Annotated in this window: 46 protein-coding genes, 2 rRNA genes and 3 pseudogenes (2 of these 51 cut by a window edge); 30 read left to right on the forward strand and 21 right to left on the reverse strand. The window is 73.1% G+C overall.

Features of this window, described 5'->3' with window-relative positions; translation table 11 throughout:
- Window positions 1–1,187, reverse strand: the 5' portion of a protein-coding gene (locus LUW75_RS15465) for a UDP-glucose dehydrogenase family protein (RefSeq protein ID WP_250336132.1). 157 nt of this gene lie to the left of the window's left edge; the window shows 1,187 of its 1,344 coding nt (coding positions 1–1,187); the start codon lies at window positions 1,185–1,187; its stop codon lies beyond the left edge, outside the window.
- 196 nt (window positions 1,188–1,383) lie between these two features.
- Between LUW75_RS15465 and LUW75_RS15470 the strand changes: the two genes are divergently transcribed.
- Window positions 1,384–2,541, forward strand: coding sequence for an acyl-CoA dehydrogenase family protein (locus tag LUW75_RS15470; protein ID WP_250336133.1), 1,158 nt, complete (start codon window positions 1,384–1,386; stop codon window positions 2,539–2,541).
- A gap of 231 nt (window positions 2,542–2,772) precedes the next feature.
- On the opposite strand, the pseudogene LUW75_RS15475 reads toward LUW75_RS15470, so the two are convergent.
- Window positions 2,773–3,030, reverse strand: a pseudogene (locus LUW75_RS15475) (transposase); the annotation flags it as partial.
- 406 nt (window positions 3,031–3,436) lie between these two features.
- Between LUW75_RS15475 and LUW75_RS15480 the strand changes: the two are divergent.
- Together LUW75_RS15480 and LUW75_RS15485 are read left to right on the forward strand one after the other, a co-directional pair.
- Entirely contained in the window at window positions 3,437–3,862 is a 426-nt protein-coding gene (locus tag LUW75_RS15480) for an SdpI family protein (protein ID WP_250336134.1), read from the forward strand.
- A 113-nt stretch (window positions 3,863–3,975) separates the two neighbouring features.
- Entirely contained in the window at window positions 3,976–4,278 is a 303-nt protein-coding gene (locus LUW75_RS15485; protein ID WP_250336135.1) for a hypothetical protein, read from the forward strand.
- A 1,086-nt stretch (window positions 4,279–5,364) separates the two neighbouring features.
- Here the strand turns inward: LUW75_RS15485 and LUW75_RS24345 are convergent.
- From LUW75_RS24345 to LUW75_RS15500, 4 genes are all read right to left on the reverse strand, one after another.
- Window positions 5,365–5,490, reverse strand: a complete 126-nt coding sequence (locus tag LUW75_RS24345) for a hypothetical protein (RefSeq protein ID WP_284453837.1) — start codon at window positions 5,488–5,490, stop codon at window positions 5,365–5,367.
- Between the two features lie 206 nt (window positions 5,491–5,696).
- Window positions 5,697–6,287: an MPN domain-containing protein gene (locus tag LUW75_RS15490; protein ID WP_250336136.1), complete on the reverse strand. Its 591-nt coding sequence runs from the start codon at window positions 6,285–6,287 to the stop codon at window positions 5,697–5,699.
- Window positions 6,284–7,309, reverse strand: coding sequence for an aldo/keto reductase (locus tag LUW75_RS15495; protein ID WP_250336137.1), 1,026 nt, complete (start codon window positions 7,307–7,309; stop codon window positions 6,284–6,286). Before LUW75_RS15495 ends, LUW75_RS15490 begins: the two co-directional genes overlap by 4 nt.
- 544 nt (window positions 7,310–7,853) lie before the next feature.
- Window positions 7,854–8,003, reverse strand: a complete 150-nt coding sequence (locus LUW75_RS15500) for a hypothetical protein (RefSeq protein WP_250336138.1) — start codon at window positions 8,001–8,003, stop codon at window positions 7,854–7,856.
- Window positions 8,004–8,174: 171 nt separating this feature from the next.
- Between LUW75_RS15500 and LUW75_RS15505 the strand changes: the two genes are divergently transcribed.
- Entirely contained in the window at window positions 8,175–9,257 is a 1,083-nt protein-coding gene (locus tag LUW75_RS15505) for a hypothetical protein (RefSeq protein ID WP_250336139.1), read from the forward strand.
- A gap of 225 nt (window positions 9,258–9,482) precedes the next feature.
- Window positions 9,483–9,980 (forward strand): hypothetical protein, encoded by a 498-nt coding sequence (locus LUW75_RS15510; protein ID WP_250336140.1) that lies wholly within the window; start codon window positions 9,483–9,485, stop codon window positions 9,978–9,980.
- Between the two features lie 526 nt (window positions 9,981–10,506).
- Here LUW75_RS15510 and LUW75_RS15515 read toward each other — a convergent pair.
- Entirely contained in the window at window positions 10,507–10,779 is a 273-nt protein-coding gene (locus tag LUW75_RS15515) for a hypothetical protein (protein ID WP_250336141.1), read from the reverse strand.
- 44 nt (window positions 10,780–10,823) lie between these two features.
- Window positions 10,824–11,162, reverse strand: a complete 339-nt coding sequence (locus LUW75_RS15520) for a hypothetical protein (RefSeq protein ID WP_250336142.1) — start codon at window positions 11,160–11,162, stop codon at window positions 10,824–10,826.
- A gap of 164 nt (window positions 11,163–11,326) precedes the next feature.
- Between LUW75_RS15520 and LUW75_RS15525 the strand changes: the two genes are divergently transcribed.
- From LUW75_RS15525 to LUW75_RS15545, 5 genes and pseudogenes are all read left to right on the forward strand, one after another.
- Window positions 11,327–11,578 carry a GntR family transcriptional regulator gene (locus LUW75_RS15525; RefSeq protein ID WP_250337691.1) on the forward strand — a complete coding sequence of 84 codons (252 nt, stop codon included), beginning with the start codon at window positions 11,327–11,329 and terminating at the stop codon, window positions 11,576–11,578.
- A gap of 1 nt (window position 11,579) precedes the next feature.
- A complete protein-coding gene (locus LUW75_RS15530) occupies window positions 11,580–11,753 on the forward strand; it encodes a hypothetical protein (protein ID WP_250336143.1) in 174 nt (57 codons plus the stop codon).
- Window positions 11,754–12,126: 373 nt separating this feature from the next.
- A pseudogene (locus LUW75_RS15535) lies at window positions 12,127–12,225 on the forward strand (IS5/IS1182 family transposase); the annotation flags it as partial.
- A gap of 352 nt (window positions 12,226–12,577) precedes the next feature.
- Window positions 12,578–13,963, forward strand: a complete 1,386-nt coding sequence (locus LUW75_RS15540; RefSeq protein WP_250336144.1) for a family 2B encapsulin nanocompartment shell protein — start codon at window positions 12,578–12,580, stop codon at window positions 13,961–13,963.
- 421 nt (window positions 13,964–14,384) lie between these two features.
- Window positions 14,385–15,587 carry a cysteine desulfurase gene (locus LUW75_RS15545; protein ID WP_250336145.1) on the forward strand — a complete coding sequence of 401 codons (1,203 nt, stop codon included), beginning with the start codon at window positions 14,385–14,387 and terminating at the stop codon, window positions 15,585–15,587.
- Window positions 15,588–16,417: 830 nt separating this feature from the next.
- Here the strand turns inward: LUW75_RS15545 and LUW75_RS15550 are convergent.
- Together LUW75_RS15550 and LUW75_RS24985 are read right to left on the reverse strand one after the other, a co-directional pair.
- Window positions 16,418–16,879, reverse strand: a complete 462-nt coding sequence (locus LUW75_RS15550) for an acyl-CoA dehydrogenase (RefSeq protein ID WP_250336146.1) — start codon at window positions 16,877–16,879, stop codon at window positions 16,418–16,420.
- Window positions 16,801–17,022 (reverse strand): hypothetical protein, encoded by a 222-nt coding sequence (locus tag LUW75_RS24985; protein ID WP_462933798.1) that lies wholly within the window; start codon window positions 17,020–17,022, stop codon window positions 16,801–16,803. The genes LUW75_RS15550 and LUW75_RS24985 overlap by 79 nt, the downstream gene beginning before the upstream one ends.
- A gap of 83 nt (window positions 17,023–17,105) precedes the next feature.
- Here LUW75_RS24985 and LUW75_RS15555 point away from each other — a divergent pair, with 83 nt between their 5' ends.
- The gene (locus LUW75_RS15555) at window positions 17,106–17,468 is read left to right on the forward strand and encodes a type II toxin-antitoxin system RelE family toxin (protein WP_250336147.1); all 363 of its coding nucleotides are present in this window, start codon (window positions 17,106–17,108) and stop codon (window positions 17,466–17,468) included.
- Window positions 17,469–17,650: 182 nt separating this feature from the next.
- On the opposite strand, the gene LUW75_RS15560 is transcribed toward LUW75_RS15555, so the two are convergent.
- Window positions 17,651–18,661: a glycosyltransferase family 2 protein gene (locus LUW75_RS15560; RefSeq protein ID WP_250336148.1), complete on the reverse strand. Its 1,011-nt coding sequence runs from the start codon at window positions 18,659–18,661 to the stop codon at window positions 17,651–17,653.
- Between the two features lie 205 nt (window positions 18,662–18,866).
- Here LUW75_RS15560 and LUW75_RS15565 point away from each other — a divergent pair, with 205 nt between their 5' ends.
- Window positions 18,867–20,363: an LCP family protein gene (locus LUW75_RS15565; protein WP_250336149.1), complete on the forward strand. Its 1,497-nt coding sequence runs from the start codon at window positions 18,867–18,869 to the stop codon at window positions 20,361–20,363.
- A 17-nt stretch (window positions 20,364–20,380) separates the two neighbouring features.
- Here the strand turns inward: LUW75_RS15565 and LUW75_RS15570 are convergent, their stop codons facing one another.
- Window positions 20,381–20,914, reverse strand: a complete 534-nt coding sequence (locus LUW75_RS15570; protein WP_250336150.1) for an acyl-CoA thioesterase — start codon at window positions 20,912–20,914, stop codon at window positions 20,381–20,383.
- A 118-nt stretch (window positions 20,915–21,032) separates the two neighbouring features.
- On the opposite strand from LUW75_RS15570, the gene LUW75_RS15575 reads away from it, so the two are divergent.
- On the forward strand, window positions 21,033–22,307 hold the full coding sequence (locus LUW75_RS15575; RefSeq protein WP_250336151.1) for an LCP family protein: 1,275 nt from the start codon (window positions 21,033–21,035) through the stop codon (window positions 22,305–22,307).
- Between the two features lie 66 nt (window positions 22,308–22,373).
- Here the strand turns inward: LUW75_RS15575 and LUW75_RS15580 are convergent, their stop codons facing one another.
- From LUW75_RS15580 to LUW75_RS15595, 4 genes are all read right to left on the reverse strand, one after another.
- Entirely contained in the window at window positions 22,374–23,867 is a 1,494-nt protein-coding gene (locus LUW75_RS15580) for an LCP family protein (RefSeq protein WP_250336152.1), read from the reverse strand.
- A 362-nt stretch (window positions 23,868–24,229) separates the two neighbouring features.
- The gene (locus LUW75_RS15585) at window positions 24,230–26,038 is read right to left on the reverse strand and encodes an LCP family protein (protein WP_250336153.1); all 1,809 of its coding nucleotides are present in this window, start codon (window positions 26,036–26,038) and stop codon (window positions 24,230–24,232) included.
- Window positions 26,039–26,289: 251 nt separating this feature from the next.
- Complete coding sequence (locus LUW75_RS15590) at window positions 26,290–27,321, reverse strand: LCP family protein (protein ID WP_462933742.1); 1,032 nt, start codon at window positions 27,319–27,321, stop codon at window positions 26,290–26,292.
- Between the two features lie 362 nt (window positions 27,322–27,683).
- Window positions 27,684–28,457 (reverse strand): TIGR03089 family protein, encoded by a 774-nt coding sequence (locus tag LUW75_RS15595; RefSeq protein WP_250336154.1) that lies wholly within the window; start codon window positions 28,455–28,457, stop codon window positions 27,684–27,686.
- A 127-nt stretch (window positions 28,458–28,584) separates the two neighbouring features.
- Here LUW75_RS15595 and LUW75_RS15600 point away from each other — a divergent pair, with 127 nt between their 5' ends.
- From LUW75_RS15600 to LUW75_RS15610, 3 genes are all read left to right on the forward strand, one after another.
- Window positions 28,585–30,159 (forward strand): peptidoglycan recognition protein family protein, encoded by a 1,575-nt coding sequence (locus tag LUW75_RS15600; RefSeq protein WP_250336155.1) that lies wholly within the window; start codon window positions 28,585–28,587, stop codon window positions 30,157–30,159.
- Between the two features lie 153 nt (window positions 30,160–30,312).
- Window positions 30,313–31,395: a mannose-1-phosphate guanylyltransferase gene (gene manB / locus LUW75_RS15605; RefSeq protein WP_284453838.1), complete on the forward strand. Its 1,083-nt coding sequence runs from the start codon at window positions 30,313–30,315 to the stop codon at window positions 31,393–31,395.
- A gap of 64 nt (window positions 31,396–31,459) precedes the next feature.
- Window positions 31,460–32,446: a DNA-3-methyladenine glycosylase family protein gene (locus tag LUW75_RS15610; RefSeq protein WP_250336156.1), complete on the forward strand. Its 987-nt coding sequence runs from the start codon at window positions 31,460–31,462 to the stop codon at window positions 32,444–32,446.
- A 190-nt stretch (window positions 32,447–32,636) separates the two neighbouring features.
- Here the strand turns inward: LUW75_RS15610 and LUW75_RS15615 are convergent, their stop codons facing one another.
- Genes LUW75_RS15615 through LUW75_RS15625 form a run of 3 tightly spaced genes read right to left on the reverse strand, consistent with a single transcriptional unit; the run spans window position 32,637 to window position 35,434 of the window.
- Window positions 32,637–33,941, reverse strand: coding sequence for a coenzyme F420-0:L-glutamate ligase (locus tag LUW75_RS15615; protein WP_250336157.1), 1,305 nt, complete (start codon window positions 33,939–33,941; stop codon window positions 32,637–32,639).
- Window positions 33,938–34,894 carry a 2-phospho-L-lactate transferase gene (gene cofD / locus LUW75_RS15620; protein WP_250336158.1) on the reverse strand — a complete coding sequence of 319 codons (957 nt, stop codon included), beginning with the start codon at window positions 34,892–34,894 and terminating at the stop codon, window positions 33,938–33,940. Before cofD ends, LUW75_RS15615 begins: the two co-directional genes overlap by 4 nt.
- 12 nt (window positions 34,895–34,906) lie before the next feature.
- Window positions 34,907–35,434 carry a cysteine dioxygenase gene (locus LUW75_RS15625; protein WP_250336159.1) on the reverse strand — a complete coding sequence of 176 codons (528 nt, stop codon included), beginning with the start codon at window positions 35,432–35,434 and terminating at the stop codon, window positions 34,907–34,909.
- Window positions 35,435–36,121: 687 nt separating this feature from the next.
- Here LUW75_RS15625 and LUW75_RS15630 point away from each other — a divergent pair.
- The 3 genes from LUW75_RS15630 to LUW75_RS15640 all read left to right on the forward strand — a co-directional run bounded on the left by LUW75_RS15630 (window position 36,122) and on the right by LUW75_RS15640 (window position 42,098).
- Window positions 36,122–36,385: a WhiB family transcriptional regulator gene (locus LUW75_RS15630; protein ID WP_250336160.1), complete on the forward strand. Its 264-nt coding sequence runs from the start codon at window positions 36,122–36,124 to the stop codon at window positions 36,383–36,385.
- A gap of 215 nt (window positions 36,386–36,600) precedes the next feature.
- On the forward strand, window positions 36,601–40,497 hold the full coding sequence (locus LUW75_RS15635) for a glycosyltransferase (RefSeq protein WP_250336161.1): 3,897 nt from the start codon (window positions 36,601–36,603) through the stop codon (window positions 40,495–40,497).
- The gene (locus LUW75_RS15640; RefSeq protein WP_250336162.1) at window positions 40,494–42,098 is read left to right on the forward strand and encodes a DUF5719 family protein; all 1,605 of its coding nucleotides are present in this window, start codon (window positions 40,494–40,496) and stop codon (window positions 42,096–42,098) included. Before LUW75_RS15635 ends, LUW75_RS15640 begins: the two co-directional genes overlap by 4 nt.
- Before the next feature lie 83 nt (window positions 42,099–42,181).
- Here LUW75_RS15640 and LUW75_RS15645 read toward each other — a convergent pair whose 3' ends face one another.
- Window positions 42,182–42,610, reverse strand: a complete 429-nt coding sequence (locus tag LUW75_RS15645) for a metallopeptidase family protein (RefSeq protein ID WP_250336163.1) — start codon at window positions 42,608–42,610, stop codon at window positions 42,182–42,184.
- Between the two features lie 283 nt (window positions 42,611–42,893).
- Between LUW75_RS15645 and LUW75_RS15650 the strand changes: the two genes are divergently transcribed.
- From LUW75_RS15650 to LUW75_RS15685, 8 genes are all read left to right on the forward strand, one after another.
- A complete protein-coding gene (locus LUW75_RS15650) occupies window positions 42,894–43,322 on the forward strand; it encodes a DUF3499 domain-containing protein (RefSeq protein ID WP_250336164.1) in 429 nt (142 codons plus the stop codon).
- 156 nt (window positions 43,323–43,478) lie between these two features.
- Window positions 43,479–44,840, forward strand: a complete 1,362-nt coding sequence (locus tag LUW75_RS15655; protein WP_250336165.1) for a phosphomannomutase/phosphoglucomutase — start codon at window positions 43,479–43,481, stop codon at window positions 44,838–44,840.
- A 211-nt stretch (window positions 44,841–45,051) separates the two neighbouring features.
- Window positions 45,052–45,234: a Trm112 family protein gene (locus tag LUW75_RS15660; RefSeq protein WP_250336166.1), complete on the forward strand. Its 183-nt coding sequence runs from the start codon at window positions 45,052–45,054 to the stop codon at window positions 45,232–45,234.
- Window positions 45,235–45,290: 56 nt separating this feature from the next.
- Complete coding sequence (locus LUW75_RS15665) at window positions 45,291–46,430, forward strand: SIS domain-containing protein (protein WP_250336167.1); 1,140 nt, start codon at window positions 45,291–45,293, stop codon at window positions 46,428–46,430.
- 144 nt (window positions 46,431–46,574) lie between these two features.
- Complete coding sequence (manA, locus tag LUW75_RS15670) at window positions 46,575–47,750, forward strand: mannose-6-phosphate isomerase, class I (RefSeq protein WP_250336168.1); 1,176 nt, start codon at window positions 46,575–46,577, stop codon at window positions 47,748–47,750.
- Between the two features lie 97 nt (window positions 47,751–47,847).
- Window positions 47,848–48,765 carry a cation diffusion facilitator family transporter gene (locus tag LUW75_RS15675; protein WP_250336169.1) on the forward strand — a complete coding sequence of 306 codons (918 nt, stop codon included), beginning with the start codon at window positions 47,848–47,850 and terminating at the stop codon, window positions 48,763–48,765.
- 305 nt (window positions 48,766–49,070) lie between these two features.
- Window positions 49,071–50,528 carry an adenosylhomocysteinase gene (gene ahcY, locus LUW75_RS15680; RefSeq protein ID WP_250336170.1) on the forward strand — a complete coding sequence of 486 codons (1,458 nt, stop codon included), beginning with the start codon at window positions 49,071–49,073 and terminating at the stop codon, window positions 50,526–50,528.
- Between the two features lie 148 nt (window positions 50,529–50,676).
- Window positions 50,677–51,312, forward strand: a complete 636-nt coding sequence (locus LUW75_RS15685; RefSeq protein WP_250336171.1) for a hypothetical protein — start codon at window positions 50,677–50,679, stop codon at window positions 51,310–51,312.
- Here LUW75_RS15685 and LUW75_RS15690 read toward each other — a convergent pair.
- A pseudogene (locus LUW75_RS15690) lies at window positions 51,309–52,248 on the reverse strand (RDD family protein). The gene LUW75_RS15685 and the pseudogene LUW75_RS15690 sit on opposite strands and share 4 nt — an antisense overlap.
- 120 nt (window positions 52,249–52,368) lie before the next feature.
- Here LUW75_RS15690 and LUW75_RS15695 point away from each other — a divergent pair.
- The 3 genes from LUW75_RS15695 to LUW75_RS15705 all read left to right on the forward strand — a co-directional run.
- Window positions 52,369–53,376, forward strand: coding sequence for a stage II sporulation protein M (locus LUW75_RS15695; protein ID WP_250336172.1), 1,008 nt, complete (start codon window positions 52,369–52,371; stop codon window positions 53,374–53,376).
- A 557-nt stretch (window positions 53,377–53,933) separates the two neighbouring features.
- Window positions 53,934–55,461 (forward strand): 16S ribosomal RNA (locus tag LUW75_RS15700).
- A gap of 318 nt (window positions 55,462–55,779) precedes the next feature.
- Window positions 55,780–57,523, forward strand: a 23S ribosomal RNA gene (locus LUW75_RS15705); it runs 1,372 nt beyond the window's last position.
- Together the 16S and 23S rRNA genes form the textbook arrangement of a ribosomal RNA operon.

A 57,523-nucleotide genomic window follows, 5' to 3' on the forward strand; every position in this document is an offset into this window, starting at 1 on the left:
TGCAGCACCACGTCCGCGCCGCGCGCGGCCTCCAGGACGCTGTCCGCGTAGCCGAGCGTCGGGAAGACGCGGCGGGCGTTGTCCATGCCCTTCGGGTCGTACACGGTGACCTGGCCGCCCTGCAGGTGGATCTGGCCGGCCACGTTCAGCGCGGGGGAGTCCCGCACGTCGTCGGAGTCGGGCTTGAACGTGGCGCCGAGCACGGCGACCCGCTTGCCGAGGAAGGTGCCGTCGCCCAGCGCCTCGCGGGCCATGCCGACCATCTGGCCGCGGCGCCGCATGTTGATGGAGTCGATCTCGCGCAGGAACGTCAGCGCCTGGTCGGCGCCGAGCTCGCCCGCGCGGGCCATGAAGGCCCGGATGTCCTTGGGCAGGCAGCCGCCGCCGAAGCCGATGCCGGCGCGCAGGAACCTGGCGCCGATCCGCTCGTCGTGGCCGATGGCCTCCGCCAGCTTGACGACGTCGCCGCCCGCCGCCTCGCAGACCTCGGCCATCGCGTTGATGAAGGAGATCTTGGTGGCGAGGAAGGAGTTCGCGGCGGTCTTCACCAGTTCGGCGGTCGGGAAGTCCGTCACGACGAACGGCGACCCCTCGCCGACCGGCACCTCGTACACCTCGCGCAGGGCCTTCTCCGCGCGCTCGCTCTCCACGCCGACGACGATCCGGTCCGGATGCAGGGTGTCCTGCACGGCGAAGCCCTCGCGCAGGAACTCCGGGTTCCACGCCAGCTCCACGTCCGCGCCCGCCGGGGCCCGCTCCGCGAGGAACCGCGACAGCCGCTCCGCGCTGCCGACCGGCACGGTCGACTTGCCCACCACCAGCGACGGCTTCCTCAGGTGCGGGGCGAGCGAGCCGAACGCGGCGTCGACGTAGGTCATGTCGCAGGCGTAGTCGCCGTGCTTCTGCGGCGTGTTCACGCAGACGAAGTGCACGTCGCCGAAGTCGCCGACCTCCTCCCAGGAGGTGGTGAAGCGCAGCCGCCCCGTGGACCCCTCGATCCCGGCGACGTGCCGGTGCAGCAGCTCCTCCAGTCCCGGCTCGTACATGGGGATGCGGCCCCGCGACAGCATCTCGACCTTCTCGGGGACGATGTCGAGCCCGAGCACCTCGAAGCCGAGCTCCGCCATGGCCGCTGCGTGGGTGGCGCCGAGGTAACCGGTGCCGATCACGGTGATCTTCAGGGCCATGTGTGCCGCTCCAGTGCTGTACGTGCCGGGAATGCGAGCCCGAGCATAGTCGGGGGGCGCGCGGGGCATGGATCCGGCGGCGCGCCGACTGTCGGCAAGCTCACGGGGTCCCCGAATGGGCCGCACGGGCGGGCGCCCACTAAAATTGGGTTACTTAACGGTAGTTAGCATCGCAGTCCTGGGGAGTGAGACAGACATGGCGGGAACGCCTGACTTCGACCTGTACCGCCCGTCCGAGGAGCACGACATGCTCCGGGACACCGTCCGCTCGCTCGCCGAGGCCAAGATCGCGCCGTACGCCGCCGCCGTGGACGAGGAGGCCCGCTTCCCGCAGGAGGCGCTCGACGCCCTCGTCTCCTCCGACCTGCACGCGGTGCACGTGCCCGAGGTCTACGGCGGCGCGGGCGCCGACGCCCTCGCGACCGTCATCGTCATCGAGGAGGTGGCCCGCGTCTGCGCCTCGTCCTCCCTGATCCCGGCCGTGAACAAGCTGGGTTCGCTGCCGGTGATCCTGTCCGGCTCCGAGGAGCTGAAGAGGAAGTACCTGGGCCCGCTCGCCAAGGGCGACGCGATGTTCTCGTACTGCCTGTCCGAGCCGGACGCCGGCTCCGACGCGGCCGGCATGAAGACCAAGGCGGTCCGCGACGGCGACACCTACGTCCTCAACGGCGTGAAGCGCTGGATCACCAACGCGGGCGTCTCCGAGTACTACACGGTGATGGCGGTCACCGACCCCGAGAAGCGCTCCAAGGGCATCTCCGCCTTCGTCGTGGAGAAGTCCGACGAGGGCGTCTCCTTCGGCGCCCCGGAGAAGAAGCTCGGCATCAAGGGCTCCCCGACCCGCGAGGTCTACCTCGACAACGTCCGCATCCCCGCCGACCGCATGATCGGCGCGGAGGGCACCGGCTTCGCCACGGCGATGAAGACCCTGGACCACACCCGCATCACCATCGCGGCCCAGGCCCTCGGCATCGCCCAGGGCGCCCTCGACTACGCCAAGGGCTACGTCAAGGAGCGCAAGCAGTTCGGCAAGGCCATCGCCGACTTCCAGGGCGTGCAGTTCATGCTCGCCGACATGGCGATGAAGCTGGAGGCGGCCCGCCAGCTCACCTACGCGGCGGCGGCCAAGTCCGAGCGCGTCGACGGCGACCTGACCTTCTTCGGCGCGGCCGCCAAGTGCTTCGCCTCCGACGTCGCCATGGAGATCACTACGGACGCCGTCCAGCTCCTCGGCGGCTACGGCTACACCCGCGACTACCCGGTCGAGCGCATGATGCGCGACGCCAAGATCACCCAGATCTACGAAGGCACGAACCAGGTCCAGCGGATCGTGATGGCGAGGAACCTGCCGTAGCGGGGTTTTCGCAGGTCACTGGCCCTTTGGAGGAGTCCGGGAGCGAGGGTCGGCTTCCAGTCCGTTCGGGCCCGTTCCGGACCTCTCCCGGGCGTCATGCGGGGGAGTCCTGGGCGGGCACCGGGCGCGGAACAGGTGCCGACCCGCACACCCGCACACACGAGGAGGCCCCCGCCGAAGGGCGAATTCGAGGGGTCGTTGCGGCACCGCTGGTCGGCTGGCTGGGTCCGGCAGCTCAGCGAGGCGCTCGGCTGGGGTTTCCCGGCCGAGCGTTTTGCGTGGGCGGCTGTCGCGTTCGGCTGCCACGGCTTCCAGGCGCTCGGGTGTGTGGGTGCTCGGGTCGGCGCCCTTGGGGAAGTGCGGCCGCAGCAGACCGTCCGTGTTCTCGTTCGAGCCGCGCCGTCGGGGACCGGCCGGGTTGCAGAAGCGGACCGGGATGTCCGCGGCGGGGGTGAACACGCGGTGGGCGGCCATCCCCGAGCCCCGGTCCCGCCGGCCGGGGCCGGACCGACAACCCGCCCCCGGAACTCGATCAAGCCCTGCCCCGGACCCGGACGGCCACCGGGTCGGAAGGACACTCGATCCACCCCGCACCACGACGTCCACGCACCCCCGCAAGGCAGGCGGCGCCACTTCCCGGAACAAGAGGTCGGCCGACCTGCGAGCCCGCCGCACAGGTTGAAGGTCGAGCTGGTGGAAGGCGCTCACCACGTGAGACGCGCCATGCATGCACTGAAGGTGTCTTGGAACGATCTCTAAGCACTCGAGGGGATCGCGTTACCCTCGTGGAGTTGCAGCACCTTGCCCGAGGTCCGGGCGCGTGCAAAGGGGCCGGGGGATCGTCTAGGGCCTTGACAGGTGAATCGATCCCTGTCAGCGGGTGAGGTGCCTTCGAATGGAAAATGCTGATGTCCACGTTGTTGGAGGGCAGGTAGCGGATCCGGTGGCGGGATTTATTTTCGGCCTGGGGTTGATGGCGCTGGGTGTGGTGATTCATTACGTGAAGAGCAAAGTCGCGAGTGGCGGCATCCAACGTAACTCTGTGATTGGAATCCGGACCAAGGCGACGATGTCTTCCGACAGTGCATGGCAGGCAGGGCACGCCGCAGCGGCTCCGATGTTGACGGCGACTTTCCTGACGGCCTACGCCATGGGAGTCATTTCGTCGGCACTCGGCTTGACGTCCACACTAGGCGATGCCGAAAATCCGCCCGTCATGGTCATTGCACCGGGTGGGCTCGTAGTGGTTCTCGCACTTCTCGTCATTGCGGCGATCAAGGCGAATTCGGCTGCACGTGCAGTCGGTCGTTCATGCATGTAGTTCAGGTGGCGCTGAACAGTCACCCGATCGCTCAGCTCGCACCCGCCGCTCCCCGTAACGGGACAAACGTCCACGGTCGTTGCCGCGACACAACCGAAGAACAGGAATCAGACGTGAACCGATCGATCAAGCTTGCCGTCCACGGTACGGTCCTCGCCGCCACGCTGGTCCTGGGCGCCCCGCAAGCCTTGGCCGTATCAGTCCCGGAAGGCGCCCGCACCGCACAGGGGTCCGTGGACTCCTCGGCCGCGGCCTGGACGCCTCCCGAGGGCTACACCCGCGTGGACACTTTCTACGGGGGCGCGGAGTGCCATGCGGCGGGCAGGAGCGGTGTGGCGGAGGGCAGGTGGAGCGCCTACCTCTGTGTCCAGGAGTTCCCCTACACTCCCTTCCAGAGCCTCTACGTCAAGAAGTAACGACCCCTCGCCCATGCGCTTCCCCGCCCCCTCTCCTCGTCCACGCGCTCCACGGCTGGCGGCGAGGGGATCGCCCGTGGAGTCGTACGGGTCGGCCGGGCTCGGTGACCCTCGCCGTGCGCCGATTCGATCGGCGAACGGCCGAGCGGCAGCCGAGTCCTCCTCGCCGAAGCCGGCCGAGGCGCATCCGGAATCCGCACTCGCCGTGAATTGAGAGCTGTTCCTGAAGGCCTTGTTGATCCGAATTGACCCGAATTGATCCGAAGCGCTCTGGGGTCGGGCTCGTTGGCCGTGTGTCAGCCCTTTCCCACCCGGCCTGTGGGCTCGCAGGTGGGGCTGGTGGACAGGCGGAGCCCCGGTGGACGCAGGGCCCGATCGATTTCCGGGGGCGGGGTCGCCGGTCTGGTCCTGACCGGTCGGGCGCATAGCGGAGCGGGCACGGGCTTGGTGATCATCGGGACGTCGAAGCCCGACGACCACGAGGTGACCCGTGCCTGCCGCTGCGTCCTCTCCCATCCCCGCCGTGCTGGTGAGGCCGGGTCCCCCGGTCACCTGACGAGTCGCTGACCCGCGGCCGTTCCTGGACCCGGTGCCTGACCCGCGTGATCGACGCTCGCCCGCGGGCGAAGACGAAGGGCCGGTACGAGGCTTGCGCCGTGGCGATCGACAACGGCTTTGCGCCGCGGGACGAAGTCCGCGCTCTGAAGGATCTTCCGTCGCTGCCGGCCGACCGGGGGCGGTATTCGTGAATCCGTCGAGTGCGGCGCAGATCGGGTGCGCATCTCGCCTGAGACGACCGGGGCCCGTTCATGCGCCGGGGGAGCGTAAGACCCGAAGCCCCCGGCGCTCTGTGGGCTCGCTTCGAAAAGGTGGGCCTGATCTCCCCGCACGGCGCGGACCGGAGTGGACGAACCCGCCGCCGAGCGCGTCGCAGAAGTCGGCGTACGGCTTGGCGTGCCACGAACGCGTGCAGGACAGGTCCACGCGGAGACCGGGGGTCACCTTCTCCGCGGTGGTCGCGGCCACGGCGAGGAACGCGGCAAGCCGTTCCACGCCCCGGTCGCCCTGGTCGTCGGTGATCCCCGGTCAGTAGTCCTCGCGGACCATGGCGATGAGGTCGGCCCGCAGGCGGGGGCTGATCGGGTCCGGACCGCTGACGTTGTCGTGCGGGGCGATCGTCACCGCGGCGCCTTCCTCGTCGTCGTGGAACATCGGGGGCACTCGCAGGGGGGCATATGGCGGACGCCATGGCGGTGAGAGGCTTCCCGGCACTGTCGCTCGGGTGGGTCACCGGGCCTCTCCACGTCCGCCCGGAGCCGCGGGGGACCCGAACCGTGGGGGTCACCGGACGGCCCGGCACCGCACCGCTCCCGGAGCGGGTCCTCCTCGGAGCGGGCGGGCCGTCGGGCGGGCGCCCCTCAGAGGAGGCGGAACCTCAGGGCCAGGCGGGGGCACGGGGCGCCGGGCTCGCCCTCCGGCGGCGGACCCCACGCCGCGAGCGCGGCCGACACCGTCCGCGCGCCCGACTCCAGGTAGCAGATCATGTTGACCGGGTAGCGGGTGTTGTCGAACACGTACCGGTCCATGGGCGTCGGCTCCTCGCTGATGCGGAGACCGCGTTCCCCGGGCGGGCCGATGCGGTGCCAGTCGGGGTGCAGGTGCAGGGACCCGAGCACCTCCGTCCCCTCGCGCTCCGCCTGCCGGTGGAGGCGCAGCAGGCCACCGGGGGAGCACCAGAAACCGCGTCGCGAGTTTCCGTAGGCGCTTCCGAAGCACGGCGTCACCGAGCGCGCGAACTCCTCCAGGGCCACCGGGTCGGTGGCGCGGACGTTGGTCGCGAACTCGATCGAGGTGATGTCCGCCGTGCCGTCGTCCACGGTTCCGAGGAGAACGGCGAAGCAGGACGGCGGTTCGTGCGGTGAGCACGCCGCGTACTCCTCGTGGGCCGCCGTGGTGAAGGACTTGAGGGAGTCGAAGCCGACCAGGACGGTGTGGGGGTTCGTGGTCACGGGTTCCGCCCGGCGGCAGCGGAAGCGGCATCGGCGCCGGTGTCGGCACCGGCGTCGGAGACGTGTGCTTCCCGGTCCGCGGGGACGCGGGAGGCGGCGTCCAGGCGTCGGACGTCGGCCTCGGTGAGTTCGAGGGTCGCGCCCGGTATGAGCTCGGCCAGCTGCCCGGGTGTCCTGCCGCTGGCCACAGGGGCGATCACGTGGGGTTGTGCGCGGAGCCACGCGAGGGCGACCGCGGCGACGGTGGTGCCGTACCCGGCGGCGACCTCGTCCAGGGCGCGGAGCACGGCCCGGCCGCGGGCGGTCGAGCCGTACGCGCGCGCGGCGGCGCTCCGGACGCTCTCCGGCACGGGCGCGCCCTGGCGGTACTTGCCCGTCAGGAAGCCCTGCGCCAGGGCGGAGTACGGGACGCAGGAGACGCCCTCGCGCTCGCAGACCGGGGCGAGACCGTCCTCGAACGCCTCGCGCTCCATCAGGTTGTAGGGCGGCTGCACGGCGACGTACGCCGCGAGACCCGACCGCTTCGAGACCGCCAGCGACTCGGCCAGCCGGGGGCCGCTGATGTTCGAGGCGCCGATGCGGAGCACCTTCCCCTCCGCCACCAGGGCGTCGAGTGCCCCGAGGGTCTCCTCCAGGGGCGTGTGGGGGTCGTCGGCGTGCGTGTAGTACAGGTCGATGCGATCCGTGCGGAGGCGGCGGAGGGACGCTTCGACGGCCTGCCGGACGACTTTCGGGGAGAGCCCCGTCAGGCCGTTCCTGCGGCCCACCTTGGTGGCGATCACCAGGCGGTCCCGAACGCCCCGTAAGGCCATCCAGTCGCCCAGGATGGACTCGGACTCCCCGCCGCTGTTCGAGGGGGCCCACTGGGAGTAGGAGTCGGCCGTGTCGATGAAGTTCCCGCCCGCGTCGACGTAGGCGTCGAGGACGCGGAAGGAGGTCTGCTCGTCGGCGGTCCAGCCGAACACGCTGCCTCCGAGGCAGAACGGGAAGACGTCCGGGGATGAGTGCGTGATGGCGGTCAAGGGCACCTTCTGGGTTCTTCCGGCGCGGCGGTGCGGGCGAGGCCCTGCCGTCGCGCCGGAGCTGGATGGGGGATCTCCCCGCGGCGCCCTCACACCGTGCCGTCGTACCCCTCCGTAACCCCGGGCCGTCGGCGTCCGCGACCGTGGCCCGGCGGCGCCGGGGCAGTCCGCGCGCGGCGGGAGGCGACGGGTTCCGTCGGGCCGGGTGCGCACCGGACCGGCCCGCCGTGACGCGCGGGGCGGCCGGCGGGCGCCGCGGTCCGGCGGCGACGGCGGCGGAGGGGTGCGGCGGACACGGCCGGAGGCGCGTTCGCGGGGGTGTCCGGCAAGTCGGCGCCGGAGCGCCGACGGTGTACTCGTACGGGGTGGACGACTCCCTGACCGCCCCTGCCCCGGACCGGGGTGCGAGTGTGCCGCGCGGCCGGTCCGCGGGCGGTTGGACGGCGGAGGAAACCACGTCCCTCTTCCCTGATCGGGTGTGCAGCGGAGGCGGTCGAGTCGTCAGCCGGGACGATCGGGACAGTATCCGCCCGTCTCACCCGTCTCAATGTGAGGTGTCCCACAGGTGGTGGGCGGCCGTCCGGCTCGGCACGGCCGCCGCCTCCGCCGGGGGCGCCGTGGAGCGGACGGGCACGACCGGGCGGAGCGGGCCGTCGTCGACCGGACGGCCCGGTACGAGGAGGTGGTGCCGCACCCCGTCGAGCCGGTACGCGAGGGCGCCGGCCTCCTCCCCGCCCGGCCGGGGTCCCCGGCGTCCGGTGACGGGGTCCCGTCCCTACCCACGGCCCCGAGGCCCCCGCCGGCCGCCTCCGACCGGCATACTCGCCCCGCGGCAGCGAAGCCGCACGGCCCCGGAGGATCCCGCATGACCCGCACCACCCCCGCACGCCCCGTCGACGTCGAGGCCCTCTTCCCCGCGCTCGCCGCGCACCGGCGCACGGCGACGAGGCTGCACCCGCGCCGCGGCGAGCCGGACGTGGCGGGGAGCTCGGTGGGCGGCCCCCTGCTGTGGCCGGCCGACGAGCCGTGGCCCACCTGCACCCGGGTCCACCCCAGGGGCACCGGCCACCTCCTGTCCGACGTCCGCCTCCGGCGGCGCGTCGAGGACGGGGCGCGGGGCAGGGACCACACCGAGGAGGAGCGGAGGCTCCTGGACGCGATGGCCTCCGGCGTCCACCTCCCCGGCCTGCCGGACGACGAGCCGCTGCCGCTGCTGGCGGTGGCCCAGCTCCACACCCGGGACGTGCCGGACCTCGTCGGTCCGGACGGCGCGGACCTGCTCCAGGTGCTGTGGTGCCCGTTCGAGGCCCACGGCCCGGACGGCACGGTCGACGTGGTCCTCAGGTGGCGCCGGGCAGCCGACGTCGGGCCCGTACCGGCGCCGCAACCCGAGCCGCCCGTCGTGGGCCGCCCGGAGTGCGTCCCCGCCCCCTGCGTCGTCCACCCGGAGCGGGTCGTGGAGTACGAGTACCACGGGCTGCTGAGCGAGGCGCTGCAGGAGGAGATCACCGAGTGGGAGGAGGCCCTCCTCGACGAACGGGGCGGCGACGACGCCCGCGAGCCCTCCGCGGCGGCGGGCTACGCCACGTACGAGGAGTACGAGGCGGCCACGGTCGCCGCCCGCGCCGGGGAACCGGAGGGGATCGACTACCGGAGCGACCTGTCCGTCGCTCCCGGCTGGAAGGTCGGAGGCTTCGCCTCCTGGCACCTCACCGACCCCGCGCCCGTCGACTGCTCCGCGTGCGGGGCGCCGATGCCGCCCCTCCTCACCGTCGCCATGTGGGAGTGCGACGGCGCCCCGCGCAGCTGGCTCCCCCTCGAAGACCGTGCCGCGGGCGACGACCCCCGCGTGATCGACCCCGTCGGCGTGTACCCCGGCCGCGGCCTGATGCGCGTCCACACCTGTCCGGCCGACCCCGCCCACCCGCACCGCCTCAGCTTCCAGTAGGGGCGGCACGGCGGGCCGGACCGCCGCGCCGCGCCCGGCGGACCGGGACGCGGCGGACGCTCCCCGGCGGCGGCGCCCGCCGCGGCCGACGGGGGCCGGCGCCGGCCTGCCCCCACCGCGCCCCGGTGATCGGCGGGCGGTGGCACCGTGCATCATGGGGAGGACTTCGGCTGGGGACCGTCCGCACGGTGGGCGGACCCCGTACACGGAAAGGCGCAGTGCCCCTTGGACCTGATCCTGGATCCGCCGCACGGCGTCGGGCCCGTACGCCTGGGGATGACCCCCGACGAAGCCCTCGCCGCCGTCGCTCCCTGGGGGGCCTCCCGCGTCGTGCCCGCCGACGGGCACCCGCCGAAGGCGATGTACACGGCGTGCCGGGAGATCATGGTCAGCGTCTTCCTGGAGGGCTCCGGCGAGGCCGTCACCGCGGTCGAGCTGTGGTGGCCCGGCGAGGGCCGCCGGACCGACGTACGCGTCCTCCTCGACGGCGACGACGTCTTCACCACGCCGGCCGAGGAGCTCTTCCGCAAGGCGGAGGGGCGCGGCTGGACCGTCGACAGGAGAGAGCCGGAGTACCCCTTCGTCCCCGGGGTCTCCCTGGGCTTCACCCGCCAGACCTCCCAGAAGGTGCCCCGCGTGCGCGGCGGCCTGCCCGTCCACGTCACCTCCGTCCTCGTCGGCGGGGAGCACTACTACGACTTCCGGGTCGGCGAAGCGGTCTGAACCGGCTCGTCCACCGCCGCGAAAGCACCGGCGGCCGTCCGCGCCCGGACCCCCGCGGCACGGCGCGGTGCCGATCACCGCGATCGGAGCCCTGACGAACGGACGGTTCTTCGCCGCGGGGCTCCTCGCGGCGGCCACCACGGTCGTGCACGTCGTCGCGGGCGGGCGGTCCGTGGTCCGCCCGCCGCTGGGCGGATCGCTGCCCGACGAGCCCCGGCGCACCCTCCACGCCGTCCGGCACCCGGTCGCCGCCGACCTGCTGCTCAGCTCCGTCGTGCTGCTGGCCCTCGCCCTGACGGACGACCCCGCCAGGGCACTGGTGCTGTTCGTCGCCGCCCGGTACACGGCCGTACGCGGTGGTGTTCCTCGTCGTCGCGCTGACCGCCGGGGGGGCCGAGGCCGCTGCTCCGGCTGCCGCAGTGGACGCTGCTGCTCCCGGTCGGCGTCCTGGCGTTCCTCGGCGCCGTCTGACGCCCGCACGGACGGCCCCCGGCGCCGCGGAACGGACGCCGGGGGCCACCGGCCCTCATCCCGCCGGGTGGCAGACGCAGGCGCACCCGGCGGGGCGGGCGGGCTCCCCGCCCGAGCCGGTCACGGTGCCCCCGGCCCCCACCGGGTCGCACCGCGAGTGCGCGCCCTCCTCGCACTCCCGCGTGCGCTCGGCCCGGCCGCCGCCCAGCAGGTCGAGCACGTCGGGTACCGGCGGGAAGTGCGGGGCGCACGCGGGGCAGGCGTAGACGTTCCACCCGGGCCCCGAACCCTGGTGCACCTCCGACACGACGACGGGGGAGTCCGTCATCCGGTCGCAGCGCACGCACATGCGGACCGGCCGCCGCGTCCCCCTCACCGGGCCGCTCCCGCCGCGTGGAGGTTGCGCACGTCGAGGTCGACGCCGAAGTCGGCGGCGAGCACGAGGGCGGCGCGCCGCCACGCCTGCCGCTGCCGCCCCTCGTACGCGACCAGGTACGGGCGTACCAGTGCGGTCGCCTCGCCGTCGATGGGCCCGGCCGACCGGTACGGCGACCGGGGCGCGGGCAGCGGGGACGCACCCGGCGCGCGTCGGGCCCGGCGCGGCGCGGGCGGGGGTGCGGGCGCGACGGGCGGCGCCCCGGCCCGCCGCCTGCCGGTGCCGGGCGCGAACACGCCCAGGACCAGGCGTACGAACGCGTGGATAATGCTCATGTCGTCAGCTCCTGTGAGGCTGGTGGCCACGCCCCCGGACGGCTCCATCCGTCGCGGGGGTCTTCACGTGCGGCGAGAATAGCGAATCTGTAGATACCTGTCTATGGCTAGCTATTGGTATGAGCTTCTATGTTCGAGTGTCCACTGGTGCATACAGTCCGCTCGTGATGGAGTTCGATCCGACCCAGCCCAAGTGGGTGCAGATCGCCGACGAGATCCGGAAGCGGATCGAGACAGGCGACCTGCCGCCGCGCACCCTGATCTCCGAAGTGCGGCTGGAGGAGGAGTTCGGGGTCGCCAGGACGACGGTGCGGAAGGCGACCGCAGCGCTCCGCGAGGAGGGGCTGATCACTACGACGCCTGGCATGGGCTCGTTCGTGGCGTCCATTCCCGAAGACGGTAGGCGCACCGTCTGACGTGCTCCGGCGAGGTTCGGTCGCGCGCCGGGGCCCGCGCACAGATGCAGGAACTCGCCGCTCGCTGCAACTGCGGGCCCTGGCCGCCTACCGCGACCGCCAGGACTGCGGCGAAGACGTCGGCTTCCCGCACGACGAGGCGTACCGGCGCGTCTTCGGCGGGGGCGACGCGTGACGTCCGAGGTCGTCTGAGAGCCCGAAGCTTTCGCCCGGGCGGAACGGCTTGCCAAGGACGACCCCGCCGGGGTCCGTCAGGTGTGCACCGCCGTCGACCGCCTCGCCGACAACCCCCGGCCTGACGGCGCCCCCGCAGCCGGTGACGTGCTGCGCGCCCACGTTGGCCGGTGTTGGGTCATGGTCAGTGACCGGCACATCCGGGACAACGTCATCCACCTCGGCCGCGTGAAGACCCGGCGGCCCGGTGGGAAGCGGACGCCCCCGGCGCCCGCCCCGGCGCCGGGGGCCTTGCGGACCGCGGGGCGGCGGCTGGCGATGCCTTCCGTGCCAGGGAGTGCGGGCTGGTGAGGAAGCCGTACCCCACGACTGACAGCCCCTGCTGCGAACGCCACTCCCGCAGCTACCTGGCCGTTCTCGGCCTCGCCGCAGCCCTGTGCTGCTACAAGCGGCTCGTCCTCCTCACCCCATAGGACGCCGTCTCAGTCCCGTGTGCTGCTGCCTACGAGGCGGCCCGCATCACCGGTCTTGTCGTGTTCCTCGTATTGAATGTTTTTCATACTTATCAGGCCGATTGCTTCCGGCCGATTGTGCAGTCAAAAAATTGCTGTCTGAGGTGACGCTTTTCGTTTTTGAGCACTGCCATATCGGCAGGTCTTTGGGTACGGGTGAGCTTCAAGGACCGGTGGGCCGCGGGGAGGCATGGGCCGGTGCCCCGTTCGAAGAATTCAGGACTTTCGCTCACACGTTCCTGGTTGTGTGCGGGTGATCACACCGGTGATTGTGGCGGTGCACGGATCGCCACAGTCCGCCCGGGAGGTCACGATGAACGACTACCAGCAGAGCCTCAGCCCCGATGCCGCACGGCAGTTGGCCAATACCACCAAAACCCGGCCGCAGATGCGGGCGATCACCCCCCGTTATCTGCTGCGTGCGCTGCCGTGGGTGGACGTCGAGTCCGGTGTCTACCGTGTCAACCGCCGCCGTACCTTCCTCCTGGGTGACGACCGCATCAGCAGCTACAACGACAACGGCGCCCATCGCGTCATCGCCGAGGACCTGCGCGAGCTGCCCTACCTACGGGAAGCCGATTCGGCCCTGCTCACCGAACTGGCCGGTTCGTTCACCACCGTCACCTTCGAGGCGGGGCAGGTCCTGGCCACGGAGGACGAGCCCTGCGGGCAGCTGTGGGTGCTGGTGCACGGCAAGGCAGAGAAGCGGGTCACGGGCCGCTACGGCGACGAAGCCGTCCTTGAGGTCATCGGTGACGGCCAGTTCTTCGACCTCGCATCCTGGACCAGCGGCGCGCCCATGCCCCACTACGTCAAGGCGCTGACCCACGGTGTGGCACTGTGCCTGAACCGCGACGAGCTGACCCGACTGGCTGACGGCGACGAGCAGCTGCGAGTAGCGCTGGAGGCCTACACCGCGGACGGCGCACCCGAGCCCGGCTCCGAGGTGCCGGTGGAACTGGCCTCGGGCCACGTGGGTGAGCCCGACCTGCCGGGAACGTACGTCGAGTACGAGGACACTCCGCGCGAGTACCACATGAGCCTGGCCCAGACCGTGCTGCGCGTGCACAGCCGCGTCGCCGACCTCTACAACGAGCCCATGGACCAGACCCGGTCCCAAGCCGACCTGACCATCCAGGCCCTGCGCGAGCGCCAGGAAGCGATGATGCTCAACCACCCGGAGTACGGCTTGTTCCACAATGTCGCTCCCGGGCAGCGCGTGCAGACGCGTACCGGCGCACCCACCCCGGACGACTTGGACGAGCTGCTGACCAGGGTGTGGAAGCACCCGGCGTACTTCCTCGCCCACCCCCGGGCGATTGCCGCCTTCGCGCGGGAATGTACCCGCCGGGGAGTGCCCCCGCTGATGGACACCCGCTTCGGCAGCCCGTTGCTGACCTGGCGAGGTGTGCCGATGCTGCCCTCGGACAAGGTGCGTTTCTCGGGCCGGGCCGGCACAGGCACCACCGAAATCCTGCTGATGCGGGTGGGAGAGGCTGAGCAGGGCGTGGTGGGCCTGCGCCCGTCGAAGGTGACCGACGAGGTGGAACCGGGCCTGTCCATGCGGAACATGGGCATGGACCAGAAGGGCATCAGCTCGTACCTGATGACGGCCTACTTCAACGCCGCGGTCCTGGTGGAGGACGCCACCGCCGTACTGCAGAACGTTGAGGTGTCCAAGTACCATGACTACTCCTGAGTCCAGGGGCCGCAAAGCCCCCGGAACCCTCCGAGCGCCCACGGTTCCCGCGGCCTCGGCCAAGCATCCGGTTCGGCCCCGCCCCACGGAACAGGCCGCCACCCCCGGGCTAACGACAGTCGATCCCACGGCTGCGACAGCGCCCGCCGTACTTGCGCAGCAGGCAGTTTCAGCGGCCCCGGCCGCCCGGCCCGGCCCGGCCATGCCGGAAGACCACCGCCTGCCGACTGCTCCCGCACGGCAGATCACCGTGCCCGATCACACGGCACACACCGTCCAGGCTCCCCCCGTACAGACAGCTCCGCCCCCACCCGGCGCACATGCCGCCCCGGCCGCTACGGCAGTTCAGGCGCCTTCGTCCCACGCCTGGGCAGAACAAACGTACGCAGCCCCTAGCCAGCACGGCGTCTTCTCCCCGGACATGGCGCGCCGAGACATCCCCGTCCTGCAGCGTACGGTCAACGGCCGCCCCCTTGTCTGGCTGGACAACGGCGCCACCACACAAAAACCGCGCCAGGTCATCGAGGCTCTGAGCGCCTACTACGCCAGCGCCAACTCCAACATTCACCGCGGTGCGCACACCATGGCCCGGGAAGCCACCGACATCTACGAGGAGGGCCGCGCCGCGGTCGCCGGCCTGCTCGGCGCGCCTACACCGGACAGCGTCGTCTTCGTCCGCGGCACCACCGAAGCGATCAACCTCGTCGCACAGAGCTGGGGTCGCGACAACCTCGGCCCCGGCGATGAGATTCTCGTCTCGACGATGGAGCACCACTCCAACATCGTTCCCTGGCAGCACATCGCCAAGGAACGGCAAGCCCGGGTGGTGCCCATTCCGCTCCTGCCGGACGGGCAGATCGACCAGAACGCCTACGCCGACCTTCTCTCTTTCCGCACCCAGCTCGTCGCGCTGAGCCACGCCTCGAACGTCCTGGGCACCGTGCCCCCCGTTCGGGAGATGACGGCACTGGCCCACCGCTACGGGGCCAAAGTCCTGGTGGACGGTGCCCAGGCCATCGCCCACTTCCCGGTGGACGTCCAAGACCTCGACGCCGACTTCTACACCTTCTCCGGGCACAAGGTGTTCGCCCCCACCGGGATCGGGGCGCTGTACGCCAAGCCGGAAATCCTGCAGGGCATGCGACCATGGCAGGGCGGCGGCAACATGATCGAATCGGTGGACTTCGGGCGGACCACCTACGCGCCCGTCCCGCACCGTTTCGAAGCCGGCACCGGCCACATCGCCGGAGTCGTCGGACTGCTGGCAGCCCTGAACTGGCTGACCTCCTTCGACCGGGAAGCCGTGGCCACATACGAGGCAAATCTGATCACTTACGCACAGCAGGCTCTCACCACCCTCCCGGGCATGGAGATCCTCGGCTCGGCGCCCGGCAGGGTCGCCGTCCTGACCTTCACACTCACCGGGCACGAGCCGGCGGAGATCGCCGACTGGCTCGACCGGGAGGGAATCGCCATCCGGGCAGGCCACCACTGCGCCCAGCCAGCGCTGCGCCACTACGGCCTGGAAGACGCGGCACGGGCCTCGCTCGCCCTGTACAACACCTCACAGGAGGTGGACCAGTTGGTCCACTCGCTGCGGCAATTGCAGCAGTCCACCGCCTGAACCACTGTGGCGCAGTGCCAGCGCCACAGTAACCACTGCGGCCACCCGACTGAGTGATCACCGGGTGGCCGCCCCCTCTGCCCCATCACCACCGCTGACAAGTCCCACTGGCAATGCCTCGGCGGCTCGAAACGCCGCGGACGGTGACCGTCCTGCGCGCTCTGGCTCGTCGCCGGTCGCATGAGTGCGGCTGCCAAGCCGGCCGTGGATGAGAAAAGGGAGCCCCGCCATCCGGTGACAGGACAGCATTCCAAGCTGCCGCTGTCGGTTCACCACCGCGGGCCGCCCGAAAAATGGCCTGGCTCGTGAGCTGTCGAGTTGGAGCCCGATGCACGGCAGCAACCCGGCGTCGTTGTCGCGGAGGACGAGCTGGTCGATGGCGTCGATGAGACCGGCTCGTGGCCGGTCGGCCTACCCGAAGCCGTCCCAAGCCCTGACAAGGCAACAACGCCGTGCCGGGCCGACCCGCCCCTTCGCCTTGAAGGTGGACCGCGGCCGAGTTCCCGCCCGAGCCGGGGATGCGGACCTGTACGCATCCCCATGGTGGCTGTGCCCGCGGGTCTGTCGAACGAACGGTGTATCTGCGGGCGGCCTGACGACTGATCCCCGATGGACCGGCTGCGCACCAGGATCGCCGACGAACTTGGCGTCGACGCCGACCCGGGAGCCTTCGGACTCTGGGTGGTGATCGGCCTTGAGGAGGTCGACGCCACCATGAAGCAGACGGCCCGTGACTGGGGGAAGGCCCGAGTCCGGAGTGGCTTCGGGTTGGAAGGCTGTCAGCATCGGGAGGGAGGACAGGTGTTCTTCGGGGATGGAGAAGCCCTCCGTCATCGTGGGCAGGAGGGGAGGGCGAGGCGGGCGGTCAGAGCGTGGTGTGTGCGGGGCAGTGAGCGGACGTGCTCGCGGCTCAGGACGCGCTCGGCCAGGAGCAGGCCGCTGCGGGAGTGCACCTGGTTCAGCAGGAACAGGACATGCAGGTCGTCTAGGACTGCCCGGGTGCCGGGGTCGGTGACTCGGGCGAGGGCTGCGGCGAAGGCATCGGCAGCCTGGCCGACGGTGTGGGCCTCGGCGAGGTTCAGGGCGGCGGCAGAGGCGTTGTTCCAGCGCCCGAGTGCGTCACCTGCTTCACCCCCTCGCAGGTCACGCCGTGCGGTGTCGTGCCAGTGATGCTCGGTGGCGGTGATGCAGAGGCGAAGGAAGTCGGGGTCTGTCAGGCTTTCTCGGCCGGTCGCCTGCCGGGGTGCGGGGCGAGCGGGTGACCGAAGACCATCTCGGCGGCGGCCTTGCACCAGATCGCGATGTTGTCTCCTTCCGCGGTGATCGCCCCGTCCGCGTTGGCGGGGTACTCAGCCAGTCCGTTGACCGGGACCAGGGCGCGGGCGCCGCAGCGTTCCCGGCTCTCGATCGTGATCTCCCGTGCTTGCCAGGTGATCCAGCCTTTGGCGAGGGCCCAGCACCGACATCAGCCCGCGGCGCGCGGATGGGTACCTCCCTTCCTACGTCGCGGACACGTTCATGAAGCGCACGTTCCTGCACGCCGGGAACACCGCGCTGCTCGTCTGGTGGCCGCGCTGCGCACTGGGGCCCGAAGCCAGTCCCTGGCAGAGGGGTGCTCCTAGGCGAGAACGACGCTTGACGTGCGAGGTCATCTGGGAGCCCGAGGCCCTCGCCCAGGCGGAACGGCTCGCCAAGGACGACCCCGCCACGGTCCGTCAGGTGTGCACCGCCGTCGACCGCCTCGCCGACGACCCCCGGCCTGACGGCGCCTTCGGAGCCGGCGACGTGCTGCGCGTCCACGTCCGTCCGTACCGGGTCGTGTACGAGGACAGCGACCGGCACATCCGCGTCAACGTCATCCACCTCGGCCGCGTGCGGTGACAGCCGAGGCAGCCTGAAGCCGGGTGGCCTCGCGGTTCCGCGAAAGTCACCGGTGCTTGTCCGGCGTTCGCCCTGTCGCCCGGGGCGACGGCTCGGCCGCGTGAGGACCTGGCGGCCCGGTGGGAAGCGGAGGCCCCCGGCGCCGGGGCGGGCGCCGGGGGCCTTGCGTACCGGAGCGGGGGTCAGGCCGCCGTGCGGACCGCGGGGCGGCGGCTGGCGATGACCTTCCTCGCGAGGCTGCGCGGGCTGGTGAGGAAGCCGTACCCCCACGACATGTGCATCGTCGCCAGCGCCACCGGGACCTGCAGCCGGGCCTTGGGCGAGAGTCCCCGGCCCGCCGGGACGGAGCCCAGGACGATCGCCGCGAGGTAGCCGCCCGGGACGGCGAAGCCCAGCGGGGTGAGGGTCGCGCCCACGACGAGGCCGGCCGCGATGGCGCAGACGGCCGCCGGCGGGGCCAGGTAGCGCAGGTTGATGGAGCCCCGGTGGTAGCGGGCCACCACGTGGCGCCAGCGGCCGTAGTCCTTGTACTGCTTCGCCAGCGCCCGCACCGACGGCCGCGGCCGGTAGCGCACCTTCAGCTCCGGCGAGAACCAGATCAGCCCGCCCGCCTCGCGGATGCGGAAGTTCAGCTCCCAGTCCTGGGCGCGGACGAACTCCTCGTTGTAGCCGCCCTGCCGCTCCAGCGCCTCGCGCCGGAACACGCCCAGGTAGACCGTCTCCGCCGGGCCGGCCTCGCCGCCCGTGTGGAACGCGGCGTTGCCCACGCCGATGCGGGAGGTCATCGCGGCGGCGACGGCCTCCTCCCAGGCGTTCTCGCCCTCGGCGTGCATGATGCCGCCGACGTTCTGCGCGCCGGTCTCCTCCAGCAGCCGCACCGCCGTCGCGATGTAGTTCGGCGACAGCATGCCGTGCCCGTCGACGCGTACCACGACCGGGTGGCGCGACGCCCTGATCGCCGCGTTCAGCGCGGCGGGCGTACGGCCCGTCGGGTTGGGCACGGTGTGCACGCGCGGGTCCTCGCGGACCAGCTCGGCGGCGATCTCGTCGGTCCGGTCGGTGGACGGGCCGAGCGCGATCACCACCTCCATCTCGCCGTCGTACTCCTGGTCGAGGATGTGGCGGACCGCGTCGCGCAGGTACCGCTCCTCGTTGAGGACCGGCATGATCACGGAGACCGGGGGCAGGGGCATGGTTCCTCGGAGGTGCGAAGGACGTCCCGGGGCGGCGACGGCCCCGGGGCGCGGGGGTCGGCCCGGGCGGGCGGACAGCGGTGACGCCCGCCACGTTACCGCGAACGGGGGACGCCGGTGTGCGCCGCCCGGGGTGGTGCGGCCGGCCGCCGATCGTACGGGCCTACCGTGGCGGTTCCCCCACCCGCCCGCGGAGGTGTCCTTCGTGCCCGTGCCGCCCCGCCCCGCCCGCCCGGTCCCCGGCCCGCCGGTCCGCGGTGCGGGACGCCCGGCGGCGCCCCGGGCGGCACGGCCGCCGCGCCGGTGGTGGGTCCGGTGGGGGGCGGGGCTGGCGACGACCCTGTCGGTCCTGGTCCTCGTGGTCGGCGGCGTCGGCCACGCCGTCGTCACCACCCTCGACACGGGGATCGGCCGGGTCGAGGCGTTCGCGGACACGAAGAACCGCCCGGCGGCCGGCCGCGGCACCAACGTCCTGCTCGTCGGCACGGACGGCCGCGACCGGGTCACCCCCGCGGAGAAGGCCCGGTACCGGCTCGGCGGCGCCCCCTGCAACTGCACGGACACGGTCATGCTGGCCCACGTCTCGGAGGACCGCCGGCGCGTCAGCGTGGTCTCCCTGCCCCGCGACTCCTACGTCGAGCTGCCCGGACACGCGGACCCGGCCACCGGGGAGCGCCGCGGCGCCCGCCCGGTCAAGCTGAACGCCGTCCACGCCGAGGGCGGGCCGGGCCTGCTGGTCCGGACCGTCGAGCGGATGACCGGGGTGAAGGTCGACCACTACCTGGAGGTCGACTTCACCGGCTTCATGAGCGCCGTCGACGCCCTCGGAGGGGTCCGGATCTGCACCGCCCGCCCCATGAGGGACCCGTACACCGGCCTCGACCTGCCCGCCGGGACCCACGTCCTCGACGGCGGCGGGGCCCTGCGGTACGTGCGGTCCCGCCACGTCGACGCCACCTCCGACCTGGGGCGGATGCGGCGGCAGCAGCGGTTCGTCGCCGCGCTGATCGACCGGGCGACGGGCAGCGGCGTACTGCTCGACCCGCGGCGGTTCCGCGGCGTCCTGGAGGCGGCGGCCGGATCGGTCCGCGCGGACCGGGGGTTCGGCGCGGAGGAGGTGCTGGAGCTGGCCGGGGGGATGCGCGGCCTCACGGCGGCGTCGTCCGAATTCGCGTCCGTACCCGTCGAGGCGGAGGGCCCGCGCGTCGACGGGGTGGGGGCGACGGTGCGGTGGGACGCGGCGCGGGCGCGGAAGCTGTTCGCGTCGATCCGCGAGGACCGGCCCCTGCGCGCCCGCCCCGCCGGGCCGGCGACGCGCCGCGGGGCCGTCGCCGTACCGCCGGGGGACGTCCGCGTCCAGGTGTACAACGGCACCGGGATCCCGGGGCTGGCCGCCCGGATGGACGCCGGCCTGCGGGCGGCGGGCTTCGACACGACCCGCACCCCGTACGACGCCGGGCGGCGGGACGTCGCCCGGACCGTCGTCGCGTACGACCCGGTCTGGGACCGCTCGGCGGAGACCCTCGCGGCGGCGCTGCCCGGCGCCCGGCTGCTGGCCGTACCCGGCCAGGGGCCGTTGATGCGGGTCACGGCCGGGGCGGACCGCACGGCCGTGCGGCCGGTGCGCACCGGGGCCCCGACCCCCGCGCGGGGGTCCGCCGGGGACGAGGCGCTCACCGGCGACCAGGTCGTCTGCCCCTGAGCCGCCGGGGCGGCGGCTCAGTCCTCCCTGCCCTCCGCCGCCCGGCGCTCGCGCAGCTCCAGGATGGCGCGGCGGCGGGCCAGACGGTGGGTGCGGCGGATCTGGGCCTCCTGGTAGCGGCGCTTGTCGCGCTCGGTCTCCGGGATCACCGGCGGCACGGGGCGCGGCCTGCCGTCCGCGTCGACGGCGGCGAACACCAGGTACGCCGAGCCGACCCGCGTGGCCGGCGTGGACTCGTTCCACCGTTCGGCGAGCACCCGCACGCCGATCTCCATGGAGGACCTGCCGGTCCAGTTGACCTGCGCCCTGACGTGGACGAGGTCGCCGACGCGGACGGGCTCCAGGAAGACCATCTCGTCCATGGACGCGGTCACCGCGGGCCCGCCGGAGTGCCGTCCCGCGACCGCGCCCGCGGCGTCGTCCACCAGCTTCATGATCACTCCGCCGTGCACCGTACCGAGCAGGTTGGTGTCGTTGCCCGTCATGATGTGGCTGAGCGTGGTGCGGGAGGCCGAGGTCGGCTTGCCCCCGGGGGCGGCCTGGTCTGTCATGCCCCCCACCATATGCCCCGGGCCGGAGGGGGCCGCATTGCATCAGCTTGGCTACAGCGGCGCCCCTGTTTCCCCCTGCCCTGTAAGGGGCGCGGGCCCGCACGGCACACTGTTGCGCATGAATGACTGGCCTGAAGGATGGTCCGGCGGCCGTGACGCGCGTCACGGCCGCGGCGGCGCCGACGCCCGGCCCGAGGGCGCCCGCGTGATGCCCCGCACGCGGCCCGGCTCCGTCCCGCCGCAGCAGCGGCAGGGGTACGACGACGCGGCCGGCGGCGCCGCACCGTACGACAGCGGCTACAACACGGGCCAGGTCTACGGCGTCCCCCGCGGCGGCCACGGCGGGGGACCGGGCGGCGGCGGCCGCGGGACCGGCACGCCGTCCCCGTCGTACGGCCCCGGTGCGCGCCCCGCGCCGGACTGGAGGCGCCGACTCAAGGTCGGCTCGATCGCGGTCGCGACCGTCCTGGTGGCCACGACGATCGGCACGTACTTCTGGGCCGACGGCAGGATGCGCCGCGAGGTGGACCTCTCGAAGGTCGTCGAGCGCCCGCAGGAGGGCGACTGCACGACGTACCTCATCGTCGGCTCCGACAGCCGCGAGGGCATGACCGGCGAGGACATGAAGCGCCTGCACACCGGTTTCGCCAAGGGCAAGCGCACCGACTCGATGATGATCCTCGCCGCCTGCGGCAGCGGGAACACGATGATCTCCCTGCCGCGCGACTCGGACGTGGAGATCCCCACGTTCGTCGGCTCCGAGTCCGGCAGGACGTTCAAGGGCACCGGCCGCCGCGTGAAGCTGAACGCGGCGTACGCCGAGGACGGCCCCGAACTGCTCGTCCGCACCGTCGAGCACAACACCGGACTGCGCATCGACCACTACGCGGAGATCGGCTTCGCCGGCTTCGCCAACATCGTCGACGCGCTCGGCGGGGTCGAGCTGACCATCGAGAAGGGCTTCAAGGACAAGAAGTCCGGCGCCGACTTCAAGGCGGGCAAGCAGACCCTCGACGGCGAGCAGGCGCTCGCCTTCGTCCGGACCCGCTACGCCTTCGCCGAGTCGGACCTGGCGCGGACGAAGAACCAGCAGAAGTTCCTCTCGGCGCTCGCCGGCCAGGCGGCGACGCCGGGCACGGTCCTCAACCCCTTCAGGCTGTACCCGACGCTCGGCGCCGGCCTCGACACGCTCATCGTCGACCAGGACATGTCGCTGTTCGACCTCTCCGAGATGTTCTTCGCGATGAAGAGCGTCAACGGCGGGGACGGGAAATCCATGAACATGCCCGTCTCCGGCAGCCGCGGCGGCAACCTCGTCTGGGACAAGGCGAAGGTGGGGGAGCTGGTGCGGCAGATCCAGAACGACGAGAAGGTCACCGTCACCGGCGACTGACGGCCGCGGGGCGGGGACGGCCACCGGATCCGGTGGCCGCCCCCGCCCCGCACGGCGTACCGCCCGCTACCACCGGTAGGGCTTGTACACGTCCATGCAGGCGCCGGCGTCGGCGCCGTTGGAGTTCTCCGCGTCCGGCGGCAGGTCGCCGGCCTCGGGCCGCTTGCGCTCCGGGAACGCGTCGCCCTCGCGCCAGTCCCCGCCGACCGTCAGCCTCAGCCCGTCCACGTCGCCGGCGGCCCGTACCGCGTCGGCGGGCAGGCCGACCGCCTTCGCCACAGACAGCGCGTCCGCCCTGCCCTGCGCGCCCGACGACTCGGGGTAGGCGAGGACCGTCTCCGCCGCGGGCGTCATGTCCCGGGACACCACGGCCCCGGTGAAACCCTTGCCGCGCAGCACCTCGGCGATCCCGCCGGCGCGGCCCCGCACCACGTACCGCCCGTCCGCGCCGGTGCCGTTGGCGACGGTGACGGTGAGCGAGGACGGCGCGGCGGCGGCCGGCCCGGCCTCCTTCGGCGCGGCGGACGGCTTCGCCGCCGGGGCGGGCCCGCCGTTGCCGTCGAAGGGGACGTCCTCGCGGAGCATCCGCCACATCTGCTGCGCGGGCTTCTCGACGGGCACCAGGTGGGCGCGGTTGCGGGGGTCCTCGACCGTCGGCAGCGTCGTCATGGTGATGCGGTTGGTGGGGACGTCCTTCAACTCCATGGCCAGGTCGAAGAGCTTCCTCACCGAGCCCAGGCCCTCGGACACCTCCAGCGCCTTGGTCCCGGCCTCGGCGAGGTCCATGACGCGCCCGGTGTCGGTGAACGCGTTCTGCTCCTTGAGCTGGCGCAGCATCGCGTTCATGTACATGTGCTGGGCCTTGGCGCGCCCCTGGTCGTTGAAGAACGCGTGCCGGGTGCGCAGCCACTGGAGCGCCTGTTCGCCCTTGACGTACGTCTCGCCGGCCCTCAGCTTCAGCCCGGAGCCGCCCGGGACCTGCGGGGTCGGCCGGTCCCAGACGTTCTGCCTGACGCACACCGGTACGCCGCCGACCGCGTCGGCCATCCGCACCACGCCGGCGAAGTCGACCATCATCCAGTGGTCGATGTAGACACCGGTGAGCTTCTCCCACGTGGTCAGGGTGCAGCCGGGCCCGCCGCGCTGCAGGGACTCGGTGATGATCCGCTCGGTCGGCGGGTACTCCTCGCCCGTCGCGGCGTCCCTGCAGGCGGGTATGGGGACACGGGTGTCGCGCGGGACGCTCACTACGGCGGCGCTCCTGCGGTCGGCGGAGACGTGCAGCAGCATCTGCACGTCACCGCGCGGCTTGTCGCCCACGGTGTCCTTGGCGCCGCCGAGCGCGAGGTTCTCCTTGGAGTTGCGGCCGTCCGCACCGATCAGCAGGATGTTGAGCGGGGTGTTGCCGGACGCGTCGGGCGCGCCCTTCTCCACGCCGCTGTCACCGCCGCTGCGGTGACCGCTGCGGATGTTGCCGTTGAGGTGCTCGATGTAGAGGTACCCGGCGCCCGCGGTGGCCAGTATGAGCAGCGACAGCACCGAGGCGGCCCAGCGGAACACCCGCCGCCTGCCGCCCGCGGCGCGCTGCCGCGCCCTGTGGCCGGCCGCGCGGCGGCCGCCCCCCGCGCCCCGCGCGCCGGGCTCGGGCCGGCCGTCCGGCCCGCCGCCCTCCTCCCCGTCCGGCCCGTCGTCCGCGCGCCGGGCACCCCCGCGCCCGGCGCCGGGCGTCGCGCCCGCCCCCGTACCGCCGTCCGCCGCGGTGCCGGCGCCGGTCCGGCCGTCCGCCGGGCCCCGCCCGCCCGGTCCGGCGCTCCGGCCCGGGTCACGGGCGCTCCGGGCGTGCGGGACGCCGTCTCGCGTCCCCTCCCCACGCACGCTGCTGTGTCCCACCCACGTCTCCCCTGTCGTCCCTCACGTCCGCGTCACTTCGCGCACACCTGCTTGTCCGCCGCCACCGCGCCCTCCGGCGCCTTCGCCGGGCCGGTGAGGGGGACCCCCGCACCCCTGAAGTCCCGGCCGAGGGTGAGGGTCATCGGCTCGCGCTCCCCGGCGTCCGCCGTCCCCTGCTTCAGCGCCGACGCGGGCAGCCCCATCAGGTCGGCGAGCGCGCGGGCCTGGTCCGCCTGGTTCGGCGCGTACTCCAGGGTCGTCCTCGCGATCTCCGCCGGGGCGTTGGCCCTGTTCGTCGACTTCAGGACGCCCGCGGAGTTCTGCAGCCAGTTGATCGTCGCCTGGGCGCCGCCGCCCACGCCGCTGCCGTTGTACACGTCGACCCGCACGTCGGCGGGCTTGGCGCGGGGGCCCTTGAGGAGCGCGGCCTGCGCCTCCTTCCGGGCGTTCTGGGCGTCCTTCTCCTTCTTCTCCACCTCGGTGAGCGAGATGTCGTTCTTGATGATCGAGAAGAGCGGCTCGGCCTTCGCCTCGTCGAGGACGACCGTCGCCTTGACCTGCTCGGCGGGGTTGTCGAGTACCGGGATCGTGGCGAAGGTGATGTTCTTGGGGTCGACCTTGGCGATCTCCATGCCCAGGTCCTTGAGCTTGTTGACGTCGCCTATGCCGCGGTCGACGGTGAGCGCGTCGGTCGCCGCGTCGGCGAGGGCCAGCAGCTTCGAGGGGCTGGTCAGCGTGTCGCTCGACTTCATCTTGCGGAACATCGAGCCCATGAACTGCTGCTGCGTCCGGATGCGGCTCAGGTCGCTCTTGTTGCCGAACGCCTGCCGGGTGCGGACGAACGCCAGCGCCTGCTCGCCCTCGATGACGCTCGTGCCGGCGGGCAGGTCGAGGCCGGACTTCTTGTCCTTCACGGCCTGCTCGACGCACACCTCGACCCCGCCGACGGCCGACGACAGCGTCTTCACGGCGTTGAAGTCGACCATCATGAAGTGGTCGATGGGGACGCCGGTCATCTCGTGGACGGTGGCCATGGTGCAGCCCGGGTCCCGGTCCATCTGGCCGAGGCTGGTGTTGAACCGCACGCCGCTCTGGGCGGGGATCTTCTTCTCCGAGCCGTCCTGGAACCTCGTCGTGCACTCGGGGATGTCGGTGATCAGGTCGCGCGGGATGGACAGCGCCGTGGCGTTCGTGCGGTCCTTGGAGACGTGCAGGAGGATCGTGGTGTCGGCGTGGCCGGGGCTGTCCCTGTCGCCGTAGCCGGAGTTGCCGTCGCCGGTGCGCTTGTCGGTGCCGATGACCAGGATGTTGATGGCCTGGTCCCTCTTGAAGCCGCTGCCGCCGCCGGCGCCCGCGACGTCGATGGTGCTGAGGTTCCCGTTGAACCGCTCGTACAGGTAGTAGGCGCCGGCGCCGGTGGTGAGGAGGACGAACGCGGTCACCCCGCCCGTCCACACGAGCGCCTTCTTCGTACGGGTCTTCCTGCCCTTGCCCTTGCCCCGGCGCCGGCCGGCCGCCGGGGCCGCGGCGCGGCGCCCGCCGCCCTGCGCGGGCGGCTCGGCGGCCCGGCGCCTGCGCTGCCCGGGGACCTCCGCCGCGCGGCGCCGGGACCCCGTCGGCGCCTCCTCGGCCGTGGCGGCCGGCGCGGCGGCGGACGAGGACGGCCCGTGGGCGGCGCGGCGCTTGCGGGGCGGCGGGGCGGTGGCGCGGGACGGCGCGGAGGACGGGGACCGCTCCGCGGAGTCGTCCAGTCGCAGTTCGTAGTTACCGGTCTGCGGGTTGAGCACCCACTGGTCGGCGGGGTCGATGCCCTCCGCCCCTCCACGGCTGTGCGCGTCCACGGTCGCCTGAATCCTCCGTCGGTGCCACGCGAGGCGCCCTCCCCCAGCGGGGCGCTCGGTCCTTCGATCCACGGGCGCGGCTCCTGCTCGAAAAGCCCGCACCGGATCGCGTCACACTATCCGCCCAGTTCAGCGCGGAGCGACGTCCGTGACAAATTCCACGTCCCTTACAAGCGGGCAATCCGCTCAATCGTCATACTCCGCCTCCCCGTCGCGGCTCCCCCCGGGGTCTTCCCGCGGGTCCCACGGGCTCAGGGGCAGGCGTTCGCGGCCGCGTCGGTCCCGGTGAACGTGGGGACCGGGGCGGGCGTGCGGGAGCCGCCCGGCGGGGCCTTCGGGGGGGTGCTCGTCCCGGCCGTCCCCCCGGTGGACGGCGCCGTGGGGACCGCCCCGCCGCCGTCCCGTCCGGCGGCCGGGGCGACCGCGACCGGCGCGTCCGCGCGCAGCCGCCGGAACAGCCGCCCCGCGTCCGGCTGCACCAGTTCGTCCCGGTTCGGGTCGGCGTGGTGGGGCCGCCGGGGAACCGTCAGGAAGCGCACCTTCTCGGTGGGGACGTCGCGCAGCCGCCGGGCCAGGTCGTACAGGCCCCTCAGCGAGCCGAGCCCCGGGTCGGTGGTGACCGACCGGGTGGCCGCGTCCAGGACCGGGTACAGCCGGGCCGGGTTGAGCAGCACGCCGTTGCTCTGCACCTTCGTCACCAGCGCGCCGAGGAACTCCTGCTGCCGGTTCATGCGCTCGGTGTCGCTGCCGCCGCCGAGCGACTTGCGGGCCCGTACGTAGCCGAGGGCCTGCTCGCCGTCGAGCGTCCGCGGCCCGGCCGGCAGCTCCAGCCTGGCGTCCGGGTCGTCGATGGGCTCGCGGACGCACACCCGTACGCCGCCGACGGCGTCCACCATGTCCTTGAAGCCCCGGAAGTCGACCACCATGTGGTGGTCGACGCGGATGCCGGTCAGCCTCTCGACCGTGCGGACCGTGCACGCCGTCCCGCCCACCTGGAAGGCCAGGTTGAACTGGGCGAACCGCGGCGCCGACCGGCCGCCCGCCCTCGTGCGGCAGCCCGGTACCCCGACCATCAGGTCGCGCGGGATCGACACGGCGGTCACGCCGTGGCCGCGCGCCGACAGGTGCAGCAGGATCGTCGTGTCGGACCGCTGGGTGCCCCGGTCCCGCCCGTACTCGGCGTTCTCCCCGGCCCGGGTGTCGGAGCCGACGAGCAGGACGTTCCGGCCGCCGCGCGGGACGGGGGCGGGGCGCTCCCGCTCGTAGCGCTCCAGTTCGGCCACCGCCGCCGCGTCGGTGGTGATGTTGCCGTCGAGCTTCCGGTACAGCCACCAGCCGGTGCCGGCCGCCGCGAGGACGACGACGGACGAGCCGAGCGCCGCCCAGCGCGACCAGACCGGCCGGCGCCCGGCCGGGGCGCCCGGGCCGGGGGAGTGCCGGCGGTGTCCGTCACGTCGTCGGTCCGTCCTTCGAAGGCGTCGGCCGCCCCGCGCGGGGGTCCGCGTCCGGTGAGGCGTACCGCCGATGATGTACCGGGAAGGCTCCCGGTACCCGGCGGACCCGGCACGCGGTCCGCCGGACGGGTGGCCGGCGGCGTACCGGGCGGCCCCGGCCCGCGTGCCCGCGCCGGGCGGCCCCGGGCGCGTCAGACGGCGTCGGCCCGGTGGGTGGCGCGCTCGCTCCCGACCCGCGCGGCCAGGTCCTCGGGCGCCAGCCGGTCCAGGTGAGGGCACAGGACGACGGAGCCGCCCGCCGCCAGCGGCGCGTACAGGCCCGCGGCCACGCCGTCCCAGTCGTCCCAGGCCAGTCCGGACAGCAGCCGCGACCCGGGGCCGAGACCGCGCCGGGCCGCGTCCGCGCGCGCCCGGTCGACCAGCGCGGCGCCGGTCAGTTCCGTGCGGCCGCCCGCGCGGTCGCGCACGGCGAGGGCGGGGGCGCCGGGCTCGACGGGGGCGTACGGGGCGAACCGGTCGCCCTGGCCCGGCACCTCGACCGCGTAGTCGTCGTAGCCGGCGGGCGGCGCGGGGAAGCGGCGTCCCAGCGGGGCCAGCGACAGGGCGAGGCGGCCGCCGGCGCAGGCCAGGCCCTCGTCGAGCCGGTCGGGGCCGGCCACCACGTGGTCCGCGTCCGCGGGGTCCCCGTCCAGGTCGGCGACCACGCCCGCGGACGCGCAGGCGAGCAGCCAGACGGCGGTCTGCCAGTGCGCGGGCAGCAGCAGCGCGATCCGTTCGCCGGGCTCGGCGCAGAGCCCGTCCTGCAGCAGGTTCGCCGTCTTGGCCACCCAGTTGGCGAAGGTGGCCACCGAAAGTTCGACGCGCTCACCGGTGGCGTCGTCGTAGTACGTGACCAAGGGGCGGGCCGGGTCCGCGGCGAGCGCGGATCGCAGCAGGTCGGCGGGGGTGCGGTCGCTGGCGTTCACGCGGGAAAGGGTACGCGGGCGCGGCGGGGGCGGCGGGCCGAGCGGGTGATCCCGTACTCCGGACGGGCCGATGGGGCGTCAGGAAATCCGGGAAGCGCAACTCCGGTGAAATGTCCACTATCTGGCTATGCGTTCCATTCGAGTTCCCTTGATCGGCGTAGCGGTCGCGGTCGCCACCGCCTCCGGCTCCGCCCTCGCGCTGCCCCTTCCCCTGTCCGCGCCGGCCGTCGCCGCACCCGCGGCGGACGGTGCGCCGGATCCCGGCTCCACCCGCTCCCTGCCCCTCGCGCCGCTCCCCGGACACGAGCGCAGCGCGGACCCCGGCACCCGCGCCGCCCAGGGCCTGCCGCGCCGGGACGTCGAACCGTTCTCCCTGCTCGGCGTGGTCTGGGACGAGCCCGACGCCGAACTGCACGGCACCGTCCAGGTGCGCACGCGGTCCACCGCGACCGGCGCCTGGTCGTCCTGGCAGGACCTGGAGACCCACCAGGGCGACCACGCCGCCGACCCCGGTACGGCCGAGGCCCGTTCCCGGGCGGTGCGCGGCGGGACCGCCCCGCTGTGGGTGGGCGAGTCGGACGGCGTCGAGGTGCGCGTACGGCCCGGGGCGCCCGACGGGCGCGGCGCGGCGCCCGCCCTGCCGCGCGGCCTGCGGGTCGACCTGGTCCACCCGGGCGGCGATCCGGCCGGCGGGGCGGCACCCGCCGCCCCGGGCGCCGCGCCGCAGGACGACCCGGACGTGGAGGAGCCCGCGGAGGAGGACGGGGAGACCGGCACCGGCGAGGACACCGGCACCGGCGAGGACACCGGCACCGGCGAGGACACGGGCACCGGCGAGGACACGGGTGCGGGCGAGGACACCGGGACCGGCGAGCCCGCCGACGAGGACACCGGAACCGCCGACCCGGCCGAGGACGAGAGCCCCTTCGAACCCGACGACCCCGGTGAGGACGCCTCCGACGTGCTCACCGCCGAGGAGTCCGCCGCCTCGGCCGTCAACGCCGACCTCGCCCCCCTGGGCGCCACCGAGATCCCCGAGCTCTCCAAGGCCGAGACCGAGGAGAGCCTCCCGGACACCACCGCCGCGAAGCCGTACATCGGCCCGCGCCCGCGCATCGTCACCCGCAAGGGATGGGGCGCCGACGAGAAGCTGCGCGAACCGAACTTCCTGTACACCAAGTCCGTCCAGGTGGCCTTCGTCCACCACAGCGCCACCGGCAACAACTACACCTGCGCCCAGGCGCCCTCCGTCCTGCGCGGCATCTACCGCTACCACGTGCAGAGCATGGGGTGGCGGGACCTCGGCTACAACTTCGCCGTCGACAAGTGCGGGACCGTCTACGAGGGCCGCGCCGGCGGCGTGGCCAAGCCCGTCCAGGGCGCCCACACCCTCGGCTTCAACACCAACACCACCGGTGTCGCGGTGCTCGGCTCGTTCTCCTCCGCCACCCCGCCCGCCAAGGCCGTCACCGCCGTGGCGAAGCTGACGGCGTGGAAACTGGGCCTCCACGCGAAGGACCCGCGCGCCAGGAGCACCCTGACCTCGGGCGGCGGAAACCGGTACAAGAAGGGCACGAAGGTCCCGTTCGTCAACGTCTCCGGGCACCGCGACGGCTACGCCACCGCCTGCCCCGGGGCCAAGCTGTACGGCAAGCTCGGAACGGTCCGCTCCGCCGCGGCCAAGTACCAGGGCAGGCCCTGACCGGGGCGCCGCGCCCGGCCGTCCGCCCGGGTCCGCCTAGGATCTGCCTACACTGCCTGGTCGTGCCGATCATATGAGCGCGCTCCGGCCGGGGCCGGAGCGCCGGATCGGTCACCTCCCGACGACCGGTCCAGTAGGAAGCAGAGACGACAGGTGACAGAAGCGATCCTCCTGGTCGGCGGCAAGGGGACCAGGCTGCGGCCGATGACGGTGAACACGCCGAAGCCGATGGTCCCCGCGGCGGGTGTGCCGTTCCTCACGCACCAGCTCGCCCGGGCCCGCGCGGCCGGCGTCGAACACGTCGTGCTGGCGACCTCCTACCTGGCCGAGGTGTTCGAACCGTACTTCGGCGACGGGTCGGCGCTCGGGCTCCACCTGGAGTACGTCACCGAGGTGGAGCCGCTCGGCACCGGCGGCGCGATACGCAACGTCGCCCCGCGGCTCACGTCGGGGCCGGACGAGCCCGTCCTCATCTTCAACGGGGACATCCTCACCGGCCTCGACATCCGCGCCCTGGTCGACACCCACGGGGCCTCGGGCGCCGACGTCTCCCTGCACCTGACCCGGGTCGAGGACCCCCGGGCCTTCGGCCTCGTCCCGACCGACCGCACCGGGCGCGTCACGGCCTTCCTGGAGAAGCCGCAGACCCCCGAGGAGATCGTCACCGACCAGATCAACGCCGGCGCGTACGTGTTCCGCCGGTCCGTCATCGACACGATCCCGGCCGGCCGGCCCGTCTCCGTCGAGCGCGAGACGTTCCCCGGCCTCCTCGCCGACGGCGCCCACCTGCAGGGCATGGTCGACTCCACGTACTGGCTGGACCTCGGGACCCCGCAGGCGTTCGTCCGCGGCTCCGCCGACCTCGTCCTGGGCCGCGCCCCCTCCCCGGCCGTGCCGGGCCGCTGCGGCGACCGCCTGGTGGTGGACGGCGCGACCGTGGCCCCGGACGCCAAGCTCACCGGCGGTACGGTCGTCGGAGCGGGCGCCGAGGTCGGCGGGGGCGCCCGGATCGACGGCAGCGTCGTCATGGCGGGCGCGGTCGTCGAGCCCGGCGCGGTGGTGACCGACTCCCTCGTCGGCGAGGGCGCCCGGATCGGCGCCCGCACCGTGCTGCACGGCGCGGTGATCGGCGACGGTGCCCGCGTGGGCGCCGACAACGAGCTGCGCGACGGGGTCCGCGTCTGGTGCGGCGCCCGCCTGCCCGACGCGTCGGTGCGCTTCTCCTCCGACCAGTAGCCGCCCCGGCCGGGGGCTACGCTGTCCGGGACCGAACGCCCCGCACCGCACCACTGGAGCCCCCGTGGCCGGCCGCTACGCCCCCCGCCCCCGACGCGCGGTCCCGGCGCCCGCCCGGGCCGGCGGCGCCCCGGCGGCGGCGCCCCGGCGGCGCAGCTGGGCGCCGCCGTGGCCGCTGGACCTCGCGCTCACCCTGGCCCCGCTGCGGCGCGGCCCCGCCGACCCCACCTTCCGGGCCACGCCCGACGGGGCGTTCTGGCGGACCTGCCGCACCCCCCGGGGGCCCGGCACGCTGAGGGTCGCCGCGCACGGCGGCACCGTCGAGGCCGAGGCGTGGGGGAGCGGCGCGGAGTGGCTCCTCGACCGGCTCCCCGTCCTGCTCGGGGAGGAGGACGACCCGGACGCGTTCACGCCCCGCCACCGGCTCCTGGCCCTGACCCGGCGGCGCCGCGCGGGGCTGCGGCTGGTGCGCACCGGACTGGTGATGGAGTCGCTGATCCCCTCGATCCTGGAGCAGAAGGTCACCACGGACGAGGCGTACCGCGCGTGGCGGCTGCTCGTGCGCGGCTACGGCGACCCCGCGCCCGGCGCCCCCGCCGGGCTCCGCCTCTCCGTGGTGCCGGAGCCCCGCACGTGGGCGCTGATCCCGTCCTGGGAGTGGCACCGCGCGGGGGTCGACGGCAAGCGCTCGGCGACCGTGCTCCGCGCCGTGCGGGTCGCCCCCCGTCTGGAGGAGGCGGCCGGCATGGCGCCCGAGGAGGCCCGGCGCCGGCTGGAACTGGTCCCCGGCGTCGGCCCGTGGACGTCCGCCGAGACGGTCCAGCGCAGCAACGGCGCGCCCGACGCGGTGACCACCGGCGACTACCACCTGCCCGGCATCGTCGGCCACGCCCTGGCCGGCCGCCGCGACGCGGACGACGCGCAGATGCTGGAACTGCTGGGGCCGTACGCCGGGCAGCGGCACCGCGCGGCCCGGCTGATCCTGCTCAGCGGCCGCGTCCCGCCCCGCCGCGCCCCGCGCATGACGCCGCGCGACATCGCCGCGCTCTGACCGCCCCGCCCGCACCGCCCCGCCCTGTCCGGACCGCGGCGGCCGCGCCCCTGTCCCCGCCGCGACGGGCGCGCCCCGGCGGGCGGACCGTGACCGGCGCGCCCCGGCGGGCGGACCGCGGCCGCCCGCGCCCCTGTCCCGGCCGCCGCCTCCGGCGCCCGCCGCCCGCCCCGCCGGGGTCCGCGGGGGCTCACCGCACGGTGAGGAAGTCCTCCGGGTCCCGCTCCGGCCGGGGCCCCGCCGGCCCGGCGGGCCGTCCGACCGCGACCGCGCCCATCGGGTCCCAGTCGTCCGGCAGGTCCAGCACCTCCCGCACCACGTCCCGGCAGAACATCGTCGACGACACCCACGCCGAGCCGAGCCGCTCGCCCGCCAGCGCCACCAGGAGGTTCTGCACCCCGGCGCCCGCCGCGGCCACGAACATCTCCCGCTCGGCGGCGTCCCGACGCGCGTCCCCGTAGCGGTGGGCGCCGTCCGCGACCAGGCACGGCACCACCAGGTACGGCGCGTTCCGCAGGATGTCGCCGCGGCGGACGCGCCGGGCGACGGCCTCCTCGTCCAGCCCGTCCCGCCGCAGGTCCGCGACCCACGCCTCCCGCATGGCGTCCAGGAGCCGGGTCCGCGCCGCGGCGCTCTCCAGCAGCACGAACCGCCACGGCGCCGTGTGGTGCGGCGCGGGCGCCGTCACCGCCGCGGCCACCGCGCGCCGTACGGCCCCGGGGTCCACCGGGTCCCCGGTGAAGGCCCGCACGGTGCGGCGCCGCGCGACCGCCTCCCGGATCGCCTCCGAGGTGCCGAGCCGGAACATGTCGTCGTCCGCGCCGCGCACCAGCGCCCGCGCACCCGGGCCGTCCCCGCCGTCCCCGGCCACCAGGTGCGGCAGGCCGCGCACGACGGCGACGGGACGCCCCGCCGTTTTGCCCTTGACCAGGTCCGCGGCGGCGGCCAGCTCGTCCGCGCTGGCCACGACCGTCGCGACGAGCGGGTTCCCGTACGAGTCGGCACCGCCCCGCAGGTCGTCCAGGACGCGCACCCCGGCCGCCCCGATCGCGACGTCCGTCAGTCCGCTGCGCCAGGGCCGGCCGAAGGTGTCGGTGACGACGACGCCGACGACGACGCCGAGCCGCTCGCGCAGCCCGGTGCGCAGGGCGCGGGCGGACGCGTCCGGGTCCTCGGGCAGCAGCAGGACCGTCCCGGCGGGCGTGTTGGACGCGTCGACACCGGCCGCGGCCATCACCAGCCCGTTGCGGTTCTCGACGATCCGCAGCGTGCCGCGCCGGGCGACGACGCGGACGGTCTCCGCGTCGATGGCCGCCTCGCGGTCCGCGGCGGCGACGGCCCGGCCCTCCGCCTTGCTCACGACCTTGGAGGTGACGAGGACGACGTCGCCGTCGGCGAGGTCCGGCTCGGCGGCGGCGATCAGCGCGGCCAGGTCGTCGCCCTCCGCGACCTCCGGCATCCCCTCCGGCGCCCACACCCGGTACGAGGCGGTCATCCGCGGACCTCCTCGGCGAGGGCCAGCGCCTCGCGCGCCATCGCCGCCGCCGCGTCGACGTCGGTCATCATCAGCGGCACGGCCCGGCAGCGGATCCCCGCGGCCTCCACCTCCGCGACCGCGTCCGCGTCGACCGTGTCGACGAGCCAGCCGTCGAGCAGCCCCGAGCCGTAGTGGCGGGCGACCGCGCCGGCCGTCGCCTCCACGCCCACCGCCGCGAGGACCTTGTCGGCCATGCCGCGCACCGGCGCGTTCCCGACGATCGGCGACAGGCCCACGACGGGGACGCCGGCCGCCGCGACGGCCTCCCGGACGCCTGGCACGGCGAGGATCGTGCCGATGCTCACCACCGGGTTGGACGGCGGGAACAGCACCACGTCCGCCGCGGCGATCGCCTCCAGCACCCCGGGCGCGGGCTCGGCCCGCTCGGCGCCGACCGGCACCACCGCCTGCGCCTCGACCGAGGCGCGCAGCCTCACCCAGTACTCCTGGAAGTGCACCGCCCGCCGCTCGCCGTCGATCTCGACCGCGACGTGCGTCTCGATCCGGTCGTCGGACATCGGCAGCAGCCGCACGCCCGGCCGCCACCGGTCGCACAGCGCCTCGGTGACGGCGCTGAGCGGGTAGCCGGCGCCCAGCATCTGGGTCCGGACGATGTGCGTGGCGAAGTCGCGGTCGCCGAGGCCGAACCACTGCGGCCCGACCCCGTACGCCGCGAGCTCGTCCTTGACGGCGAAGGTCTCGTCCGCGCGGCCCCAGCCCCGCTCCTCGTCGATGCCGCCGCCGAGGGTGTACATCACCGTGTCCAGGTCGGGGCAGACCTTCAGCCCGAAGAGATGGATGTCGTCACCCGTGTTGCCGATGACCGTGATGTCCGCGTCGGGCGCGGCCCGCTTGAGGCCGCGCAGGAAGCGGGCACCGCCGATGCCACCGGCCAGAACCACCATGCGCATGCGGGCAGTCTGTCAGGCGGGGGCGGCGCTCCGGGCCTCCGGGGCGAGGGCGCGGGCGGTCCCGGGCGCGTCGCGCACCGGCATCTCGGTGAGGCCCGGGAAGTAGAGGTGCAGGCTGACGGCCGGTTCGAGCGAGTCGTTGGCGATCTCGTGGACCCGGCCGGGGGCGACGAACCGGCCCGCCGCGCCCCGGGCGCCCCCGGCGAGCCTTCGCGCGCCTCCGTCCGTACGCTCCGTCAGCCCGCCCTCCAGCACCGTGAAGTACCCCGAGGACCGACCGTGGTCGTGCGGCCCCGTGCTCTGGCCGGGCAGCCACGACAGCAGCCACACCTCGTAGCCGGGTCCGGTGCGCAGGCGGTGGTACCAGCGGCTGGTGGCGTCGTACTCGACGAGCGGCGCCCACAGGGCGCGGTCGGCGGCGATGGAGTGGGCGAGGCCGGCGAACTCGGCCACGGTGGACGGGTGTTCCCCGGCGGGCTGCAGGAGGTGCTGGACGGCGAGGATGTCGCCCGCGACCTGGAGGTCGCTGTCGCTGTTCACGGCGGTGTGTTTCCTCGGTGGAGCGGTTCGGGGAGGGTGCGGCGGGTACGGGTCCGCGCGGTGGCGCCCGGGGGACGGGGCGCGCGCGGATGCGGCGTGGGACTCGCCTGGGTGAGGGGCCGGGGCGCTACGGCGTCAACGGCACGAACAGCAACAGCGCGCGTGGACAGCGCGGCGGAACCCACGGGTGGCGTGGGTCGCGGAGGGCGCTGCGGTCGCTGGCATGCCCCCACGGTGGACCGGCCGGATTCGTTCTGTCAAACCGGTGACCGGTTCGGCGGCGGCGCCTCATCCCATCCGGCCGGGTCGCGGGCGGGGAGGTTTGCGCCGGCCGGGTCCGGGACACACGGCGCAGGAACCGCCCGTGCGCGCCTCTCCGGGGCCGCGCTCCGACTGTGATCCGGGCCGCTTCGCCGGCCCGGACGCAACAGGACCGCGGACCCGGTCGTCCCCCCTCGGGGGGAGGCGTCCGGCGGCGGGGTACGGGACGGAGAACGGGCGGTGCCTTTTTTACCGATTTCAACACTTTCTGCTTCACTTTGGTTCCGCAGAGTGAATACCGGGGCCGATAGCAGATCCCCGCTTGACTGCCCCGGAGATACACACTTGTAATTTCGCTCGTGTCGTTCGGCTGGGAACGGGAAGCGGCGGCATCACGGGGACGTGACAGACAGACGAGGGGCACAGATGACCGAGTTGTTCCAGGAGCTGCTGGTCGAGGACGCGGAGGAGGAAATCGGCTGGCAGGATCGCGCGTTGTGCGCCCAGACCGACCCCGAGTCCTTCTTCCCCGAGAAGGGCGGGTCCACCCGTGAGGCCAAGAAGGTCTGCCTCGCCTGCGAGGTCCGCTCGGAGTGCCTCGAATACGCACTCGCCAACGACGAGAGGTTCGGCATCTGGGGCGGTCTGTCCGAGCGTGAGCGCCGCCGCCTGAAGAAGGCCGCCGTCTGACCCCTCCCCGGGGCCGTCCCGCGGCCCGGGACCCCGGCGGCGGCCGCCGCCCGATCGCGGACACCACCCGTACGCCCCCGCCCAGCGGTCCGCCGCCTGTGCCCTGTCCACAGGCGGCGGACCGCTGTCGTGCCAGCCATTAGTGTGGAGCCCCGTCAGAGACGCTCCGACGCCCCGCGACGCGGGCGACCCCCGGCCGGAGGGCCCGTACCTCGATGTCCGCCACCACAGCCGCGTTTTCCGCCGCCTCCCCGACGCAGCAGCCCGAGTTCCCGCGGCACGTCGTCACCGCCGTGCTCGTCTCGCACGACGGGGCGCGCTGGCTGCCGGACGCCCTCGCCGGACTCCTCGGCCAGGAGCGCCCCGTGCAGTACGTCGTCGCCGCCGACACGGGCAGCGCCGACGAGTCCGCCCGGCTCGTCGCGGAGGCCGTCGGCGACGAGCGGGTACTGCACCTCGCCCGCCGCACCGGCTTCGGCGCCGCCGTCGACGAGGCCGCCCGCACCGCGCCCGTCCTCGGCCCCGACGAACTGCCCTACCTGAGGCGGCCCAGCGGCTGGGACCCCGTCGGCAGGACCTGGCGCGACGACGTCCACGAGATGCCCGAGCTGCCGCACGGCGAACCGGTCCAGTGGCTGTGGCTCCTCCACGACGACTGCGCGCCCGCCCCCGACGCCCTCGCCGAGCTGCTCCGCGTCGCCGACTCCGACGAGCACGCCGCGATCATCGGCCCCAAGCTCCTCGGCTGGTACGACCGCAAGCAGCTCCTCGAGGTCGGCGTCACCATCGCCCACAGCGGCCGCCGCTGGACCGGCCTCGACCGCCGCGAACAGGACCAGGGACAGCACGACCAGATCCGCCCCGTCCTGGCCGTCTCCAGCGCCGGCATGCTCGTCCGCCGCGACGTCTTCGAGGAACTCGGCGGCTTCGACCGCCGCCTGCCCCTCATGCGGGACGACGTCGACCTGTGCTGGCGCGCCCACGCCGCCGGCCACCGCGTCCTCGTCGCCCCCGACGCCGTCCTCCGCCACGCCGAGGCGGCCTCCCGCGAGCGCCGCACCGTCGACTGCGCCGGCCGCTCCGTCGCCAACCCGCACCGCGTCGACAAGGCCGGCGCCGTCTACACCCTCCTCGCCAACGCGCGCGCGGCCGCCCTCCCGTACCTCCTCGTCCGCCTCCTCGTCGGCACCCTCCTGCGCACCCTCGCCTACCTCGTCGGCAAGGCCCCCGTCCAGGCCGTCGACGAGGTCATGGGCCTGTGCGGCGTCCTCCTCCGCCCCGAGCGGATCGTCGCCGCCCGCCGCCGGCGCGCCTCCCGCGCCGGCGACCCCGCCGAGCTCCGGCCCCTCTTCCCGCCGCCCGGCGCCACCGTCCGCGCCGCGGTCGAACAGGTCGCCTCCAACTTCGGCGGCGCCGACGCCGACTCCGGCGGCTCGCGGCACGGCGCCGTCGAGTCCGGCCCCGGCGGCGACGACGCCGACTACCTGGAGGTCGAGCAGTTCGCGCGGCTCAAGAAGATCGCCCGCCGACCGGGCCCGCTCCTCTTCGCGCTGCTCCTGTTCGTCTCCCTGATCGCCTGCCGGGGCCTCTTCGGCGGCGGCTCCCTCGCCGGCGGCGCACTGCTGCCCGTCGCCGACGACGTCGGCGGCCTGTGGAGCCGGTACGCCGACGCCTGGCACCCCCTCGGCACCGGCGGCACCCAGAGCGCCCCGCCCTACCTCGCCCTGCTCGCCGCGCTGTCCGGCCTGTTCCTCGGCTCCACCGGCCTCGCGCTCGCCGTGCTGCTGGTCTGCTCCGTACCGCTCGCCGGCTTCACCGCGTACTTCGCCTCCCGCTCCCTCGTCGAGTCGCGGCTCCTGCGCGCGTGGGCCGCCGTCGCCTACGCCTTCCTGCCCGCCGCGACCGGCGCCCTCGCCACCGGCCGCCTCGGCACGGCGGTCCTCGCGGTCCTGCTGCCCCTCACGGCCCGCGCCGCCGTCGCCGCGTACGGGCTGCGCGGCGGCGGGCCCGGCGCCCCGCGCGGCAGCTGGCGCGCCACCTGGGCGTACACCCTCCTCCTGACGTTCACGACGGCCTTCACCCCCGTCGTCTGGCCGCTCGCCGTCGTCCTCGGCGCCGCCGCCCTCGTCCTGCGCCGCGACGACATCACCGCGTACGGGCTGCGCCTCCTCGCCGTCGCCGGCACGCCGCTGCTCGTCCTCGCCCCCTGGTCGCTGTCCCTGCTGACCGACCCGGCCGCCTTCCTGAAGGAGGCCGGCACGCAGATCCGCACGGGCCCGGCGTCCGCGCTCGACCTGCTCGGCGCCAGTCCGGGCGGCCCCCGCACGGTCGGCGGCCTCGTCCTGCTCGGCCTCGTCCTGGCCGCCCTCGCCGCCCTGCTGCGCGCGGAGCGCCGGTTCGCCGTCCGCAGCGCCTGGGCCGTCGCCCTCGTCGCCCTCCTCTTCGCCGTCCTCACCAACGGCGCCGGCGAGCACGCCACCGGCTGGGCCGGCCCCGCCACGCTCGTCTACGGCCTCGCCCTCCTCGCCGCCGGCGTGATCGGCGCCGAGGGCGGCCGCACCCGCGTCGCCGCGCAGAGCTTCGGCTGGCGCCAGCCCGTCGCCGCCCTCGTCGCCCTCGCGGCCGCCGCCGGCCCCCTCGTCTCCGCCGCCAACTGGATGATCGGCGGCGCCGCGGGCCCCCTGGAGCGCCGCGACCCCACCCAGGTGCCCGCGTTCGTCGCCGAGGAGAGCGTCACCCGCGACCAGCCCCGCACCCTCGTTCTCGACGGCCCGTCACCCGCCAAGGTCTCCTACGCCCTCGTCCGCGGTTCCGGCGCCCGCCTCGGCGACGCCGAACTGACCGCCGCGGGCGGCGGCGACCCGCGCCTCGACAAGGTCGTCGCGCACCTCGTCGCCGGTTCCGGGGCCGACCAGACCGCCGAGCTCAGCGGCTTCGCCATCCGCTACGTCCTGGTACGCGACGGCGCGCCCCGCGAGATGGGCCGCGTTCTCGACGCCACGCCCGGCCTCAGCCGGCTCAGCCAGCGCGACGGCAGCGCCCTGTGGCGCGTCGACCGCCAGGTCGCCCGCGCCGTCGTCGTCCCCGCCGCCGGCACCGCCGGAGGCGCCGGGGCGGGCGGCGAACCCCTCCCCGTCGGCTCCGGCCCCGTCGAGGCGCACAGCGACATCCCCGCCGGCGGAGAGGGCCGAATCCTGCGCATCGCCGACCGCGCCGACGAGGGCTGGCACGCCACCCTCGACGGCAGGCCCCTGGAGAGGACCACCGTCGACGGCTGGGCGCAGGGCTTCAAGCTGCCCGCCCAGGGCGGCCGCCTCGACCTGACCCACGACGCCCCGCTCACCCGCACCGCGTGGATCTGGACCCAGTGCGCCCTCGCCGTCGTCCTGGTCGTCCTCGCCCTGCCGGGCCGCCGGCGCGACGTCGACGACGACCTGCCCGAGGAGGCCCCGGCCACCGTCCCCGGCCAGGACGCCACGGGCGACGGGCGCCGCGCGCGCAGGCTCCGCGCCGCGGCCGCCGAGCCCGGCGCGGACACCGCGCCCGCGCCCGCACCCGTACCGGACCGGGCGGACGACCCGTACGCCGACCCGTACGCCGTACCCGGCCCGCAGGACCCGCCCGGCACCACGCCGGACCTCACCGCCGCGCAGGGGTACGGCGAGCAGGATCCGTACGCACGGCGGTCGTACGGCGTCCAGGGCCACGAACAGCAGACGGCGTACGAGGAGCAGCCCCACGCCGGGCCCCACGCCGGCACCCCGTACCGGCAGGATCCGTACCGGCAGGACGCCTACCAGCAGGATCCGCACCAGCGGGACGCCTACCAGCAGGATCCGTACGAGCAGGATCCGTACCGGCAGGACGCCTATCAGCAGGATCCGTACGAGCAGGATCTGTACCGGCAGGACGCCTATCAGCAGGATCCGTACCAGCAGGATCCGTACCGGCAGGATTCTCACCGGCAGGACCTGTACGACCCGGCCGCGCCCACCGGGACCGGGCAGCAGTACGACCGGCAGCCGCACCCGTACCCCTACCAGCAGCAGGGCCCGTACGACCCGTACGGCTACGAGAACGAGCAGCGTCCCGACGGGAGCAGCCACCAGTGAACCGCAGCACCCTCTCCCTCCTCGCGGTCTCGACCGCCCTCGCCGCCCTCACCGGCCTCGCCTCCCTGACGGCCCCCGGCACGGACGGCTCCGTCCGGGCGGCCGACGCGGCCCCCGCCGAGCTGCCGGTCGAGCGCAGCAGCGTCCTGTGCCCGGCACCGAGTTCCTCCGAGGTCGCCGAGACGGCGTACACCTCGTTCACCCCCGCCGCCGACGGGCCCGGGTCCGGTGCCCCGGCCGGTGGGGGAGTACTGCCGGACAGGGCCGAGCTGAAGCCGGCCGCCGCCCTCCGGGACGCGCCGCCCACCGCCCCGGAGGACGGCGACGGCGAGGACGGCGACGGGAAGAAGGACGGCGGCGGGAAGAAGGACGGGGCGGCCGCGGGGAAGCCGGCCGCGGACAAGGCCGTCGTCACCGCCACCGCCCCCGGGACGCCCGTGACGGCGGAGGCGGACGGCGCCGAGGCCCCCGCCCTCATCGGCGTCGCCTCCGGCCGGCTCGCCCCCGGCTGGACCACCCAGCAGACCACCGTCGTCCCCGCCGGGGGAGCCCGCGGCCTCCTCGGCGTCACCTGCACGCCCCCCGACACGGACTTCTGGTTCCCCGGCACCTCCACCGCCGAGAACCGCCGCGACTACGTCCACCTCACCAACCCCGACGACACCGCCGCCGTCGTCGACGTCGAGCTGTACGGTCCCGAGGGCGCCCTGGAGTCGCAGCTCACCGACGGCATCCCGGTCCCCGCCCGGTCCAGCGTCCCCGTACTGCTGTCCACCCTCACCGCGAAGCCGGCCACCTCCGACGTCACCGCCCACGTCACCGTCCGCAGCGGCCGCGTCGGCGCGGTCATCCGCTCCGCCGTCGACCAGCTCGGCAGCGACTGGCTGCCGGCCTCCGCCGACCCCGCCCCCTCACTGGTCCTCCCCGGCATCCCCGCGGACGCCACGTCCGTGCAGCTCATGGCGTACACGCCCGGCGAGGACGACGCCGAGCTGAAGATCCAGCTCGCCGGGGCCACGGGCACCATCACCCCCGCCGTCCAGCAGACGATCCGCGTGAAGTCCGGGATGACGGCCTCCGCCGACCTGAGGGACCTCACCAACGGCGAGGCCGGCGCCCTGCTGCTGTCCCCCGCCCGGGCGGGGCGGGCCGCCCCCGTCGTCGCCGCGCTGCGCGTGGTGCGCGGCTCCGGCGAGAAGCAGGAGGTCGCCTTCGTCCCGGCCGCCGGCCCGGTGGGGGAGCGGGCGACCGTCGCCGACAACCGCGCCGGGGGCACCACCCTGTCGCTGACCGCGCCCGGCGAGACCGCCGAGGTCCGCGTCACCGCCTCCCCGGGCACCGGGGGCGGCACCCCCGCCACCAAGACGTACACCGTCAAGGCCGGCACGACCCTGGCGGTCGCCCCGCCCGTGCCCTCCGGGCTCAAGGGCTCCTACGCCCTGACGGTCGAGACCCTGTCCGGCGGCCCCGTCCACGCGGCGCGCATGCTGGCCCTGCCGCAGGACGGCATCGCGATGTTCACCCTGCAGACCTTCGCCGACGACCGCGCGAAGGTCGCCGTACCGGAGGCGGAGCAGGACCTGGCCGTCCTGGACGACTGAGACCCGGCCGCCCCGATGGCCGGGGCCCGGCCGTCCGGGCCGGTGCACCGTGCGGAGGGCGCGGGCGCACCGGCCCGCGCCGGTCAGTCCTGCCCGTAGCGCGGGTCCACCGACTCGGGCGCCAGGCCCAGCAGCTCGGCGACCTGCTCCACCACGACCTCGTGCACCAGCAGCGCCCGCTCGTCCCGGCCCTTGGCCCGCAGCTCCACGGGCCGCCGGTACACGATCACGCGCGCGTGCCGGTCGCGCGTCGCCGGTGCCGAGCTGCCCAGCGGCACGGAGTCGTCCTGAGCCGCCGGCACCTCCAGCACCATGAAGTCGACCTCGCCGAGCTGGGGCCAGAGCCGTTCCAGCCGTTCGACGGAGTCCTGCACCAGGTCGCGGAAGGTGTCCGCCCGCGTGGCGGACAGGGGGACCTGGGGCGGTGCCACGGGGCCGCGCATCCCCCGGCCGTGGCGATCACGGCGGCGCGGTCGCGGCTCGGTCGGGCGGGGTGGGCCTGCGCTGTCCATCACCTGACGCAGCGTAGCCTTCCGGGACGTGTGGCGTTCCCCTCTCCGCCCGCGCCCCCGGCATGTCGCCGTATGAGCGTTCCAGCCAACCGAGGGCAAAATTCGCCGTCCTCAAGCGATCGAACCACGTATGGAAATGACCGGATTCTTTCCGAGGGCTCTCCGGCCGGGTGTCCGTACCGCCCTCTCCCCGGCATCCGCCCCGTCCTCTCCCGCAGGTCGGAACGGCCCTCCGGAACCCTCCTGTGCCCGACGTCACACCGCGACACGGGCGGGTGACCCGGTGGAGAGTCGTCGCGGCCCGCTCAAGAGTGCGGTACCGTCCAACGTCGTGAGCCCTGTACGTCGCTGTTCGCGCACCGCGTGCGGCCGCCCTGCCGTCGCGACACTGACGTACGTCTATGCCGACTCGACCGCGGTCCTCGGCCCGCTCGCCACCTACGCGGAACCCCACTGCTACGACCTGTGCGCCGAGCACAGCGAGCGCCTCACCGCGCCCCGGGGCTGGGAGGTCGTCCGGCTGTCCGACGCCTCCGGCCCCGCCCGCCCCAGCGGCGACGACCTGGAGGCCCTCGCCAACGCCGTGCGCGAGGCGGCCCGCCCCCAGGAGCGCCGGGCCCGGGCCGACGGCAAGGGCGGCCCCCGCGGCGGCGACCCCGTCGAGGTCGGCCGCCGCGGCCACCTCCGCGTGCTGCGCTCCCCCGACCCCTGACGCCGGCGCACCGGCCCGGCGCCCGGTGACGCCGCCCCGGTGCGTAAGCCCCCGACGCGTAAGCCCCCGGTTCGGTCCCGTAGGTCCCCTCCATACGTATCCGTCACCTCTGCGGGTAGCTTGTGTACCCCACACAGGCTCGCAGGAGGTTGGTCAGTGACTGCTGATCTGTCGCAGATCGTCAAGGCGTACGACGTCCGCGGAGTGGTGCCGGATCAGTGGGACGAGGCGCTCGCCGAGCTGTTCGGCGCGGCCTTCGTCCAGGTGACCCGGGCCGACGCGATCGTCGTCGGCCACGACATGCGCCCGTCGTCCCCCGGCCTGTCGGGCGCCTTCGCGCGCGGGGCCGCCGCCCGGGGCGCCGACGTCACCCTCATCGGCCTGTGCTCCACCGACCAGCTGTACTTCGCCTCCGGCCACCTCGACCTGCCCGGCGCCATGTTCACCGCGTCGCACAACCCGGCCCGGTACAACGGCATCAAGATGTGCCGCGCCGGCGCCGCCCCCGTCGGCCGGGACAGCGGCCTCGCCGACATCCGCGCCCTCGTCGAGACGTGGCGGGACTCCGGGGCCCCCGCCCCGGTCGCCACCCCCGGCGAGATCACCGAGACGGACACCCTGGCCGCCTACGCGCAGCACCTGAGGTCCCTGGTCGACCTCTCCGCCGTCCGCCCCCTGAAGGTCGTCGTCGACGCGGGCAACGGCATGGGCGGCCACACGGTCCCCACCGTCTTCGAGGGCCTGCCCCTGACGCTGGTCCCGATGTACTTCGAACTGGACGGCACGTTCCCCAACCACGAGGCCAACCCGCTCGACCCGGCCAACATCGTCGACCTCCGGCAGCGCGTCCGCGCCGAGGGTGCCGACCTGGGCCTGGCCTTCGACGGCGACGCCGACCGCTGCTTCGTCGTGGACGAGCGGGGCGAGCCCGTCCCCCCGTCCGCGATCACCGCGCTGGTCGCCGCCCGCGAGCTGGCCAAGCACCCCGGCGGAACGGTCATCCACAACCTGATCACCTCGCAGTCCGTCCCCGAGGTCGTCCGCGAGAACGGCGGGACGCCCGTCCGCACCCGCGTCGGCCACTCCTTCATCAAGGCCGAGATGGCCCGCACGGGTGCGATCTTCGGCGGCGAGCACTCCGCGCACTACTACTTCCGCGACTTCTGGAACGCCGACACCGGCATGCTGGCCGCCCTCCACGTCCTGGCCGCCCTCGGCGGACAGGAGGGCACGCTGTCCGCGCTGGTCGCCGAGTACGACCGCTACGCGGCCTCCGGCGAGATCAACTCCACCGTCGCCGACCAAGCCGCCAGCACCGCCGCCGTACGCGGGGCCTTCGCGTCCCGCGCCGGCGTCACCACCGACGAGCTCGACGGCCTCACCGTCAGCGGCGACGACTGGTGGTTCAACCTCCGGCCGTCCAACACCGAGCCGCTCCTCCGCCTCAACGTCGAGGCGAGGGACGAGGCCACCATGGCCAAGGTCCGCGACGAGGTCCTCTCCCTCGTCCGCGCCTGACCGGCCACCGCCCGCTCCCCGGGACCGGCGCCCCCTGCACCCGCACGGGCGCCGGCCCCGGGCGGGTACCCGTCCGCGTCCCGCCGCCCCGGCGTGCCCCGCCCCCCGGCGGTAGGCTGACGACGCCGGGGGACCGCAGCACCCCACCGGACCGGCCGGGCCCGCACGGGCTCCGCCGGCCGCCGTGAACGCACCCGAAGGGAACCGCCCCATGCCGCTCGAAGCCGGCCTCCTCTCCATCCTCGCCTGCCCCGCCTGCCGCGCCCCCCTCGGCGACCGGACGGCCGAGGAGACCCCCGAGCTGGTCTGCACCGGCGACGACTGCGGCCTCGCCTACCCGGTGCGGGACGGCATCCCGGTGCTCCTCGTCGACGAGGCCCGCCGCCCGGACTGATCCCGCCACCCCACCGCCCCGGCGACACCCCGCACCGGCGATCGGAGGCCCCACCCATGTTCGACGAGTCGCTGCTCGACGATCCCGAGGCACTGGCCCGAGCGGACCGCCGCGGCCTCCTGCGCGGCGCCGCCGAGGCCGGCGCCCGGGTCCGCACCGCCGCCCGGCACGCGACCGAGGCCGGCGTCGCCGACCTCCGGTCGGAGGGCCGCCCCCGCACCGTCCTCGTCGCCGGCACCGGCACGGCGGCCACCGGGGCCGCCGACCTGATCGCGGCCCTCGCCGGGGCCTCCGCACCCGTCACCCGGCTGCACCCCACCGGCGTCGCCCCGGCGGCGGGCGCGCTCCGCTGGGCGCTCCCGGGCTGGGCCGGCTCCGTCGACCTGCTGCTCGTCCCGACCAACGACGGCTCCGAACCCGGCCTCGTCACCCTCGCCGAGCAGGCGTACCGCCGCGGTGTCACCGTCGTCGCCGTCGCCCCGCGGCACTCGCTGATCGCGGAGGCCGTCGGCAACACCCACGGCCTCGTCGTCCCCATGGCGACCGCGCCCCGCGAGCCGTACGGCGAACCGCAGGCCGCCGGTCCCGGCGCGCTGTGGGCGCTGTTCACCCCGCTCCTCGCCCTCCTCGACCGCGTCGGCCTGTTCACGGCCCCCGCCGACGCGCTGGAGAAGGCAGCCGACCGCCTCGACCGCACCGCCGAACGCTGCGGCCCCGCCGTCGCCACGTACGCCAACCCGGCCAAGACCCTCGCCGCCGAACTCTCCGACGCGCTGCCCCTGATCTGGACCGAGGGCGCCGCCGCCGCTCCCGTGGGCCGCCGCTTCGCCGCCGTCCTCGCCGAACTCGCCGGCCGCCCCGCCCTCGCCGCGGAACTCCCCGAGGCGCTCGCCGCCCACAGCGGCCTCCTCGCCGGCGACTTCGCCGGGGGCGCCGACCCCGACGACTTCTTCCGCGACCGCGTCGAGGACCCGCAGGCGCTGCACGCCCGCGCCGTACTGCTCCGCGACCGCCCCGCCGACGTCGGCGGCCTCACCGCCGCCCCCGCCGCCCGCGAACTGGCCCTCGGCCACGACACGCCCGTCAGCGAGCTGGAACCCGAGGAGGGCGGCGCCCTCGAAGCCCTCGCCGAACTCCTCGCCGTCACCGACTTCGCCGCCTGTTACCTCGCCCTGGCCTCCGGCCGGCGCCTCTGACCCGTCTCCCCGCCCCCGGGCCGCTCCGCGAGCGGCCCGCCCGGAACCGCCGACCCCGGAACCGGAACCGCCGCCTCGGACCCGTCGGCCCACGACCGCCGACCCCCGGCCGCACCCGCCGCCCGCACGGAAAGCCCACCGCCCATGGACCGCCTCTCCACCACCGTCCGCCCCTACGCCTGGGGCTCGACGACGGCCATCCCGGAACTGCTCGGCACCGCCCCCACCGGCGAGCCCCAGGCCGAGATGTGGATGGGCGCCCACCCGGGCGCACCCTCCCGCCTCACCCGCCCCACTCCCGGAGGCGACCGCGAACAGCCCCTCGGCGACGTCATCGCCGCCGACCCCGCCCGGGAGCTGGGCCCCGCCACCGTCGCCAGGTTCGGCCCGCGCCTGCCCTTCCTCCTCAAGATCCTCGCCGCGGGCGCGCCCCTCTCCCTCCAGGTCCACCCCGACCCCGACCAGGCCCGGGTCGGCTACGCCGCCGAGGAACACGCCGGCATCCCCCTCGACGCGCCCCACCGCAACTACAAGGACCCCCACCACAAGCCCGAGCTCATCTGCGCACTCACCCCCTTCGAGGGCTTCTGCGGCTTCCGTCGCCCCGTCGAGACCGCCGACCTCCTCGCCGCCCTCGACGTCGACTCCCTCAAGCCGTACGTGGACCTGCTCCACGCCCACCCCGAGGACGCGGCCCTCCGCGAGGTGCTCACCGCGGTCCTCACCGCCGACCCCGGCGCCGTCGCCGCCACCGTCGACGAGGCCGCCGCCGCCTGCGCCCGCCTCGGCGGCACCCACGCCCCGTACGCCACCCTCGCCCACCACTTCCCCGGCGACCCCGGCGTCCTCGCCGCCCTGCTCCTCAACCACGTGCGGCTCCAGCCCGGCGAAGCCCTCTACCTCGGCGCCGGCGTGCCCCACTCCTACCTCGGCGGCCTCGGCGTCGAGATCATGGCCAACTCCGACAACGTCCTGCGCTGCGGCCTCACCCCCAAGCACATCGACGTCCCCGAACTCCTCCGCGTCGTCCGCTTCGAAGCCGGCGACCCCGGCGTCCTGCGCCCCGAGGCCTCCCCTTCCGGCGAGGAGGTGTACGAGACGCCCGTCGACGAGTTCCGCCCCTCCCGGTACGTGCGCCCCCAGGACGCCGCCCCCGCCGACCTGACCGCCCCGACCCCGCAGATCCTCCTCGCCACCGCCGGCGCCCCGCGCGTCGGCGACCTCACCCTCGCCCCCGGCCACTCCGTCTTCGTACCCGCCGGGGAGAGCGTCGGACTGTCGGGCGGGGGCACCCTCTTCAGGGCGACGGCGGTGGCCTGATCCGACGCGACCACGCGGTGCTGCAACAATGTCCCGCCGTACGGAATCGGCCGAACCCACGAACCCAACCGGTACCAGCGAAGGGAACACGACACGCATGAGCGCGTCAGGCGGAACCAAGGCGATCGTGGCGGCACTCGCCGCCAACCTCGCGATCGCCGCGAGCAAATTCGTGGCGTTCGTCTTCAGCGGTTCGTCATCGATGCTCGCCGAGTCGGTGCACTCCCTCGCCGACTCCGGCAACCAGGGGCTCCTCCTCCTCGGCGGCAAGAAGGCCAGGCGCGAGGCGACCCCCCAGCACCCCTTCGGCTACGGACGCGAGCGCTACATCTACGCCTTCCTCGTCTCCATCGTCCTCTTCTCCGTCGGCGGCATGTTCGCCCTGTACGAGGGCTACGAGAAGATCAAGGACCCTCACGAGATCGAGGCCTGGTACTGGCCCGTCGGCGTCCTCGTCTTCGCGATCGTCGCCGAGGCGTTCTCCTTCCGCACCGCCATCAAGGAGTCCAACGAACTCCGCGGCAAGCGCTCCTGGAAGGACTTCGTCCGCACCGCCAAGGCCCCCGAGCTGCCCGTCGTGCTCCTGGAGGACCTCGGCGCCCTCGTCGGCCTGGTCCTCGCCCTCGTCGGCGTCAGCCTCGCCCTCGTCACCGGCAACGGCGTCTGGGACGGCATCGGCACCCTCTGCATCGGCGTCCTGCTGATCCTGATCGCCGTCGTCCTCGCCGCCGAGACCAAGTCGCTCCTGCTGGGCGAGGCCGCCGGACTCGACGAGGTGGACAGGATCAAGGAGTCCCTCGTCGACGGCACCACCGTCACCGGCATCATCCACATGCGCACGCTCCACCTCGGCCCCGAGGAACTCCTCGTGGCCGCCAAGATCGCCGTCCAGCACGACGAGACCGCCGCCCAGGTCGCCGCCGCGATCGACGCCGCGGAGGAGCGCATCCGCGCCGCCGTCCCCATCGCCCGGGTCATCTACCTGGAGCCCGACATCCTCCGCACCGCCCGCTGAGCCCCCGCCGGCCCGTCCGGCACCCGAAGGCCCCGGCCCCACCGGGGCCTTCCGCCCGCCCGCCCGCCCTCCCGCGCGACGGGCGGAACCCGCCCGAGGGGCACTTGAAGCCCGCGTGCCCGGTCGGTGTAGATTCGAATACCGAGCCAGACGTCGCTGCTGATGGCGGTCGGGCGGTCCCGGCGGACCGGCCGAGGGAGAGAGGGCCTCCGACGACTGCACCGCGCGTGCCCGGGCACCCCCGTGTCCGACGGCGCGGAGCCAGCCGTACCCGCCTCGAACCCGACAACGAGGAGCAGCCCGACATGACCACTGTCGACAACCGGCAGGACTTCAAGGTCGCCGACCTCTCCCTGGCCGAGTTCGGCCGCAAGGAGATCACCCTCGCCGAGCACGAGATGCCCGGCCTGATGGCGATCCGCGAGGAGTACGCCGACTCCCGGCCGCTGGCCGGCGCCCGCATCACCGGCTCCCTGCACATGACCGTGCAGACCGCCGTCCTCATCGAGACCCTCGTCGCCCTCGGCGCCCGCGTCCGCTGGGCCTCCTGCAACATCTTCTCCACCCAGGACCACGCCGCCGCCGCCGTCGCCGTCGGCCCCGGCGGCACCCCGGACGAGCCCAGGGGCGTCCCCGTCTTCGCCTGGAAGGGCGAGACGCTGGAGGAGTACTGGTGGTGCACCGAGCAGGCTCTGACCTGGCCCGACAGCCCCACCGGCGGCCCCAACATGATCCTCGACGACGGCGGTGACGCCACCCTCCTCGTCCACAAGGGCGTCGAGTTCGAGAAGGCCGGCCAGGCCCCGGACCCGTCCACCGCGGACAGCGAGGAGTACGCCCACATCCTGCGCCTCCTGGGCCGCACCCTCGCCGAGAACCCGCAGAAGTGGACCCGCCTCGCCTCCGAGATCCGCGGTGTCACCGAGGAGACCACCACGGGCGTCCACCGCCTGTACGAGATGCACCGCGACGGCACGCTGCTCTTCCCGGCGATCAACGTCAACGACGCCGTCACCAAGTCGAAGTTCGACAACAAGTACGGCTGCCGCCACTCCCTCGTCGACGGCATCAACCGCGCCACCGACGTCCTCATCGGCGGCAAGGTCGCCGTCGTCTGCGGCTACGGCGACGTGGGCAAGGGCTGCGCCGAGTCCCTGCGCGGCCAGGGCGCCCGCGTCATCGTCACCGAGATCGACCCCATCTGCGCCCTCCAGGCCGCGATGGACGGCTACCAGGTCACCACCCTCGACGAGGTCGTCGAGACCGCCGACATCTTCATCACCACCACCGGCAACCGCGACATCATCATGGCCTCGGACATGGTCAGGATGAAGCACCAGGCGATCGTCGGGAACATCGGCCACTTCGACAACGAGATCGACATGGCCGGCCTCGCGAAGATCCCCGGTATCGTCAAGGACGAGGTCAAGCCGCAGGTGCACACCTGGACCTTCCCCGACGGCAAGAAGATCATCGTCCTGTCCGAGGGCCGCCTGCTCAACCTGGGCAACGCCACCGGCCACCCCTCCTTCGTCATGTCCAACTCGTTCGCGGACCAGACCCTGGCCCAGATCGAGCTCTACACGAAGCCGGAGCAGTACCCCACCGACGTGTACGTCCTGCCCAAGCACCTCGACGAGAAGGTCGCCCGCCTCCACCTGGACGCACTCGGCGTCAAGCTCACCACGCTCCGCCCGGAGCAGGCCGAGTACATCGGCGTCGAGGTCGAAGGCCCCTACAAGCCGGACCACTACCGCTACTGACCGCCCTCGCGACCACCGCACGGCGCGACCGGCAGCAGGTACCCAGGCAGGCCCCCGCACCCCCGTGTCGGGGGCCTGCCCCGTACCCGGCCGGCCCGGCAGCCGCTCAGCGGCGGCGCCCGGACCCCGACCGGAACCCCGAGGACCCATGCCCCGAGGCCGCTATTCGCTCCACGACCCGCACGACCGCACCCCCCTCGGCGAAGAGCACTTCCACTGCGCCCCCGGTCCCTCCGGCTGGCGCTACGTCTCGCAGCTGACCACCCCCTCCGGCGCCCACGCCGGCTCCGTCGACCTCGCCCTCGACGACCTGGGCCGCCCCATCCGCCTCGAACTCCACGCCGGCGGCTGGCGGGTGCGCGGCGCCGCCCTCGACGGTGTCACCTGGGTCCGCACCGACCCGGCCGGTTCGCACGCCGAGGAAGGCAACGTGCGCGCCCACGCCTTCACCGGCGGCTCCCCCGCCTTCCTCGTGGCACTCACCCGGCTCCTGCGCCTCACCCCCGGCTCCGGCCCGACCCGCGTCCGCCTCGTCGCCTTCACGCACCCGGTCCTCGCCCCCCTCACCGTCGACCAGTCCTGGGCACTGGTGGACAGTGAAGCGCACGCCACTGACAACGGCCCCCTGACCGTGGACGAGTACCGGGTCACCGCCCTCGACACGGGCGAGCGACACACCGTCCACATCGCCGGCGACGTCGTCCTCGCGGCTCCGGGCGTCGAACTCGAGGACCTCCAGACCCCGCCCTCCGCCTTCCCCGCCGGCCCGGCCCCCGGCCGCTAGGCGGGCGGCGCGAACCCGGTGCCGGCCCTCCGGGCAGGGCCTCCGCCCGCCTCCGCCGCGGTCTCCGCCGCAAACGCCCCGGCACCGTACACGGCCGCCCCGGCGGAGCCGCCCGGTCCTCCCGCCCCGCCCGGGCTCCCCGTACCCCCGGCACCCCCCACATCAGAAGCCCCGCCGCCCCCCCGCGGCCACGGGCGCCACTCGACGCGCGTCCCGCACCTGCCGCTCCTGCACGACCGCTGCCAGGAACGCCGCCGCGGGCACCCCGGGGGGCACCGGCGTCCCCGTACACGCCGCCACCCCGTCGGCCAGACGCTCCGCCAGCACCCGGCCCGCCTCCGGATCCAACTCCCACATCCGCGTCAGGTACTGCCGGATCCCCAGCCACAGCACGTCCGGAACCGCCGACAGGTCCAGCTGCGCGAACCGCCCCGCCAACCACGGCGGCGGCGGGGGGACCGGCGTCGTACGCCCCACGGGCACCCGCTCCCGCACCACCAGGGTCCCCGCGAACACATCACCGACCCTCCGCCCCCGCGCCGACACGAGCGAGGCGATACAGGCGATCACCCCGAAGGACATCAGGATCTCCACGATCCCGACCAGTCCCCGCACCAGCGCGTGCCGGAACCGGATCGGCCCCCCGTCGTCCCGCACCACCCGCAGCCCGCACGCCAGCTTCCCGAGCGACCGCCCGTGGCTCAGCGTCTCCACCGCGACCGGCCCGCCCACCAGGACCAGCAGGAAGGAAGCGACCGACACCGCCGTCAGCGCGGCCTCGTCGAGCGTCGCCGTCGCGAGGGCGAGCCCGACGGACGTCAGCAGGTACGCCGTCCACACCACGACGAGGTCGATCAGCAGCGCCAACGCCCGGCTCGGCAACCGGGCCGGCCGGAGCCCCAGGACCACCGCGTCCCCCGTCACGACCTCGCTCACGCCGCCCGCCCTTCCCCGACCTCGCCCGACCGCTCCCCAGGCCAGTCTGCCAAGCTGACCGACAGCGCGCCGCAGCAGTACGAACCGTACGCACCCCGTGCACTGGAGCATCAGCCGATCATGGACCTCGACGTCTACGTCACCGCCCACCGCGCCGAGTGGGACCGCCTGGACCACCTCCTGGGCCGCGGCCGCCGACTGACCGGTGCCGAGGCGGACGAACTGGTCGCGCTGTACCAGCGCACCGCGACCCATCTCTCCGCCGTCCAGAGCACCGCGCCCGACCCGGCGCTCACGGCCCGGCTCACCCGGCTCGTCGCCCGCGCCCGCGCCGCCGTGACCGGCACCCGCCGCGCCTCCTGGCACGACGCCGCCCGCTTCCTCACCGCCGGATTCCCCGCCGCGGTCTACCGCGCACGCCACTGGTGGATCCCCACTGCGGTCCTCTCCACCCTCGTGGCCGCGGCCATCGGCTGGTGGATCGGCACGCACCCCGAGGTCCAGGCCGCCATCGCCGCCCCCGACGAGCTGCGTCGGCTGACCGGCCCCGGCGGCGAGTACGAGACGTACTACTCCAGCCATCCGGCCGCCTCCTTCGCCGCCCAGGTCTGGACGAACAACGCGCGGGCCGCCGCCATGTGCCTGGTCCTCGGAGCCTTCCTCGGCGTGCCGGTGCTGTGGGTCCTCTTCCTCAACATGCTCAACCTCGGCATCGGCATCGGCCTCATGTCCTCCGCGGGACGCCTCGACACCTTCCTCGGCCTGGTCCTGCCGCACGGCCTGCTGGAGCTGACGGCCGTCTTCGTCGCCGCCGGTACGGGCCTCCGCCTCGGCTGGACGGTCATCGACCCGGGGCCCCACTCACGCCGCACGGCCCTCGCCCGGCAGGGCCGCGCCGCGATCGGCATGGCCATCGGCCTGGCCCTGGTCCTTCTCGTCTCCGGCGCCATCGAGGGCTTCGTGACCCCCTCCGGCCTTCCCACCTGGGGCCGGATCACCATCGGAGTCGTGGCCGAGGCCGCCTTCCTCGCGTACGTGTACGTGCTCGGCGGCCGGGCGGCCCGGGCCGGCGAGGCGGGCGACGTGGAGTCCGCCGACCGCAGCGCGGAGCTGCCCACCGCCGCCTGATGTGCGTTCACCCTCCCCGGCCTGCTACTGTCCTCCTCGCCCGCCAGACCTGTTGACACAGGACAGGCGGGGAGGTAGATTTGAACGGTTGCCAGGGCTGGACAAGTCCAAGTGCAGCAGGCGATATCTCTCTCGCTCTGCGGTGAGCCGGGCAGGTTCCCGTCAGAGCCAATTGATTCCTCATTCGGATCGCGAAGCCGATTTCAGTCGGCGAAGGTGAATCTGATAAAGTCGGAAAGCGCCGAAAGGCGGAGGCCTTCCAACGGCCGCTGGAGAGGGAATCCGGACCGGGAACGGGACGGTGAACGGATCTGGTAGAGTTGGAAACAGCGAAGGGAAGCGCCCGGAGGAAAGCCCGAGAGGGTGAGTACGAGGGAAGCGTTCGTTCCTTGAGAACTCAACAGCGTGCCAAAAGTCAACGCCAGATATGTTGATAACCCCGTCTCTGTGAGACGTGGTTCCTTTGAAGAACACAGCGAGGATGCTGTGGATCGGGAGGATCATTCCTTCTTCCGGTCCCGCTCAACGCGGGTGTTTGCCCGGATGACCGGGAAGCATTCACGGAGAGTTTGATCCTGGCTCAGGACGAACGCTGGCGGCGTGCTTAACACATGCAAGTCGAACGATGAACCCGCTTCGGTGGGGGATTAGTGGCGAACGGGTGAGTAACACGTGGGCAATCTGCCCTGCACTCTGGGACAAGCCCTGGAAACGGGGTCTAATACCGGATACGACCGCTTCGGGCATCCGATGGTGGTGGAAAGCTCCGGCGGTGCAGGATGAGCCCGCGGCCTATCAGCTTGTTGGTGAGGTAACGGCTCACCAAGGCGACGACGGGTAGCCGGCCTGAGAGGGCGACCGGCCACACTGGGACTGAGACACGGCCCAGACTCCTACGGGAGGCAGCAGTGGGGAATATTGCACAATGGGCGCAAGCCTGATGCAGCGACGCCGCGTGAGGGATGACGGCCTTCGGGTTGTAAACCTCTTTCAGCAGGGAAGAAGCGCAAGTGACGGTACTTGCAGAAGAAGCGCCGGCTAACTACGTGCCAGCAGCCGCGGTAATACGTAGGGCGCAAGCGTTGTCCGGAATTATTGGGCGTAAAGAGCTCGTAGGCGGCTTGTCGCGTCGGATGTGAAAGCCCGGGGCTTAACTCCGGGTCTGCATTCGATACGGGCAGGCTAGAGTTCGGTAGGGGAGATCGGAATTCCTGGTGTAGCGGTGAAATGCGCAGATATCAGGAGGAACACCGGTGGCGAAGGCGGATCTCTGGGCCGATACTGACGCTGAGGAGCGAAAGCGTGGGGAGCGAACAGGATTAGATACCCTGGTAGTCCACGCCGTAAACGTTGGGAACTAGGTGTGGGCGACATTCCACGTCGTCCGTGCCGCAGCTAACGCATTAAGTTCCCCGCCTGGGGAGTACGGCCGCAAGGCTAAAACTCAAAGGAATTGACGGGGGCCCGCACAAGCGGCGGAGCATGTGGCTTAATTCGACGCAACGCGAAGAACCTTACCAAGGCTTGACATACATCGGAAACATCCAGAGATGGGTGCCCCCTTGTGGTCGGTGTACAGGTGGTGCATGGCTGTCGTCAGCTCGTGTCGTGAGATGTTGGGTTAAGTCCCGCAACGAGCGCAACCCTTGTCCCGTGTTGCCAGCAGGCCCTTGTGGTGCTGGGGACTCACGGGAGACCGCCGGGGTCAACTCGGAGGAAGGTGGGGACGACGTCAAGTCATCATGCCCCTTATGTCTTGGGCTGCACACGTGCTACAATGGCCGGTACAAAGAGCTGCGATACCGTGAGGTGGAGCGAATCTCAAAAAGCCGGTCTCAGTTCGGATTGGGGTCTGCAACTCGACCCCATGAAGTCGGAGTCGCTAGTAATCGCAGATCAGCATTGCTGCGGTGAATACGTTCCCGGGCCTTGTACACACCGCCCGTCACGTCACGAAAGTCGGTAACACCCGAAGCCGGTGGCCCAACCCCTTGTGGGAGGGAGCTGTCGAAGGTGGGACTGGCGATTGGGACGAAGTCGTAACAAGGTAGCCGTACCGGAAGGTGCGGCTGGATCACCTCCTTTCTAAGGAGCACTTCTTACCAGGCCGTCTGGTCTGGTCAGAGGCCAGTACATCGGCGAACGTCCGGTGCTGGTGGCTCATGGGTGGAACGTTGACTATTCGATTCGGTGCACGGGTCGGAGGCTGTTAGTACTGCCCGTGAGGGTGTGGAACGCATGGTCTTCGGACGGGTTCGGGTCGGGCGCGCTGTTGGGTGTCTGAGGGTGCGAGTGTTTGCTTGCCCTTCTGCGATGCCGGTCCCAGTGAACTCCAGGTGTGGCTTGGGGGTGGTGGGTGGCTGGTCGTTGCTTGAGAACTGCACAGTGGACGCGAGCATCTGTGGCCAAGTTTTTAAGGGCGCACGGTGGATGCCTTGGCACCAGGAACCGATGAAGGACGTGGGAGGCCGCGATAGGCCCCGGGGAGCTGTCAACCGAGCTGTGATCCGGGGGTGTCCGAATGGGGAAACCCGGCAGTCGTCATGGGCTGTCACCCGCTGCTGAACACATAGGCAGTGTGGAGGGAACGAGGGGAAGTGAAACATCTCAGTACCCTCAGGAAGAGAAAACAACCGTGATTCCGGGAGTAGTGGCGAGCGAAACCGGATGAGGCTAAACCGTATACGTGTGAGACCCGGCAGGGGTTGCGTGTGCGGGGTTGTGGGATCTCTTTTTCATGGTCTGCCGGCTGTGAGACGAGTGAGAAACCGTATGGGTAGGCGAAGGACATGCGAAAGGTCCGGCGTAGAGGGTAAGACCCCCGTAGCTGAAATTCATGCGGCTCGTTGGAGAGACACCCAAGTAGCACGGGGCCCGAGAAATCCCGTGTGAATCTGGCGGGACCACCCGCTAAGCCTAAATATTCCCTGGTGACCGATAGCGGATAGTACCGTGAGGGAATGGTGAAAAGTACCGCGGGAGCGGAGTGAAATAGTACCTGAAACCGTGTGCCTACAAGCCGTGGGAGCGTCGGGGTTTTCGGACCCTCGTGACTGCGTGCCTTTTGAAGAATGAGCCTGCGAGTTTGCGGTGTGTTGCGAGGTTAACCCGTGTGGGGAAGCCGTAGCGAAAGCGAGTCCGAATAGGGCGGTGTAGTAGCGCGCTCAAGACCCGAAGCGGAGTGATCTAGCCATGGGCAGGTTGAAGCGGAGGTAAGACTTCGTGGAGGACCGAACCCACCAGGGTTGAAAACCTGGGGGATGACCTGTGGTTAGGGGTGAAAGGCCAATCAAACTCCGTGATAGCTGGTTCTCCCCGAAATGCATTTAGGTGCAGCGTCGTGTGTTTCTTGCCGGAGGTAGAGCACTGGATAGGCGATGGGCCCTACCGGGTTACTGACCTTAGCCAAACTCCGAATGCCGGTAAGTGAGAGCGCGGCAGTGAGACTGTGGGGGATAAGCTCCATGGTCGAGAGGGAAACAGCCCAGAGCATCGACTAAGGCCCCTAAGCGTACGCTAAGTGGGAAAGGATGTGGAGTCGCAGAGACAACCAGGAGGTTGGCTTAGAAGCAGCCATCCTTGAAAGAGTGCGTAATAGCTCACTGGTCAAGTGATTCCGCGCCGACAATGTAGCGGGGCTCAAGCGTACCGCCGAAGTCGTGTCATTGCAGCATGAGGGCTAACGCCTGTTGTGATGGGTAGGGGAGCGTCGTGTGCCGGGTGAAGCAGCCGTGGAAGCGAGTTGTGGACGGTTCACGAGTGAGAATGCAGGCATGAGTAGCGATACACACGTGGGAAACGTGTGCGCCGATTGACTAAGGGTTCCTGGGTCAAGCTGATCTGCCCAGGGTAAGTCGGGACCTAAGGCGAGGCCGACAGGCGTAGTCGATGGACAACCGGTTGATATTCCGGTACCCGCTTTGAAGCGTCAGCGCTGAACCTAGCGATGCTAAGCCCGTGAAACCGCCGTGTGCGTCTTCGGACAAGTGCGGAGTGGTGGAGCCGGTGGCCCAGACTGGTAGTAGGTGAGTGATGGGGTGACGCAGGAAGGTAGTCCAGCCCGGGCGGTGGTTGTCCCGGGGTAAGGGTGTAGGCCGTGTGGTAGGTAAATCCGTCGCACGTGAAGGCTGAGACCTGATGCCGAGCC

Source organism: Streptomyces sp. MRC013 (assembly GCF_023614235.1).
Taxonomy (GTDB): Bacteria; Actinomycetota; Actinomycetes; order Streptomycetales; family Streptomycetaceae; genus Streptomyces.

Coding starts and splice junctions, on each gene's coding strand:
- LUW75_RS15470 (WP_250336133.1), top strand. CDS start 1,384: ATGGCGGGAACGCCTGACTTCGACCTGTACCGCCCGTCCGAGGAGCAC.
- LUW75_RS15480 (WP_250336134.1), top strand. CDS start 3,437: ATGGAAAATGCTGATGTCCACGTTGTTGGAGGGCAGGTAGCGGATCCG.
- LUW75_RS24345 (WP_284453837.1), bottom strand. CDS start 5,490: ATGTTCCACGACGACGAGGAAGGCGCCGCGGTGACGATCGCCCCGCAC.
- LUW75_RS15505 (WP_250336139.1), top strand. CDS start 8,175: ATGACCCGCACCACCCCCGCACGCCCCGTCGACGTCGAGGCCCTCTTC.
- LUW75_RS15515 (WP_250336141.1), bottom strand. CDS start 10,779: ATGACGGACTCCCCCGTCGTCGTGTCGGAGGTGCACCAGGGTTCGGGG.
- LUW75_RS15520 (WP_250336142.1), bottom strand. CDS start 11,162: ATGAGCATTATCCACGCGTTCGTACGCCTGGTCCTGGGCGTGTTCGCG.
- LUW75_RS15540 (WP_250336144.1), top strand. CDS start 12,578: ATGAACGACTACCAGCAGAGCCTCAGCCCCGATGCCGCACGGCAGTTG.
- LUW75_RS15545 (WP_250336145.1), top strand. CDS start 14,385: ATGGCGCGCCGAGACATCCCCGTCCTGCAGCGTACGGTCAACGGCCGC.
- LUW75_RS15555 (WP_250336147.1), top strand. CDS start 17,106: ATGAAGCGCACGTTCCTGCACGCCGGGAACACCGCGCTGCTCGTCTGG.
- LUW75_RS15560 (WP_250336148.1), bottom strand. CDS start 18,661: ATGCCCCTGCCCCCGGTCTCCGTGATCATGCCGGTCCTCAACGAGGAG.
- LUW75_RS15570 (WP_250336150.1), bottom strand. CDS start 20,914: ATGACAGACCAGGCCGCCCCCGGGGGCAAGCCGACCTCGGCCTCCCGC.
- LUW75_RS15575 (WP_250336151.1), top strand. CDS start 21,033: ATGAATGACTGGCCTGAAGGATGGTCCGGCGGCCGTGACGCGCGTCAC.
- LUW75_RS15600 (WP_250336155.1), top strand. CDS start 28,585: ATGCGTTCCATTCGAGTTCCCTTGATCGGCGTAGCGGTCGCGGTCGCC.
- LUW75_RS15615 (WP_250336157.1), bottom strand. CDS start 33,941: ATGACCGCCTCGTACCGGGTGTGGGCGCCGGAGGGGATGCCGGAGGTC.
- cofD (WP_250336158.1), bottom strand. CDS start 34,894: ATGCGCATGGTGGTTCTGGCCGGTGGCATCGGCGGTGCCCGCTTCCTG.
- LUW75_RS15630 (WP_250336160.1), top strand. CDS start 36,122: ATGACCGAGTTGTTCCAGGAGCTGCTGGTCGAGGACGCGGAGGAGGAA.
- LUW75_RS15635 (WP_250336161.1), top strand. CDS start 36,601: ATGTCCGCCACCACAGCCGCGTTTTCCGCCGCCTCCCCGACGCAGCAG.
- LUW75_RS15645 (WP_250336163.1), bottom strand. CDS start 42,610: ATGGACAGCGCAGGCCCACCCCGCCCGACCGAGCCGCGACCGCGCCGC.
- LUW75_RS15660 (WP_250336166.1), top strand. CDS start 45,052: ATGCCGCTCGAAGCCGGCCTCCTCTCCATCCTCGCCTGCCCCGCCTGC.
- LUW75_RS15665 (WP_250336167.1), top strand. CDS start 45,291: ATGTTCGACGAGTCGCTGCTCGACGATCCCGAGGCACTGGCCCGAGCG.
- manA (WP_250336168.1), top strand. CDS start 46,575: ATGGACCGCCTCTCCACCACCGTCCGCCCCTACGCCTGGGGCTCGACG.
- LUW75_RS15675 (WP_250336169.1), top strand. CDS start 47,848: ATGAGCGCGTCAGGCGGAACCAAGGCGATCGTGGCGGCACTCGCCGCC.
- ahcY (WP_250336170.1), top strand. CDS start 49,071: ATGACCACTGTCGACAACCGGCAGGACTTCAAGGTCGCCGACCTCTCC.
- LUW75_RS15685 (WP_250336171.1), top strand. CDS start 50,677: ATGCCCCGAGGCCGCTATTCGCTCCACGACCCGCACGACCGCACCCCC.
- LUW75_RS15695 (WP_250336172.1), top strand. CDS start 52,369: ATGGACCTCGACGTCTACGTCACCGCCCACCGCGCCGAGTGGGACCGC.